We start from the raw sequence: 57,671 nt of genomic DNA on the forward strand, positions 1-57,671 counted from the left end.
ATGGATCAGATGACGACACGCAAGCAAACGAGCGAATCCTCCGCTGCGAAGATTACACGCCAATCGCAGATGTTGTCAGCGCAATTGCAGTCTCTCAGGACGCATATGTATCCGCCGGAGGCGATGAAGTCGTTGCGCACGTTCACATCGCGCGACGTTGCGAGCATGCTCGGGATTGCGGAATCGACACTTCGCCAGATGTCGTTGGACGGCGAAGGGGCGATGCCGGAGCGGCTGGAGAACGGCCGCAGGAGCTACACGCTCGCGCAGGTCAATGAGCTTCGCCGATACCTTGCCGTGAAGCGCCCTTTGGAAGCTTTGGATTTCTTGCCGCGCCGACGTCCTGGCGAGAAGTTGCAGGTTATCGCGGTTGCAAACTTCAAGGGCGGATCTGCCAAAACGACGACGACCGTTCATCTCGCCCACTATCTCGCGCTGGTCGGTTTGCGCGTGCTCGCAATCGATCTCGACCCCCAGGCATCCTTGTCGGCCATGTTTGGCTATCAGCCCGAGTTCGATGTCAGCGACAACGAGACGATATATGCGGCCATTCGCTATGACGATGACAACCGCAGGCCGATGCGCGACATCATTCGCAATACCTATTTTGACGGCATTGATCTCATACCGGGCAACCTTGAGCTCATGGAATACGAGCATGAGACGCCGCAGGCGATTGCAAGCGGTGGCGGCCGCGGCGACGGGATCTTCTTCCGGCGGCTCGGCGCCGTCATAAACAGCGTCGCCGAAGACTATGATGTCGTGGTGATCGATGCGCCGCCGCAACTGGGCTATCTTACCCTGGGCGCGCTTTGTGCAGCGACCTCTCTGCTGATTACCGTTCATCCGGCGATGATCGACGTTGCCAGCATGAACCAGTTCCTGGCGATGATGAGCGACGTCATGCACGTTATCGAGGAGCGTGGCGGTATTCTGGAACACGATTTCATCCGATATGTCATCACTAGGCATAATCCAAACGACGTCCCTCAGGTGAATGTCGTCGCGCTTCTGCGCTCGCTGTTTGGCGAGGACGTGCTGGCGCCCGCGGTGGTGGACACGACTGCAATCGCCAGCGCCGGGCTGGAGAAGAAGAGCCTTTACGAAATGGCGCGTGGCTCTGTCGGTCGCGACACGCTCACGCGCGCCTTGGATTCCGTCGACGCTGTCAATCTCGAGATCTTCAACCACATCAAATCGGTATGGGGGCGGTCATGACCAACGCCAAAGAACGCTCCAATCGGATGAAAAGTCTTTTTGGAAATGTCGATTCCGCTGAGCTGGCCAAGCAGATCTCCGCCGGGCCTAGTGTGAAAGTGGGATCTGGAGCCGTCAAGTCAATGGACCGGGCCTTTGTCGCCGTGGAAGAGGAGAACGAACGCCTTCGTGAGCAACTGAGCGGTTCTGAAACAATCGTCGAAATTGACTCTGCCCTCGTCGTTCCCTCCTTTGTCAGGGACCGCCTCGATATCGAGGGCGAGCCGCAATTCCAGGCTTTCGTTGAGGGCATCCGCGAAAATGGCCAGAGGCTCCCCATCCTCGTTCGCCCCTCCCCCGACAGGCAAGGTTTCTTTCAGGTCGCTTACGGCCATAGGCGCCTGCGAGCCTGCCAGATCCTTGAACGGCCGGTAAAAGCGATCGTCCGCGACCTCTCCGACGATGAATTGGTGGTCGCGCAAGGTATCGAGAATACCGAACGCGCCAATCTCTCCTTCATCGAACAGGCGCTCTTTGCTGCGACCCTGAAGTCACGCGGTTTCCGCCGGGAGACGATCGCTGCCGCACTCGGCAGGGCAGACGGCAAGCTAACCTACATTTCGATGCTGATCGGAATCGCAGAACAGTTCCCGGCCGAACTGATCGGCAGAATTGGTTCGGCCCCTTCAATCGGCCGCCCGAAGTGGGAAAAGCTCGCCGCCCATTTCAAGGACGGTAGGGCTCCGGCCGCAGCCCAGCTTATCATTGATCAAGTGACGTCGACGAGGGCATGGGTTGCGTCCCCAAGCGATCAGCGCTTCGCTGCGCTGATGAACGCCCTGGAACACAAGGCAGCCAGCGGAGATCGCGGCGAAGAGATCGAGGTCGGTGGCGGCGCGGTGATTACCGCAAAATCCTCGCGTTCCTCAACGCTCATTACAATTCCGGAAAGCAAGATGCCAGGCCTGTCAGCCTGGCTCATCGAAAAGCTTCCGGCACTGGTGGACGAGTACCGGCAACAAAACGGGGAGACGCCGATGCGGTAGGCTGGTTCAGAAATAGGAAAGGGCTCACCGACGGCAATCGGCGAACCCTTAAAATCCTAGCCGACAGTACGAAAACGTCCCGTCGACATCAGCTCTAACAAACTGATTCTATGACGGACCGCTGGCACAATCAACCCCTGCTTAACAGCTGGGAACGAAAAACTGTGCCCGTCTGCTGGCTTTCATCAACAAGAATCTCGATGGAGCCGCACGCCAAGGTGTTGCGGGCAGCTAGCCAATGACAGAAGCAACGGCAATCGCATCGTTCAGACGCGTCAGTCCGGCCATTCTCGCAAGCGCGCGTATGGCGATGGCCAACGACATACCGGATACCTCAAAGTCGGAGATCTCCCTCCTGCTGAAGAAGGCCGCGCCGATCCTTGGGATCGACGGCACCACCTATCATGTCCTGGACATTCTCCTTGGCCTCTCGCGCGGCGATGACTGGAAAGGAGCCGGCCGACCGATCGTTGCAATTTCGAACGCCAAGCTCGCCGAATACACGCTGCGCTCCGAGCGCACAGTTACGCGTTGCCTGCGCAGGATCGTTGAAGCTGGGATCGCCTCCTACCGTGACAGCCCGACTGGCCGGCGCTTCGTGTACCGCGACAATGACGGGATGGTTGCCAGCGGCTTCGGGCTCGATTTCACGCCCGCGCGCGTGCGGCTTACGGAGATCAAGGAGAGCGTTGACAACTATCAAAGGGAACTGAAGGCCACCCAGGATGCGCGTCGTGCGGTTACGCGGTTTTCCAGGGCAATAATCGATGCGTGCGAAGCGTTCCCCGAGAAGGCGGATAGCTGGAGGAGCGCTGCACAGGCGATCATCGAGACGGTGGCCGGCCGAGCCGAGCAGGCAAGCGAGCTCGAATCACTTCATGGTGAGGTTCTTGAATATGCCGAACACCGCTTCAATGAGCATAATATGTCATCCGCGGGTGACACTGGCGTCACCTCCATTATTAATACAACCCCTAAAAACCTTTCTGAAAGTAATGAACGGACTCACTCTGCCGAGCGAGACATCAAACTAACTGACGACGGCTCCACCGTCGCAATGGCTTATGAAAATAAGCCTGGGGCGGCGGTTGGAGACATGCAATCCCGATTGCGGCATGCGGAAAAGGCTGTCGGTGATATCCAGGGTGCCGTTCTAGCTGCGGTGCCGGTTGGCTTGCTGCAGGTTGGCTGCCGTGCGGCGCAGGAATGTGTCAGCGTGGAGTTTGACGGATGGTCCGATGTTGTCGGCGCGGCCGAAATGATGCGACGCATGATCGGTCTGTCGGAGGCTGCATGGGTTGACGGTGTAGGGAGGGTCGGCCGCTACGCTGCGTCGGCCATCTTGGCGACCGTGCTCGAAAAATCCTTGCGTGACCCGGAGCTGATTGCAAAGCCGGGGGGCTATTTCCGTGCAATGGTCGACCGGGCGGTCGATGGAAGTCTTCACCTTTCAAAAAGCCTTTACGGTCTTGCCGAAAGCGGGATGAACACACGGGATGGATAGGCGAAAAGGTAACAGCTGTTACTCAGCCCGTGGGCTTGCGGAATGGATTGATCGCGACGAGGTTTGCGTTGAAGCCGTGACAGGAACGGATTGATTTCACGCCCGAGGCCTCGCTATCTGGGGACGGATGTACGGCAATGGGCGGGCGCATCCAGATGGAGTCGGTTCGCCGAGTATTCGTTAGCGCCCGCCGTCGATGCAGCCATATTCCATCTGGCTTCCGCGACGAGACGGCGAGGGCGGACAACTGCCCTGAGGTCCCTGCCGACAGAGCTGTGGCCGAGTGGCCCCATTCCTCGTGTCCACTGAAGGGACCCTGCTTGGCTGCCGATCTTGGACACCCTCCGATGTGAATGTGTCGCCGTTGATTGTTCAGCATCGATGACGAAGTCAGCGCCGACGGTTCTGGCGTTTGCGATCTCGCTCCCTGTCTCCGTGCTACATACCTTTTAAGCAGTGAAGCTTTCCGAGTCCTTGGAGCCACTCGGCTCGAAGAAAAACATGGGTGTTGGAGGGCATGGATGAATTCGAAAAGGCGGGAGGTGTCGATGGCATTGGGTAGGACCCGAGCGCATAGGCATCGATGCTGCTGCGCGGCTCCCGTGTTCGGGCATTTCGGCCCACTGATTGGAATCGCTTCACGCGGGATTCGACCAACTTTGCCGGGAGTTGAGGGCACGCCAGGGATGGACGTTGTGATGACAGAGAGTGAGATGGAGAGTGGTAAAGAAGGAGGTCTCCGAATCTTCATTCGCGAACCCATGCCTCCTGTTTCGACCCGCTTGTGGCCCGTCCGAGGATCATTGTGCTTTGCTGCCTAAAGCGACCGAGCGGGACGGGGCAGGGTCCGGTCGACACCCCATTTCGCGGGGCTATCAACGCCAAGATATTTGTCGCTCGCGTTGGACGAACTGGGCGATCTTAATACGAGGGACTCGAAAGGTAACAGCTGTTACCTTTCGGGTGGAGCGTGCCGATAAGGATGTGACCCCTCTCCTCATTCAAAAGGCTCAATCACCAAAAGCGACACAGCTTCCGGGGACGTCGGACGCTGCGGGTAGGTGCCGACCGGTCTGACGTTCAGGGCGTGAGGGACGTGGAAGTATCCGGCGCAGGGCGGCAAAATCGGCGTCACTGGTGACGTCGACGCGATGGCGTACCGCGCACTTGATGCCTGGAGTGGTGACAGCGAGAATGACTTGTGGCGTTCTTTTCGTTATCTAAGCTGTTCGCCAGCCCGAGCGACAGAGGGGTAGGACTGTCGAATTAGGGGGAGATCGATGCGAAGATGCAGATGGGCGCGGGAAGTGGTCGCACTGACAGGACGCACATCGCGCCTGGAATCTCCTGGCGCAGGTAAGTCACCTGCCCCGCCCCACGCTATGAGTTAAACGAAGATGACTGGGAGCAATCAATGTGCAGAAACATAAAACCGCTGTTCAATTTCGATCCGCCGGCGACCGATCAGGAAATACGTGATGCGGCATTACAGTTCGTGCGAAAGCTGAGTGGAACGACGAAGCCGTCGAAACGCAATGAGGCAGCGTTCGAACACGCAATCGATTCAATCACGGCATGCGCGCGCGAACTGCTCGATTCGCTCGAGACTTCACATCCGCCGCACAACCGCGAGGAAGAAGCTGCAAAAGCGCGCGCAAGGAACCTGACCCGGTTTGCATGACTTTGCAGGCCATCGTGGCGCGGTCAGCTGGTTCGGCCTTTTCGGTCCTTTGTCCAAAAGGGACGCGGCTGTTGGCGGCAATCTCGTTTGCTTAATCAGGGCAGATTTAGCGCATGACGAGCCTGCCGGCGCAGGTACGCGTGAGCGCATCTTTTACCACCAAATCATGAAGATTGCGCGTCGCTGTCGCGCGCGAGGTCCGCGGCATCGAAATGTAATTCTCAGCGCTTAGCCCCGCCTTTAACCCCCCAGGGCCCTCTCGAACATACGAGCGATGGCCTTCTCCTGGCGATCGTTGAATTGCCCGCGAAACCGGTCATAGAATTGCGCCTTGCTGATATAGAAGGCCCCCCGCATCACGGTGGTCTGTTGCGCCTTAGGGATGGTTCCCGCAAAATACACCAGCCACTCGGTGATATCGAGCGTGCGTTGATGCCGTTCGAGCTGATCGTAATAGGCTTTCCGGCCATGCTCGATTGTGTAGGCAAACGCAATCAGCCTCGGTTGTCCAATATTTTGGGCAAGCGATTTTTTCCGCAAGTGCTCGGCCAAGCCTGCCATTCCCACCTTCAAACGGATGGACGCTTTCGAAATACAAATGGCCTATGCCAGCACGAGTAGGAGCGGGCAGGGGGAGTTCACCGTGTGGCGCCGATTTGTTGAACCACTCGGTGTAGGTCGCCATTTCCGCCGGGACCTGCCTTGATGGTAGGGCTTCATAGCGGACGGTCGGATTGTCCAGACGGCGGACACAATCTGCATGGGATCTTCATGCGTCCGGTATGCGCCGATCGCTCCAATATGGCGATTGGCTGTCATCAGCATGCCGTTTCATCGAAACAGGGTTTCGCCATTGAGCGGGGCCGACCAAGTGTCGTGCACATCGCGACCATCATTTCCGCGATGCCGCGCTCTTACGGCTTTGACGGCCGATTGTCGGCATCGAGGCCAAACTGGCGGCGCACGAGGATTGCCCATTCAATTGAGCAAGCGTTTGCCCTCGATCTCGGAGGTTTTCACTGCCCTGTCGCTTAAAAGCTCAATACGAAGCAGATTGCGTCCTCATAACGCACATGACGAACTGCTGCAGTCACTTCCCTCGATGACAGGAGGAATCGGCTTTCGAGTGGATCGAGCGGCGCATCATCATACATGAAATCCGGCCAGCCTTGCTTCGTCCGCTTCCATTCCATGAGTAATAGGCGCCCTTTTTATAACTCCCGATAATCCATTGCGATGAGTGATAGAAATGAATTCTATCGCTCATGTGATGGATCGAAGGCTGTCGCGGAGGCCCGGAGAGCACCTTGAAAAGCTAGAATCGACTATATCCAAAGGGCAAAACCCCAATATGTCGCCAATCAAACTTAGGACCTTGTCACGACTGGGCTCTCATAAGCGTATGAGCCCGAAGCGGCGCGCTTCGTCCAACAGTGCTCTCACTGAAGACGGCTGCCATTTCCGGCCGCCACGCGGCGGTCGCTCATGCATCTGGTCCAACTGCGCAGCAATTTCTCGAAGCGATAGGTCGGGATCGGCGATCGCGATCGCGGCGACCAGCTTCATCAGATTGTCCTCCGGCGGCCGGCGAGGAGAGCGGGCGAGCAGTTCTGGCTCGGCAAGCTTTTCGCGTACTATCCGGTGAACTGCCCGGCGCAAGCGTTCGACCGTCCAGCTGTGGCCTTTGCGATTAAGGATGAGCACGACATTCTCCCAACTATGTTGCGGTCGCAGCTTGCGAACGGTCGGTAACCATGTCTGCGCCGATGAGATCAGTTCGTCCAGATAAGCCCGATTGCGGGCGGCAGAGACAGCACGGATAGCTTCCGGTCGCCGCTCGCGAAGTCCTGGATTGCCGGCGAGCCGCCCCCGATCCTTAGCCGCCAGCATGCCGGCTTTGGTTCGCTCCGCGATGAGTGCACGCTCGAGCTGGGCTACGGCACCCAGTACCTGCAGAGAAAACATGCCTTGCGGCGTCGAGGTATCAATTGGATCACGAAGGGACCGGAAGTGAACGCCCCTTTCCTCGAGGTCTTCGATGACAGCAAGCAAATGGCTAACGGAACGCGCTAGCCGATCCAGTCGGACGACAACGAGCACGTCGCCCGCGACAAGTTCGCGGAGAAGCTTCCTCAGGACGGGCCTCACCCTTGATGCCCCGGATCCTTGCTCCTGATGGATGCGATAGCAACCAGCCGCTCGCAACTCGTCCACCTGGGCGTCGTTGACCTGGTCTTCTGTCGACACGCGCGCGTATCCAATCAACCTCTGGGGCGCAGGACGGGGATTGGGGATTGCGGGTCTCGCCATGGAACTCCAATGTCGTCTCTAGCAGCGGTTTGTACAGATAATGCATGCGTCAGTAAACGTTCCTTTGCAAGCGTGTTTTATGATCACAATGGAAGGTCGTACGGCGCAGAAACGAGGCCGGGACGCGCATCGGGTCGTCTTAGATCGAGAACGCGCGCTAGCGGCCTCCTGTCGGCGAAATGGCTCAAATCCGGGCATCTGGAGCAGGTTGGCCGCCACCTTCCCGTGACAGAGGGCTCTTTGACGCTAAAAGGCCGCCGCAATACCGCTCAACCCAAGAACGGGCCGATGGAGTTGATCAGACAACGATCCTCTCGCCATCGAAAAGGAAGACTTATCGGAAGTGGAGGAACGAAATTATAATTGCAGCCGTGGCGGAAACTAAGGTCGATATCGCTTCTGGTTAATAGCGTATTCACCATGTTTTCAATGCATTATGACCTGCTGAAATTGCCATCTCCAACCTGCTACGAGGTAAGCGGGGCAGATAGGGTGGCCGTGTTGAGAAAATCAGCGTGCCTTTGCAGCTTATGGATTCAACACTCAGAATCTGCGGGCCGAGAGCTCAATTCTGCCGATTGCCTATTATCTCTACGCTCGGAAATTGGATGGCACCTATCTGCTCCAAGCCCAGTTCGCTTCGGATCGGGAGGCCATTCGCCTTTGGCTGATCCGCAGCGTCCTGAAGCCCCCAGGAATCTGGGGTAGCGGCCTCGATACGTTGCTGACTGCCCTTCGCGAGCGCATCTCCACCAATGCGCATCACTGCGGCGGCCCGATAGCCTCTCAAGCGCTTCTTGCGCAAAAGGGTGAGCGGGAGATCGACTGCATGTGACTCGCTGTCAAAGATAAACGCCTCGACCCCGGCGCTAATCTCATCAACCATATAGTCACCCCCGGTCTGCTCGCCTCGATAATGGCGATGAACGAAGGGCAGAAAGTCGAGCCATCAAAGACTTTATGCTCCCGATTCATTGAGTTCGTCCAGAATAGCCGCGATGTCTGTTTCCGGAACGCTGTCGCCCACAAACCAGCTCAGCGTATCGTAGAAGCCCAGGAAAGATCCGCGCAACTGATCGAGAATTGCCTGCGCTTGTGCGTTCGAAAGCGATAGGTTCGCTTCGAAGAAATCTCTGAGCACCGTTTCGGCCCGCGGGTGGGAAAAGACGACCGATGGCGGGGATTGGGGTGAAAGCTTTTCGGGAGCGAAGGTCTGACGTCGGCAGGGCAGGGTATTGCTCAGCCGAATATCGCGCGATGACGCGGCCGCCTCTACCACGAAGGCCTCTGCATCGAGAACCCAGCTGGAGCGTGATACATCAAAATACTGGAAATCCCGTGGTTGCAGCGCGACCGCAACCGTTTTTGCTTCTCCGGCCTCCAAATACACTTTGGCAAATGCCTTCAATTCCCTGATCGGACGCTTCAGGCCGGGCTTGACCGGTCGCACATAGAGCTGAACGATTTCCTTGCCGGCGACCAGGCCGGTATTGCGTATCGTGACGGTTGCGGTGCAGCAGGTGCCAGGTTCGACCTTCTGACAATCCAGCGACATGTTCTCATATGCGAATGTCGTATAGCTGAGGCCGTGGCCAAAGGGGAAAGCCGGAGTGACGGCTTTCAGATCATAGTAGCGGTATCCGACGAAGATGCCTTCGCTGTAGACGTGGCGGCCATGGTCGCCGGGATAGCTGTGCCACCCGGGGATGTCCTCGATGCGAACGGGCATGCTGGCAGACAGCTTGCCGCAAGGGTTCTGGTCGCCGAAAAGTACGCGGGCGATCGCTTCGCCACCGCCTTGGCCTGGGAAAAAGCAGGCGAGAACCGCATCCACCTCGTAAAGCCAGGGCATCTCCACCGTATCCGGCATCGAAAGCACGACGACCACACGCCGGCCGGCAGCCGCCAGCGCACTGATGAGGTCGTCGTGACCTCTCAATAACTTCAGCGTATCGCGATCATTGCCTTCGCCATTACGGCTCTTTTCGTTTTCGGTGAACACCACGACGACATCACTGTCTGCCGCCGCGTGCAAAACCGTATTGATGGCGGATACCGCGGCTTTCGCGGTCTCAACGTCGAAAGGCATGTGACGAACGGTGCAGTTTTCACCGGCTCTATTGCAAATCTGCTTGAACGGAACATCGACCCGGTAAGGATTGGTGGTCGCCGAGCCAGAGCCCTGAATGGCCGGCGAGATCGCCCCATTGCCGACGACAAGGATTCGGGGTGAAGCGTTCGCGTTAAGCGGCAAAGCCGCGTTTTCGTTGCGCAGCAGGACGATCGACTCTGCAGCAATCTGGCGGGAAAGCATGTGGTGATCTTCGAGATCAGCCGGAGTACCCGGTCTCTCGTTCGCTTTGCAGCGCTGGACCAGATCGAGCACCCTCATGCATGACGCATCGGTGGTTCCCCGGCCGATCCTGCCGGCCTCGATCGCATCAAGAAGCTGCGACTTGCGCGGTTTGCTTTCCGGCATGTCGAGATCGGTTCCGGCTGCAAGCGAAGCAGGCCTGTCCTTGATCGCATGCCAATCGGAAACAATGAGCCCGTCATAGCCCCATTCCTGGCGCAGGACTGTCGTCAATAACCAAGAGTTTTGCGTCGCATGAATGCCGTTTACCGGATTGTAGGCACTCATCACCGTCCAGGGCTTGCCTTTTTCGATCGCCCGTTCGAACCCCGCCAGATAGATCTCGCGCAAGGCGCGCTCATCGACATCGGAGCTTGTCGTGGTGCGTTCGATCTCGGAATTGTTGCAGGCGAAGTGTTTCAGCGAAGCGCCAACGCCGTTGTCCTGCATGCCGCAGATCAAGGCTGCGGCAAGGTCGCCGTTGATGACCGGGTCCTCGGAATAATACTCATAGGCACGGCCGGCAAGCGGCGTGCGCCTCGTGTTGATACCTGGCCCGAGGAGCAGGTGGACTCCGAAGTGCTGGCACTCCGCCGCAAGGGCAGCCCCCATGCGGTAAGCAAGGTCCACGTCCCAGGAGCAGCCGAGTAGATTGCCATTGGGAAAGCAGGTTGCGGGCCGCGTTGTGCCGAACATGCTGCCCGCTTCATCGGCTTGCTGGTTGACCAGCGCCAGAAACCCCTGGAGGCTATTGTCGTCGCTATCGCCAGCATCAATCTGCGTGGTCGAGTATCGAACACCGTAGGCACCGTCGGTCATCAGGATAGAGGGAATGCCAAGCCTTTCGATATCAGCGGTTTTCCAAAGGCCCCGGCCGCTCAATAGATCGGCCTTTTCCGCAGCCGTCATTTGATCGACAAGCAACGCCATTTCGTCATCAGTGTGCTGAAACATTGAAGTCTCTTCAAATTCTGGCGGTGAAGGTGATCAACAGATCTTCTGAAGCAGTTCCATCAGCATCATCCGCTCTGCGGCCGTCAGCGTGCTCAGCGTTTCCTGCGAAATTTTCAAGGCAATCGAGAGATTGCGGTCTACCGTAGCATCGCCTTCAGCAGTGAGCGTCAAAACCAGCCGGCGCGCGTCGGCCGGATCCGGTTCCGTATGGACGAGACCGCGCTTGACGAGGCGGTCGACGACGCCCTTGATGGTCGCCATGTCCATCGCCGTCTCGCGTCCAAGGTTGCCCTGCGAACACGGTTGCAAATCCTTGAGCTTCACGAGCGCCGCCCATTGGGTTGTCGTCAGCTTTTCCGAAATCAGACTTGCAAAGATTGCGACATGGCGCTGGTTGGCCTGGCGGAGATAAAAGCCGATCTGTTCACCGAGGGTGTATTGCGTCTGGCGGCCATCGGTCGTCACGCTTGATGGCGGCGCGTCGTCGGGCAAACCAGCTTTGTCTTTCATCGGAACATCCATTCGGATCCCTCAAATCATGCTGCGCCACGAAGTCCATGGCCCATTTTTGAACGTCATGCTTGCCATAACTTCACAATGGCATCCGTCGATAAAATCTCAATCTGTTCCGAAAGCCTGGGAGCGAGAGTCCTTAAAACAACGTCATGAGCTTGCGCGTTGCTGCTTCCCAGGGCGTCGGCGGCGAGAATGACGCGGTAGCCCTCGTCGACAGCATCCAGCACGCTGGCATAGACGCAGACATCGGTCTCTACGCCGGAAAAAATCAGCGTATCGATGCCGGCGGCCTGCAGTCTCCCGGAAAAACCCTCCGTGCCGAAAATCGAGTAGGTTTGCTTATCGATGACGGAGCGTTCATCCGCTATCGCGGCAAGCGGGCCGACGAGATCGAGCATGGCCGGATCGATCGCATCCAGGGTAACGGACGACCATCGCCGATAGTAGTTTCTCCATGCGCCTTTTGCGGCGTCTGCATTTTGTGGAACGACGAAGCGCGCGAATACCGTATCCGACGGCCTTGCCCTGGTGATTTTCAGGACGTTTGGAAGGATGGCAGCAATCGCCGGCGTGTGCCATTCCGTTTCTTCGGCAAAGAGGCGTTGCATATCGATGACGACATGCAACGTATTTTTTGAGAACGATACCGTTTCCATGATCAGTCTGCGACTGCGACGGTATGGTCGGCAGCCCAGTGCAAGGTAATGTTGTCGCCTTCGCTAAGCACGGTGCCATCGCGGTTCTGAGCGAACAGCTTGAGCGGCAGGCCATCGGCTGTTTCCAGATGATATGAGAGCACCGGTCCCGCATAGATAACGGTGGTGATACGCGCCTTCATCGTGTTTTCACCAGCATTGCCGGACAAGATCGACATTTTCTCCGGGCGTACGGCGAGGGTGACGGTGGCACCGGTTGTCGGCAAGGCGCTCGTGCTTTTGACCAGAGAGCCGTCGGCCAGACGAACGGCGCCGTTTTCAACTGTTCCGCTCAGGAAGTTGGAATCGCCAAGGAATTCGGCTGCAAAGCGGGTCAGCGGTTTTTCGTAAACCGCATCCGGCTTGCCGATCTGGACGATGCGGCCTTTATCGAGAATTGCCACCTTGTCCGATAGCGTTAGTGCTTCCTCCTGATCGTGCGTCACGAAAATGGTCGTCAGGCCGCTTTCGCGCTGGATACGCAGCAGTTCCACCTGCATTTCCTGGCGCAGCCTGCGATCCAGTGCCGATAGCGGCTCGTCGAGCAGAAGCACGCTCGGCTTGATGACGATGGCGCGCGCCAGCGCGACGCGCTGCTGCTGGCCACCGGACAACTGCTTGGGCGTGCGGTCGCCGTAGCCGGGAAGGCGCACCATTTCAAGGGCGCGATCGACTTCCTTGCGGGCCGCTGCTCCCTTGATGCCGCGCCGCTCCAGACCGAAGGCAACATTCTGGGCGATCGTCATGTGCGGAAAGAGGGCGTAGGACTGGAACATCATGCCGATGTTGCGGCCCCAGACCGGTACATCGGTGACATCCTTGTTGCCGATCATCACCACACCGTGGTCCGGCTTGATGAAGCCTGCAATGATGCGCAGCAGCGTGGTTTTGCCCGAGCCCGATGGTCCCAGAAGGCTGGTGAAGGACCCTTCGGTGAACTCGGTGGTGATATCGGCGAGAACCGGTGTTGTGCCATAGGTCTTGGCGACGGAATCGACTTTAACGTTTGTCACTTGTGTCTCCGGGCTTGGCGAAGCGCGCAAAAATCAGGATGACGGTCATTGAACCGAGCAGGAGCACGGTCGAGATCGCATTGATTTCAGGGGTGAAGCCCTTGCGGATCGAGGAATAGATCTGCACCGGCAGCGTCGTGTAGCCGGGCGTTGCGAGAAAGTAGGAAATCACGAACTGATCGAGCGAAACCGCGAAGGCAAAGAGCGCCGCGCCCAGAATACTGGGATAAAGCAGCGGCAGCGTCACAGAGAAGAAGGCGTGAACCGGCGTCGAACCAAGGCTCATGGCGGCTTCTTCAAGATCGGCACGGATCGTCTTGAAGCCCGTTCCGACGACGAGGACGACATAGGGGATGGCAAGCGCGACATGGCCGATCAACAGCGCATGCATGCCGCGGCCGATCCCGCTCCAATAGAAGAAGATCAGCATTGCGGTGCCGGTGATCAGCCAGGGAATGGCGATCGGTGGCAGTAGCATCAGTTGCAGTAGGCTCTTGCCACGAAAGGTGCGCCGCGACAGCGCCACCGATGCCATTGTCCCCAGCGTCGTTGCCAGAACAGCGGTGATGGTGGCGATGATGAGGCTGTTCATGCCCGCTTTCAGAAGCACGGTATTGCTCCAGAGCGCTTCATACCATTGGGTCGAAAACGTAAAGGGCAACTCATAGAGTGGTGAAGCGTTGAAGCCCATCGCCATCATGACGAGGATGGGCGTGTAGAGGAAAATCAGGATGGCGATGAGATAGAAACGGCCAAGCGATGTCATCAGCGTTTCCTCACACTGCCGTGCCACGGCGCAGGACGCCGGAGAAGGTTGCGAAAATGGCAAGCACGATGGCGAGCAGCGTAAACGACAGGGATGCACCGAGCGGCCAGTTAAACGCCTGCGTGAACTGGTCCTCGATCACCGTTCCCATCGTCACCCCAACGCGGCCACCGAGAATGCGCGGCTCCATGAACGAGCCGATCACCGGAATGAAAGTCAGCACGGCGCCGGAAATTAGGCCGGGAGCCGCCAAAGGCAGGAGAATCTTGAAAAGGATGGTCCACCAGCGCGCGCCAAGGCTAGCGGCCGCCTCGATGATCGCGTCATCAATCGTCGAAAGCGCGATATAGCAGGTCAGGATCATGTAGGGCAGGTAGCCGTGAACGAGGCCGACGACGATGGCATAGCGCGTGTAAAGGAAACCGATCGATCCGGCATCGGGCGCCATCATGTGCAGCAGGCTGTCAAGAAAGCCGTTTTCCCGAAGCACCATCGTCCATGAAAAGACGCGGACCAGACCGTTTGTCCAGAAGGGCAGGAGAATAAGGATCAGCAGCATTTCGCGCGTCTTGCCGAAGGTCGAGCGCACGAGCGCAACGGCTGCCAAAAAGCCGAGAATGGCGCAAAAGAGCGTTGTCCAGAAACCGATCAGCAGTGATGTAATGCCGATACCGACCAGATAGGGTTGATCGATGAAGGCCCGGTACTGCTTGAGCGTGAAGACGATCGGCGCCTTGCCCATCGGCGTTGCCGAAAGGAAGCTGAAGGCGAACATCGTTAAAAGAGGCAGAAAAACCGCAATCGTTAACCAGCCGTATGTTGGCATGAGCAGGGCCGTCGTCGAGACCCATGATGGGAGCGTGCGCCGACTGCGCGGACCCGAAGGTCCGCGCGCTGACGCCAATGTCAGCTGATCATTCGGCATAGAAAGCCTTCACTTCCTGCCAGACATTGTTGAAGGCTTCGCGGCGATCATCCGGCAGAGCCGACATGATGGTCATCGCCTTCAGATATTCGGGCTTGTGCACCTGGCGGCTGAGATCGTCAGCGGGGAGTGCTTCAAGAGCGGCCGAGTTGGAGGAAGCCGGGGCGCCGATCTTGGTTGCCCATTCGACGTAGAATGCCGGATCGATCATCCAGTTGGCGAAGGCAAGCGCGCCCTCGGCGTTCGGCGCCGATGCCGGAATGGCGAGGCCGTCGACCCAGACGATGCCGCCTTCCTTCGGGACGACGAAGGTAACGGGCAGTTTTGAATTGCGCTTGGAACGCACGGAGGCACCAGACCAGAACAGCGAGAGGTCGAACTCCTTGGCTGCAAACGACTTGTTCCACTGATCTTCCGTGGACCACAAAAGCTTTACATTCGGCTTGATCGACTTCAACGCGGCGGTCACGGCTGCAAGATCTTTCGGATCGTTGATGTCCTGTCCGCTCATCAGAGCGCCAACGCCAATGTTGATGACCGCATCGTCGTCCATGGCGACACGGCCCTTATAAGCCGGATCGGCCAGAACGGCGTAGCTATCGGGAACCGGCTTGCCCTCGCGAATTGCGAGCGACGTCATGCCCCAGACCCATGGAACTGCGTAGCCTTTGCCGTCCTTGTTGAAGTTCGGGTTGGAGCGGAGATTGTCATCGACGGTCGCAGCGTTCGGGACCTTCGTGAAATCGATTGGTTGAAGAAGATCTTCCGCAACGGCCTGAGCGCAGCGGGCGGCATTCAGAATGACCAAGTCGTAAGCGCCTGGGTTGGTGCGCAGCTTCGTCAGCATTTCCGATTCGGAGCTGTAATAATCGTGCACCACTGCAATGCCGGTCTTTTCGGTAAAAGCCTTAATGGACCAAGCTTCGTCCGTGCCGTAGCCCTGCCAGTTCAGGACCGTGATGGTGCCGCCCGCAAAGGCCTTGCCGGGCAAGCCGGAAAGGCCGACGCCCGCTACAAACACCGCTGTCGACATCAGTTTCAAAGTATTGCGTCTTGTGATCTCTGTCATTTTTGGCACCCCTCTTGAAAATACAGTTGCAAGTGATCGTGACCGCGGTCATCGACCTCAACGGGATCGGCAGAACCGAAACGGAAGCGCACAAAGCACGCCATAATAGTTTGTATACAAAGCAAAATCAGGAGGAATTACAATGATCGCGACTTCTATTTCAGCTCAAGCGAAAGCGTGTCCCGAACAATAGCCGAACACGGCGTTTAACCCAGAAACGCATTCCAAATCGCGATGCAGGACTTATCCGGAAAACATGGTTTTCCAATTCAGTCCTCAGTTCAAACCCTCTGATCGTATCGTCAGTCTTTTGATTTTTTATTTGTATACAAACTATTATTGATGAATCTTTTTCTGTCAAGGTTTTCTTGGTGTCACCTGAGCGTTGAGCGATGAAAAATAGATCTCAAGCCGCTGCTTTTGCGCGCTTTCGGCAATCTTCACCCGAATGCCCTCAGCGTTTGTGTGATGACGGATGTCGTTCCCATCCAGCCGGGCGACGGTGATGTTGCCTGCGGTCATGCCGGAAAGGTCGATGAAGCCGCCGCCGGCAACGGGCGCGATGGTGCATGCAAACCTTCCGACGCCGATATCGATCTGCGAGAAGGTTGCCTGCAGGTCCGTCTGCAGCACGGTCCTGTCATTAATCCTCATGGAAAGAACGGCAGCTTTTACGGAGACATGCAGTGTTCCCGCCGGCGACAGCATGGGGCCGATAGACAGGTCCTGACCAGCATTGTGCACAGTCCATCCAGACCAGGGATCGAAATCAACGATTTCACCCGTCGCCATCAGCGGCAACAGGGCAGCCCAGATATAGAATGGATCGGTATCACCCTGGTCCATCGCCTCCCCGGTCACTGCATTGTAGTTCTCGGATGCGATGCGGTCCCTGCTCCAGGACGTCATGAAGAGGTCATAGCTTTGGCTGGCGAGCTTGCTTGCTTCTGCCATGAAGCCGTAACGGCGCAGGCCGAGCCAGACCATGTAGTTGACGTTCGGCCAGATGCGCCCACGCCAGTAGACGTTCTCGGCAAAGGCCGGGTCGTTGCGTGTGGCGTTGGGCAGGACGAAATCCCCGCCGAAGGTCGTCTCGTCGCTCAGGTGCTCAAGCAATCTGGCGGCCTGATCCGACGTGGCCGCCCCGCAAAGGAGCGGGTAGAAACTGGTGGGCGACAGCGAGCGGACGAACCCGCCATTGCGCTGGCGGTTGGCGAAGAGACCGCGGCTCTCATCCCACAGTGTTTCGGAAATCAGCGTGCGGCAGCGGTCTGCAACAGCGGCAAAACTTTGCGCTTCCGCATGCTTTCCCAGGACCGTCGCAATGTTTGCCAGCATTTCGGCATCCAGCGCGGCTGCGCTGTTCAATCCGAGATCGAAGGTGGACAATGTTCGGGTGACGGGGTCGTAGATCGCTTCGTCATGGGTCGCGGAATTGTCCATGCCGGTTTCGTTGCGTGCGCCGAAGGCAGTCCCTTTGTAGAGGCCTTCGCCGACATCGGAGGTGCCGCAAGATAGCAGGCCGAAGGCGCCGGGATCGCGGTTTTCCCACCACCAGCGTTGATTGCGGGCAAGGGCATCGTAGTTTGCGGCCAGCATCGAGCGCTCGCCGGTTCGTTGGTAAAGCTGCCAGGCGACGAGCGCACCGTTCGGGTGCTGGCTGCGATCGACCCAGGCATCATTGGAGGTGACGATGCAGGCTATATTGCCTTGCGGTGTGGCGCTGGCCATGGCTGTCGCCATGTTTTCGCGCGCTAGGTCAGCATCGAAAACACCAGCCAGAAGGGCTGCGAAAAGCTGGTCGTTGTACCAGACCGCAAATTTCCCGAGGTTCCAGATACGGGTCACCGCCGTATAGGGCCGCGCATTGGTGTCGTCCCAAATGGTGTTCCAGGCGACCACATCCCGAACTGCATCGAGCGACCCATCGAACAGGCCCGTCTGCCCATCCAGTATCTGCGCCGGCGCACTTTCAGCAAGGCAAGCCCGCGCTTTTGCGATGGCGAGTTCCGCACTGTCGGCGACAGCGGCGGCATAGGTGCCCTTGCGCATCATTTCGAGATTGAAGCGCAGCGCGATAACAGGCGCCTCGTTGCTGCGGGTCGCCGTGTAGAAATATCCATTTTCCTCGAAATCGGCGCGCAACGCTTCGATCGTGTCATGACCGGTCACGTGGACCGGAGCTTCCGCCGTCACGACAGCCACGAACCGGGTGCCGATCTTCAGGAGGGTGGTGTTGCGACCGCTGTCATAGACTCCGATCTCGCCGCCGTCAGACGAAACCGCCAGCGTCAGCCAGAACCGCAAGCCCCACTCGGCGGATACCGTTCCCTCCCAGTTTCCGCGAACTGCGAAAGGGTCGGTTTTGGTCGTGGAGAAGGCGACCGTCGTGCCGGTGTGATCCGTTTCAAGTTCGATCAGCGAGCCGTCGATGGCGTGGCGTCCCAGGCGGACAGGATTGCGCCGCGGCTCGATGGCCGAAGTCGTCTTGCTGCGCGTGGAATACAGCACCGGCGTGATCCGCACCCCGAGCGGCAGGAAAACCATTTCGGCCGGCCGGTCCGACCAGCTGTTCCAGGCGCGCATCAGGGGGATCGTCGAGTGTTTTGGCATGGCTCTGATATCCGGTCAGTTTGAAAGCGGGACGAGTTTCGGTACGGCGGTCAATCCGCTTTTATCCGCAGTGTCGCCGAGATAGGGCGTGTCGCTGTAGTAGCGGTTCGCCGCCGTGTTGGCGACGTGAAGCTCCAGCGTATGCGTGCCGGGGCTCAAGCGGCCGAGAGTAAAGTGATAAGGACGCCAGGCTCGGCGGCCGATCTCGCTGCCGTCGAGGAACGCGGTAACGGCCGTTTCGACCTTCGGCAATTCCAGAACCCAATCGGCTTGCGTCGTAATCGTCAGTTGGCAACGGTAAATGCCGAAGCCGGAAAAGTCTTCGAAGCCCTGCGTTTCCCAGCCGGCACTGACTGAAATCGACTGGAAATCCGCATCGGGCCCAGGGGAAAAGCTCCAGCCGTCGGCAAGAGATATCGTTTCCACAGGATCCGGGATGGGCACGGCCTGTAAGGCTCCGTTACCCGCCATGAACTCCGATGCCTTCCGCACCCGGATGCACCGAACCTCCTGCGGCTTGAGCAAGACCAGAGACCGCTTAAGCGTGGCTGGCGCATGGATGGCTCCATCGGCTGGCGACCATTCCTCGCATTCGAACCCATCGCCGTATGAGATTTCTATGGCAAGATCGTCCGATCCGTCGTTGAACAGGACAATTCTCCACCAGCCGTCCGCTTCATATCCGATCCACCGCCACGGCATGCGGCCCCAACGGTTCTCGATCTGCGGGCCGCAGGATGGAAGGGACGACACGAGAGTGGCAATATCCCGGCTTTCTGGATGCCCTTCGATATGCGCAGAAACCTCTGGGGGAGTAATCGGCGCATCGCCGTCGCAAGTGACGGACAAGCGTTCGCCGGAGGACCAGATCGCGCCGCCGGCCGTCTTGAAAGCCTCAAGTGCCCGCAAGGCGTTTACCGTTTCGAGCACGGTCACGGACGGTAGCACGACGGCATCGAAAACTAGCCCCGATGCCAAGAGCTTTCCATCCGCGATGGTTGCCCTTGCAAGATCGGCCTCGCTCACGAACATGAAATCACATCCTTGCGCGAGAAGTTGCTCGCACCATGCGCCGATATGCGTGGCATGATCGTGGCGCGGTCCTTGCGCAAATGCGGTGTAGAGCGGGTAGAGAATGGCAACCGGCGTGTGGGGTTTGGCCGGTTCGATGAAGGCAGAAATCCGGGCAGTCTCGTCGGCGAAAAGGTCGTGATAACTCCACCAGGGCTCGAAATTGATGCCGGGAGCGAAATCAAACCTCGGATTGACGAATGGTGTCGGGTCATCGTCGCGACCATCGGTCTGATAGACGCCGTGCCAGACGAACTGCCGCATGCCGAGGCAATGAAGCCGGATCGCCTGGGCGCGCGCCGTCTCCAGCGTCAGTTCCCATTGACCGGCGGCACGCCGGGGCGTTCGTTCCGCGCTGGCATAGGTTTCGACCATGCACCGGCTACGCCCGTTCGAGCGAGCAACGGAATCGCCGAGTTTCGGGGCCAACTGCGCGCCGAAATTGTTGGAATCCACGGCGGTTTCATGCCGGTAGGCGTCGATCCCAAAAAAATCGACGGCCGGAGCAACGCGTGGATCGATGCTGGTAAAGCCGCCATTGAGCGACCATGAAGCGATATGCGGCAGGATTTCGTGCCCGGTCAGGGCGATGCCGTTCGTGTCGGACCATCTGCGCAGCGTGCCGAAAAAAGCTTCGTTCATCAAAGCCGAATACCCGGCGTAAAATTGTGCCCGCAGCCGCAGCGTATCACTGCCGATATCATGCAGCAGCGCCAGAAGAATTTTCGCAAAGGACGCGTCGCTACGGCGCGCCATTGTCTCGCGCAGCGTTGATGCAAAAAGCAGGCTGTTGCCGAGATCGCCAGAAAGCTGGTCCCAGCGATAAAATCCTGCCGCCGGCTGATCATAGAAAACGAAACCGACAGGGTCCGGCAACAAGCCCTCCAATGTCTGCAGCAGCGGATCCAGCCCGACCTCTATAAAACGCTCAGCCGCCTGCGGCAGCAGATAGTTTATCAGGCGGGATGTCGAGGACCGGGCGCTGATGAAGACGGTCAAGGCCTGACCGTCCTTGATCCGGCCGTCGAATGCATAGGTGCAGGACACGGCATCGCTTGCGGCAATGACGGTGTGCGCCGTCACATCGGAAATCGCGTCCAGGCTTTCAATGCCCGAAAGGGGGTGCAGGACGGCCGCCTCCACCGTCCAGTCGCACCATTCGACCCTGCCTGCCTCATATTGCCACCCAAGAATATCGGGACCCATTTTCTCCACGAAAGGCGGATGGATGCCGCTGATCGAGCCTTGAGATGAGGCTGCTGACGACCAGAACAAGTGCCGCTCGCGCAAGGCGTCGCAATCTGCAACGGTGCGCCCCCCGGCATGACCGCTGATCCAGTTATAATCGTCATAGATTCCGAGTTTCAGGCCAAGGTCACCGGCGATGCGGGCGGCGACGCGATATGCGGCGAGATAGGGGGGCGAAAGATAGTCTTCGCGCGGCAGCGAGAGACGAGCCTGAATGAGGATCGTTCCGATGCCTTTTGCCCGGAAGTCGGTCAGTTGTGCACGGCAGACGGCTTCATCGGGAATGGAATGCCAGAACCAATAGGCTGAAGGACGAAAGGGAGCCGTCGGATTTTCGAACAGCGCTCGGTTTTTGTTCTGCGGATCGGTCAAGGCCGCCACGTCGCTTGATGCGTGAGTGTGCACGTTGCCAAAGCCTTTGGCATTGACATGATCACACATCGCCGTCGAACTTCATGATCGAGCGCGCAGCAGCGACATCGGCAAGAATGGACAGGGCCAGTGTGTTTCCATCGCGTGCAGGCCCGAACATGCCAATCGGGGCCTTGATACGATCAATGTCGTGATTGGTGCATCCAAACTTTCGCAACGCTTCACGGCGCCTTTCATGCGTGCGCTTGCTGCCGAGGGCTCCGATGTAGAAAGGATGGCGTTGAAGTGCGATTTTCAGGAATGGAAGTTCCTGGTCGAGGTCGTGAAACAGCAGGGCAACTGCCGTGTCGGCATCAACAAGCGTCTCGTCGAATCCTGGCCCCGATTGACCATCGAACGCAAACGTCTCGAAACCAGAATGACTTGCCACCCTCGTCGCGCAATCCAGTTCGATGCCTCGACCAAACATCACCAGGCGCGGGCACGGTCTGTAACGGCGAATATAGGAGGCGCCATTTTCCGCGTCTTCGGCATCCGTGATAGTCTGTTTCACGGCATCATAGCAGAGGGCGCCGACCCGCCGGGATCGAAGTCTGGCGAGGACACGGTGAAGGGGGCTGGCGTCTTTCAACACATGGATGGCAAGCGTGATGCCACCACCGCAGGGAAGTTGGATGTCGAAGAAGGTCGACCCCTCGCCGAGAAGGAGAAATCGATCTTGCCCCTTGGCAATCGCGTCGATCGCCTCGGCGGCAACAGCTGCCTCGGTGCAGCCGCCCGAGACATAGCCGCAATAGCCGCCATCTATACCAACGGCCATCTGGGCGCCAAGCGCGCGTGCAGACCCGCCGCGGATATCGACCAGCGTAACCAGCGCGCTTTTGCCATCCTTCTCGAAGCGCTCGGCGACGTAGCTCAGGATCATTTCCGGATCATCTGTCATGATGGCGCAGAAAGGGACGGCGGGGATGATGTCATGAATGGATCGAGCGGTTGACATGATGGAGCGTGGCGAACTGCCGCTGACGGAAATACTCGGGCTCTCAAAGAGCCTGCGTGCGGTGATGCCGGTCTCAAACTGCTCCACGTTGTTCGCTCCTTCAGTGGCTCGCCGCCGTCACGCGCTGCATGGCGCTCGTCGTGTCTGTCCATGCCGGTTTGTCCGGCGCAAAACGCGCCCTGAGATAGGCTGCGAGGTCATTGATCTGGCCCTCATTCAATGTATCGCTGAAAGCGGGCATGGACATGACTTCCGGCGCCTCGCGTCCACTGGTTTTGGCGAGGATCGCCGGCGCTTCGACACCGTTCAAGATGACCTGCAGAATGTTGTCCGGCGTATCGGCATGCAGGTTGCTATTGAGCGCGAGCAACGGCAGGATCGTGTTGCCGGTATGACAGGTCGCGCACGCACCGTTGAAGATCCGCTCGCCCTTCGGCGATAGACGCGCGGCGGTGGCCTTGGCCGTCTCGCTCGCGGCAATGGCTGCCTGGCTCTGGATGACCGCGACATCGGGTTCCGTTCCACCACTCAAGCTTGCGAGGTAGGTCGCCATGGCGCGGATGTCAGTGTCTGGAAGGGGCTGCATGACTTCGACCACCTGCGCCATGGGGCCGGCCGCGCTGCCGTGGTCACGCGAATGTCCGGTGCGCAGATAATCGTAGAAGGCGTCTGCCGTCCAACCGACGGGTCCTTTGGCAAAGGCGTTGAGTGCGGGAGCTTCCCAGCCATCGGCAAACCCTCCGGACAAACGAGCATCGCCGGTCTTTTCCGCGCCCAGCACATTGCGCTGGGTATGGCAGGCCGAACAGTGGCCAAGAGTTTCGACGAGATAGGCGCCGCGGTTCCACTGCGCGTCGCGCGCCTCAACATAGCGGAACGGCTCGGCCTTCAGGAACAGGGCGTTCCAGCCAGCCATCATCGAACGAATATTATAGGGAAACTTGAGCTTGGTTTCCGGCGGCTTTGCGGCGACCGGGGCCTGCGTCATCATATAGGCATAGAGCGCCTGGAGGTCCGCATCCTCCGCACCCGCAAACGACGTATAGGGGTGGGCGGGATAGAGGTGATGGCCGTCGCGGCTTACACCCTCGCGCATGGCGCGCTCGAAGGCAGGATAGGACCAGGCACCGATACCGTTCTTCGCATCGGGGGTGATGTTGGTGGCATAGACCACGCCGAAGGGCGTGTCGAAACCCCGTCCGCCAGCGAACGGGGTACCGTCGGGGCCGGCATGGCAGACGTTGCAGGCGCCGGCTGCAGCGGCCATGCGTCCGCGTTCGATCGTCACAGCGCTATAGACGTTGCTATCGGGTGTCGGGATCGTGCCGATCGCGGGGCGCCATGGCGAGGCCATCGTCACGATCCCCGAAAGGGCGGCGACAGCGCCTGCGGCAGACAGGCCGATCGTCCACCATTTGCGTTTTTTCACAGGTTCCGCCGGTGACGCCTTGTTCTTCTTGCCATTCAGGGTGGCCAGCACCAGTTCCGGCGTCAACGGCAATTCGCGGAAACGTATGCCGGTCGCGTCATAGACGGCATTGGCGATGGCCGATGCGCTTGGTACGGATGCGGACTCGCCGACGCCAAGCGGCGGCTCGTCCTGCCGGGGGATCATCAGTACATCAATATCGGGGACTTCGGGGAAGGTGATGAGCGAATAGCCGCCCCATTCCTTCGAGGTGACTGCTGTTGAGGAGAATTCCACCCTTTCCTTCAGCACCCGGCTCGTGGACTGGATGATATTGCCATGGATCTGGTGACGGACGCCGTCAGGATTGATCATCATGCCGGAATCCTGGGCGCAGGTCACCTTCGTGACCGCAACTTCGCCGGTCTTCGTGTTAACCGCGACATCGGCGACCCATGCAGCCCATGCAGCCGCCTTGCCGGGGAAGGGGCCGTGGATATAGACGGCATAGGCAAAGCCGCGCCCGTATAAGAGATCGCCTTCGCCGCCAAGCGTGCCCCATGTGGTGTGCGGCACCCAGTTCGCCCGCTCGGCGAGCGCCTTGACCAGATCGACCGCGCGCGGATCGTGGAGATAGCGCAGCCGGTATTCGATTGGATCGACGCCCGCAGCGGCGGCCAGTTCGTCCACATAGCACTCATGAGCAAAGGTGTTCGGCATGGCCGAAACACCGCGGAGCCATGAGGCGCGGGCGATCGGCGGCATGTCGTGCACCGTGACGCGAAGGTTGCCATAGGCATAGGGCGGGATCGCGGTGCGGTCGCCCATCTGCATCACGTCTGAGACTGGCGGTACCTTGCCGGTCAGGATCAAGGGCAGGGTTGGGGCGAGGTTGGAGGGATAGCGCGTTTCGAAATCATAGGCGGAAGGGCCGCCCTCCAGATCGAGGCCGCCGCGCACGTCCATAATCTGTGCCGCCCCCTTGGGCTCCCAGGCGTGTTCCTGCTCGCGGCTCAATTGTACCCTGACTGGCGCCTTCACCGCACGCGACAGGAGGGCAGCATCGGCGGTCACGTCATCAGCGCAGTTTCGGCCGTAGCATCCGGCAGCTTCAAGCCGTTCGACGAGGATCATGTCCTCCGGCATATCAAGCAGCAAGGCGAGATCGCGGCGCAGTGGAAAGGGATTTTGCGTACCGGACCAGACTGTCAGACCATCGTCGCGATAGTCTGCCACGGCGCAGGAAGGCCCGATCGATCCGTGCATCTGGTAGGGCCAGATATAGGTGCGGTTCATCGGCTGAGCGCTGCCGGCCAGGGCCATATCGACATTGCCGCGATCGGCAAGTTTGCGCGGGGTCGCGGGGTTGGCGCGCAAGGCAGCTTCCGGTGCGTTGAGGTCAGGGCGTTCCTGCGCTGCGCGCCAGACGACCTTGAGGGTCTTTGCCGCTTCGATGGCGATTTCCTCGCGCGTCGCGACGACACCGACGAAATCGCCGATGGCGACCACGCCAACCAGACCCTCGATACCGGCAACCGATGCCTCATCGATGGAAATCAGGCTATTGCCGACATGCTCGCCATGATCGAAGCCGGCATAGGGCGGGCGGACGACACGGCCGTGCAGCATGCCGGGCACGCGCACGTCGTGCACATAGGTCCAGCGCCCCGTCGCCTTTGCCGGAATATCGACCCGCGGACGCGACGAGCCGACAATCGTATAGGCCGACGCTGGTTTGAGTTCGGCGTCGATGTCGATCGACAGGCGAACATGCTCGCCGGCGACGAGATCGGCAAAGCTCAAGCACCAGTTTTCACCGGAATCGGCGCGAATGATGCCGCCTTCCAGGATGAGCTTTTCGAGCGGCGTACCGGTCCTCTCAGACGCTTTGACAAGCAAATGACGGCGTGCGGTCGCCGCCGCATACCGAAGGGGAACGGCGGTGATCTGGATTGTTTCGCTGGCAATGGTCGCACCCTGGTTGGGGGCGGCCGAGGTTGCCCCAAGCACCATGTCGACCTGCTCGAACGGGACATTGAGCTCTTCTGCGACAATCTGCGCCAGCGACGTCCGGATGCCCGTTCCCAGATCGACATGGCCATTGAAAGCGACAACGCGCCCATCCGGGCCGATGGCGATAAAAAGCTCGGCAGTGTCTCCCAGTTCGATATCGGAAACAATGAGGAGCGTATCGGCGGCGGCCATGTAGGTCGATTTGGGTGTTTCGCGGTGCAGGGTCATGGCGAAACCTCCGTCGTGCCGTCCGTCATTGAAGTGGATGCCTGCTCCGCCTTGGCATAGGCAACGGCGCGCCGCGCGGCGGCCAGTATTTCAAGATGAGTGCCGCACCGGCACAGATGGTGCCGCAGAGCCTCGCGAATGTCGCTCTCGTCAGGATCGGCATTACGCTTGAGCAGTCCGACCGTGGCGATGATCATGCCATTGAGGCAATAGCCGCATTGCGCCGCCGCTTCTTCGATGAAGGCCCGCTGCACCGGGTGCAGATGTCCGGCCACCGCCAGCCCCTCGAGCGTGGTCACGCGGCGTGTGCCGATTGCGCCAAGCGGCACGGTACAAGAGCGCACCGAACGGCCGTCAACCAGAACGGCGCATGCGCCGCATTCACCCAGGCCACAGCCGTATTTCGGGCCGTTCAGCGAAAGGTCGTTGCGCAGAATGTAGAGGAGCGGTGTTTCCGGCTTTGCGTCAACGTGCCAGAGGGCGTCGTTTACATTCAACGAAACGGAAACGGGCCGCGTCAAGGCAGCTGCTCCAGCGCCGCATAAGCGGCCAAACCCAAGCCTTTTGCTACCGGACGGATCGCTATGCGGCGGGGCCCCTTGCGGCGCCTGTTCATCATAACGATGCGACTGTCACCGACATCACGCATCTGCTGCCCCTTATTATTATATAAAAAGCGTATACGCTTCATATGGTAAGCCTGCAAGCCAAATTTTGCCGTTGCAAACGGCGAGAAACCCGGTAGGCTTTGATTTAATAATTGCAAACTCGACAAAAACCGGATGCCGAGCGCTTGCTATTTAAAGCGTATACGCTATTAATTGTGCCGATCATCCAATTCTGAGAACAACACGTCGAAAGACGGATAGAGGGGTCGCAATGTCCAAGGAAAATGAAAAGATCGCGATTATCGGCGCGGGCCTCGGCGGCGCCGTTGCCGGTGCCCTGCTTCAGCATGCCGGCTTCGACGTCAATGTCTATGAGCAGGCGCCCAGCTTCTCTCGCCTCGGTGCCGGAATTCATATGGGTCCGAATGTCCTGAAGATATTCGAGCGCATCGGCGTCGACAGGCAAGTCATCGATATCAGCAGCACGCCGACCCACTGGTTCAGTCGGGACGGCATCACCGGCGACTATCGCTCGCGAATTCCGCTTGAGGGGTATGGCGCAACCTATTGCACGGTTCATCGTGGCGATCTGCAGGCGATCCAGTGTGACGCGCTTCAGCCCGGCACCTTGCATTTCGGCAAGAAGCTGGCGCGCGTCGAGGACACGGGCACGGATGTGCTGATCGAATTCGAAGATGGAACGTCGGTTCGCGCCGATATCGTCATTGGCGCCGACGGCATCAATTCCCGGGTGCGCGAGACGCTTCTGGGCGAGGAGAAACCGAATTACAGCGGCTGGGTGGGTCACCGCGCGCTGATTTCCTCCGACAAGCTCAAGAAATTCGATCTCACCTTCGAAGATTGCGTCAAATGGTGGGGCCCGGACCGTCATATGATGGTCTACTACACAACGGCCCGGCGCGACGAATATTACTATGTCACAGGCGTCCCGCATCCCGCCTGGGAGTTCGATTCGGCTTTTGTCGACAGCAGCCGCGAGGAGATGGCGTCAGCCTTCGAAGGATATCACCCGATCATTCAGGCGCTGATTGAAAGCACCGATACGGTGACAAAGTGGCCGCTGTTTAACCGCAATCCGCTGCCTCTGTGGAGCAGGGGCCGTTTGGTACTGCTCGGCGATGCCTGCCACCCGATGAAGCCGCATATGGCTCAAGGTGCCGCCATGGCCATCGAAGACGCGGCCATGCTGACCCGCTGCCTGCAGGAAACGGGCGTCGGCGATTTCAGTACGGCCTTCAAGCTTTATGAGGCAAGCCGCCGCGATCGAGCAACGCGTGTGCAGACTGTTTCCAATGCCAATACCTTCCTGCTCGACCAGGAAGATCCCTCATGGGTTTATGGCTACGACGTCTATGCCGAGCCGCTGAAGAGCGAGAACGCGGCATGAGCGGGCAGGCGCTGTACGGCGCGAATGTTTTTGCGGGCGGTATCCGCCAGCATTATCTGCGCTATGGCGGCAAAGGCCCTACCGTTATCCTGATCCCGGGCATCACGAGCCCGGCAATCACCTGGGGTTTCGTCGCCGAGCGGCTGGCCGATCGATATGATGTCTATGTGCTCGACGTGCGCGGACGCGGCCTGTCTTCGACCGGCCCGGATTTCGATTACGGCCTTGATGCCATGGCAGCCGACGTCGTCGGCTTTGCATCGGCACTCGGGCTTTCCAGGCCGGCACTGCTCGGTCATTCGATGGGCGCGCGCATTGCCATCCGCGCGGCGGTTTCTGCTCCGTCGGCGTTTTCGCGCCTGGCCCTGATCGATCCGCCGGTCTCCGGACCCGGGCGCAGGGCCTATCCGAGCAAGTTGCCGTGGTATGTCGACAGCATCCGGCTGGCGCTGAAGGGTATCGATGCGCAGGGCATGAAAGCATTCTGCCCGACCTGGACCGACGAACAACTCACGCTGCGGGCCGAATGGCTGCACACCTGCTACGAGCCCGCGATCGTCACCGCGTTCGAGGATTTCCACAACGACGATATCTTTCCGGATCTGCCGAAGCTTAAGCAACCCGCCCTATTGATGGTGGCAGGCCGCGGCGGTGTGATCGAGCAGGCGGACGAAGACGAAGCGCTCTCGCTGTATCCGGCACTGGAGATCGTCCGGGTGCCGAACGCCGGACACATGATCCCCTGGGATGATTTTGACGGGTTCTTTGCAGCCCTTGGAGACTTTCTCTCCCGCTGACCGGCAGCGGCGGATCAGGCGATCCGCCGCTGTTTCTTTTCCCGTTGTTCGTGAAGCAGAGGATGTCATCCGTGCAGAAATATTACCGTATCGGTCAGATCGTACCGAGTTCCAACACCACCATGGAAACCGAAATCCCGGCCATGCTGACGGCGCGGCAGTCCATCCGTCCGGAACGCTTCACCTTCCATTCCAGCCGCATGCGCATGAAGAAGGTCGTCAAGGAAGAACTGGCGGCGATGGATGCGGAATCCGACCGTTGCGCAATCGAACTGTCCGATGCCCGGGTCGATGTCCTGGGTTACGCCTGCCTCGTTGCGATCATGGCTATGGGGCTTGGTTATCATCGCCAGTCCGAAAAACGCCTGACGGGCCGCACGCTGGAAAACGGAACGAATATCCCGGTCGTCACCAGCGCCGGTGCCCTAATCGAGGGGCTGAAGGTCATGGAGGCGAAGAAGATCGCTGTCGTGGCGCCCTATATGAAGCCGCTCACCGAACTCGTCGTTGATTATATCCGCGAAGAAGGCTTCGAAGTTGTGGATTGGCGAGCGCTGGAAATTCCCGACAATCTCGATGTCGCGCGCCACGATCCCGATAACCTGCCGGCCATCGTACAGACGCTCGATCTGACCGATGTCGATGTCATCGTGCTGTCGGCCTGCGTTCAGATGCCGTCTTTGCCGGTGATTGCCAAGGTGGAGGCGATGACTGGAAAGCCGGTTCTGACAGCCGCGGTCGCTACGACTTACTGCATGCTGAAATCGCTCGGTCTGGAAGCGGTCGTGCCGGGTGCCGGCGCGCTTCTGTCCGGCGCCTACTAAGGAGACGAGCATGCAAAGCGCCGAAGCGAACTATCAGGGTGTGTGGGGCAACCGGATCGGGTTTGGTAAAAGTCCGGCTCTTGTCGTTATCGATTTCCTGAAAGCCTATACGATCGAGGGCGCACCTCTTTATGCACCCGGCGTGGTCGATGCGGTCGCGCAGGCGCCCGAACTGATGAAGGCCGCCCGCGACGCCGGCATTCCTGTCATCCACACGCGCATTCTCTACCTGGCGGAAAACTGCGCAGATGGCGGCATGTGGGTGAAGAAATCGCCTGTCATGAAAGCAATGGTCGAGGGCAATGTGCTTGCCGAGTTCTGCGATGAAGTGCAGCCCGCAAAGAGCGAGCTTGTCATTGTCAAACAATATGCCAGCGCCTTCTTCGGCACCAGTCTGGCGTCGCATCTGCACGCCCAGGGCATCGATACGGTGATCATGGCGGGCTGCTCGACCAGTGGCTGCATCAGGGCAAGTGCCGTCGATGCGGTTCAATACGGTTTCAGGGCCATCGTCGTGCGCGATTGCGTCGGCGACCGGCATGCCGACCCGCACAATGCCAACCTCTTCGACATCGACAGCAAATATGGCGACGTCGTCTCGAGGGAGGAGGCGATCGCCGAAATCGCCAAGATCAAGTTCGGTCCGTAACTGGACGAAACGCCCACGCCTTGAATCAATATAAGGGAACAAGCATGGATCATTTCAGCTTCACGGAAATCTGCCTGCATCAGTTGAAGATGTCGGGCGTCCACGAGGGCGAAAAACTCATCGTCCTTACCCAGGGCAACGAGCGCCTTGATTACGCCGACGCCTTCATGGCGGCGGGTATGCGTCTTGGCGCCAAGATGTATCACATGCGTTTGCCGCCGGTGCCGCCGGCAGGTGCATGGGCGGTCGGCCAAACTGGACTGGCAGCCATGCCGGAAGCGGTCGAGGCCCTGAAGGCTGCCGACATGTTGATCGATTGCATCTTTCTGCTCTTCAGCCCGGAACAGATGGCGATCCAGGCGTCCGGCACGCGTATTCTCACCGCTGTGGAACCGCCGGAGCTTCTCGCCCGCATGTTGCCGACAAAGGAACTGCGCGAGCGCGTCGAATTTGCCGGTGACCTGCTCTCCAAGGCGAAGATGATGCGGATCACCTCTACGCATGGCACAGATGTAATCTACAAGCTCAACACCTATCCTGCCATCACGGAATATGCGTGCACCGACGAACCAGGCCGCTGGGATCACTGGCCGTCTGGCTTCGTGTTCACCGGTGGTGACGACGACGGCGTTGACGGTACGATCGTCGTTGCTCCGGGCGATATCTTGCTGCCGCAGAATATCTACGTGCGAGACCCGATTATCTATACGATCGAAAATGGTTGGATCACCGACATTCGCGGCGGTCTCGACGCCGAGCTGGTCAAATCCTACATGGCAGGTTTCAACGATCCGCGTGGCATGGGTATGAGCCATGTCGGATGGGGCCTCAATCAGAACGCCAAGTGGCATCGCATGGTGCCCGGCGAATTCCCGGGCGGCATGGGCATGGAGGCCCGATCCTTCTACGGCAACGTCATGTTTTCGACCGGCCCGAACAACGAACTGGGCGGTCCAAACGACACAGCCTGCCATCTGGACATCCCGATGCGCAATTGTTCGCTGTTCCTGGATGACGAGCCGATGGTTCTGGACGGAGACATCGCCGTCAAGGAAATGCAGCACAAGTTCGGCTGATTCTTCGGCTTCCGACCGGATTGTATTCGAAGAGACGGAGAAATTTCAGTAGCCCCGGTCGCCGTGAATGGCGGTCGGGGCGCGTCAAACCCGTGCGCTCGCTGTCGAGAGATACAAGGTGGCACAGACCACCGCTTTCGAGCCACAGCGACCAGTATGATGTTAAAAAAGAGGGGTACTATGCAGTCACCAATTACAGTTGAAGACGGCCTTAGAATGGCCGGCGTCGGCGCTTTTCAGAAGCGTCTGTTTGTCATTTTCGGCCTCGTCTGGGCCGCTGACGCTATGCAGGTTCTGGCGATCGGTTTCAGCGCGCCGTCGATTGCCGCAAGTTTCGGCATCACCGTTCCGCAGGCACTGCAGACCGGTACTTTGTTTTTCCTCGGAATGCTCATCGGCGCATTCGTTTTCGGACGGCTGGCAGACAGTATCGGCCGCAGGCCTGTGCTGTTCATCGCCATCATCCTCGATGCGATCTGCGGGGTTGCCTCAGCTTTCGCCCCGGATCTTCAATGGCTGCTTGTGGCGCGGTTCCTGACGGGCCTTGGTGTCGGCGGCACACTTCCGGTCGATTATGCCATGATGGCGGAGTTCCTTCCGTCGGATCGGCGCGGCCGTTGGCTGGTTCTGCTCGAAGGCTTCTGGGCGATCGGCACCGTCGCACTTGCCCTTCTGGCGCTCGTTGCCGGAACACAAGGTGGTGAAGCCTGGAGGACGATCTTCCTCGTGACCGGTCTTCCTGCCCTGATCGGCGTCGTGTTGCGCTTCTACGTTCCCGAATCGCCCCTCTATCTCAATCAGCAAGGGCGCTCGGAACAGGCGCGGCAGGTCCTGCAGACGGTCGCCAAGGCGAATGGTACGAATGTCCAAATTCCGCCGCTCGTGCAGCAGACGCCGCAACGCAAGTCCATAGCCGCCCTTTTTTCCGGCGATCTGCGCCGCCGGACGATTTTCCTGATGCTCGCCTGGATACTGATCTCGGTCTCCTATTACGGCGTGTTTGTCTATCTGCCGGTGAAGCTCGCGGCCGATGGTTTCGGTTTCGTCCGCGGCCAAGTCTTCCTCGTCATTTTGGCGATCGCTCAGCTGCCGGGCTATGCACTTGCTGCCTATGGCGTCGAGAGATGGGGGAGGAAGCCCACATTGATCGGCTTCCTGCTACTCAGTGCCATCGGAACCCTCGCTTACGGGCTGGGGCAGACTGCAGAGATCGTGGTGGCCGCGACTTTGCTGCTCAGCTTTGCGTTGCTGGGCACATGGGGTGCGATCTACGCTTTCACGCCCGAGATTTACCCGACGACGCTTCGGGCCAGCGGGATGGGAATGGCCGGATCGGTCGCACGTTTCGGCGGCCTCCTGGCGCCTTCGATCGTGGCGCCTCTCATGACGTCGAACTTCGGCCTTGCTCTAGGGGTTATTTCCGGCCTGCTGGTTGTCGCCGCCTTCAGCGTCTGGCTAATCAACGCGGAATCGAAAGATCGTATCCTCGAGTAAATCGCCTGCAGTCTCGCGGCACACCACTGTGCGGCGAGACCCTGCCGTCGTCGAAACCGCTCGTGAACACGATGGTGCCGATCGATCTGCTTGCGATTTGCAGAGTTTTGGAAGAATACAGATTTGAAATGGGAGCGAGCGTCACAACAATGATTGGCGGCGATGACAGTAAAGACTCAGGCCGGCGGGATCCTTATCTGGTCACCGAGCAGGTGGGACATCTGCTGCGCAAAGCCTATCAGCGCCATCTCGCCATCTTCCAGAGCAATGCCAGCGATCCCGACCTCACCTCGGTGCAATTCGTGACGCTCTGCGCCCTGCATGATCTTGGCCCCAGTTCGCAGGTCGAACTCGTGAAGGCCACCTCGGTCGACCAGGCAACTATCCGCGGCATCGTCGAAAGACTGAAAGCGCGTGGCCTGATCGATCTTTCCCGTGATGAAGCTGACGGCCGCAAGGTCGTGATTTCGCTTCTGCCCAAGGGCGAAGCCGTGCTTGAGCAGATGTATCCTCAAGGCCATCTCATCAGCGAAAAGACCATGCGGCGTCTCAACCCGGCCGAACGGGTAGCGCTGCTATTCCTTCTGCGCAAGATCGCGGAAGAGGACGAGCAGGTCACTTGAAAGCCGAGGAGTCATGCCAGAACCCACCGAAGTATTTTCGATAGAGATCGACCCGCAATCACAGCCGGTTGGTTCAAGTGGCTTACTCGATCGCAAGGCATCAGTTGCGATCATCCTTCTGGCTGCAGGCAAAGCGAGCCGCATGGGCAAAGGGGGAGCACATAAACTACTTGCCGAATTCGACGGTGTTCCGCTTGTCCGGCGTGCAGCGCTCGCTGCACTTGGTGCCGATGCCGCCACGGTTGCTGTCGTCACCGGCCATCGCCGCAATGAGATCGAAACCGCGCTTTACGGCCTCGATATGCAAGTTGTCGAAAATCCTGATTACGCAACGGGCATCGCAAGCTCGCTGGTTGCCGGCTTCGCCGCGCCGGGCGTGCGCAAAGCCGAGGGCGTGCTTGTCATGCTCGCTGACATGCCGGGCGTGACAAGTGTTGACCTTGACGCGCTGATCGCAGCGTTTCGGATGTCATCAGGTCAGGTGATCGTGCGTGCGGTTTCCAACGGCAAGCGCGGTAACCCGGTCATCCTGCCACGCACTTTGGCGCGGGCGGTGACGGGGCTTGTCGGCGACATCGGCGCGCGGCAACTCATTGAAGCGTCCGGGCTGCCTGTGATCGACGTCGATATCGGGGACGCGGCGCATTTGGACGTTGATACTCCCCAAGAGGTTGTCGCTGCCGGTGGTGTGCTGCGGGGATAGACATGGACGCTGTTGCTGGACTTAGGAGCTCTAGGCTTGGCGCCAGAACTAGAACCGCGAAAGTCAGAAGGGTTTCCTGAGGCTATCGACGGTTCGATTCCTATCAAGACCTCCGGTTCGGCGAATCTTCCAAGAAGGATTGTCTGGATCAGGCGTTACGCCGCCAATTGCCAGGCGTGGTGCCGACGATAGCTGCAAAGACGCGCGTGAAATGGCTTTGATCCGCGAAGCCGCAGGCGATGGCCACTTCGGCGAGCGGAGTATTTGAGGTCCGCAAGAGGTCGCGGGCACGGTCTATTCGCTCACGAAGGACCCATTGATAGGGCGTCATACCGGTCGTCTGACGAAAAGCGCGAATGAAGTAGCCACGTGACAGGTTGCAGACCTGGGCGACGTCGGAAATCGACACGTTGCCATCAAGGTTTTCGAGAAGCAGACTTTTCGCCAGATCCTCATGCGCCCGCGAAAGGCTACCCGACCTATCGGAGCCTACCATCGGCCGGCCGCCGTAGCGCTGGACCAGGTAGGTGCCGATGGCCGTCGTCATTTGTTCGACGAAAAGCGCGTTGGCTTCGTCTGGCTTTTCGAGCGCCGGGATCAGCGCCCGAGCGAGATTGGCAAGCACAATATCTTTTGATGCTGTTTCAACTGACAGCGACGTTATGCCGGGCATTTCAGCATCATCGGCAATTTTGCCGAGGGACGCTGGCGAAATTTCAAACAACACGAAATCGAAAGGACCGCGGAGATCCGCCTTGTAGGCGTCCGACAGATCGCGAATATAGATCGAGTTCTCGGTAAAGTCGTGGGTTGTCGCACGATGTTCGTGGAAGATGCGCCGCGTGTGGCCACCGAGCGAGGAAACCCCCACGACGAACCCTCGATCGCTTGCCGGTGTCATGACCTGATCGAGTTCAGTGTTGACTGTCGCCTTCCGAAAGATATCGATGTCTGAACCAAATAGGCTTTGGTTGATCGACAACTGCTTCAACGAGCACCCGAATCCGTCGGTCGAGTTTCCAGTGGAAGATTGGTGGCGGAGGGGGAGAACTTGGACCACGACGCAGTTCTTTCATTTTTAGACACTCGAACACGGGACCTGCCGGCTGTGGTAGCTTTCCCACGCTAAGCTTGCCTCGCGACAATTTATTAAATCGGCACCGCGAGGATCCTTTTGTTCAAGATTGCCGTTTGAAACCTGTGTAGGAAACTTTGAAGCGCGGCATCTCGTCGGTACGGCTATACAGTCCCCAGCCAGGATGATCGAGACACATATGAGTGAAGCGTTGACGGTCAGTGAGAGAATTGCGGCGTGTTTTGGGATTAGTGCCGCAAGGGCGCTGGCAATCAGGCCTCTTTACGAGGCAAAGCTCGCTGTCGTCCATCTCGAGCACTCCTATGACAATGGCGAACACACAATCGTCCTGCCGGCTGATGACGCCTTTCTGGTCACGCTTTATCTCGTCGACGTTGATCATTGCGACGTCCGGCCGGACGGAGCACGGACACCTCTGAAGACCTATTCCAGAGGTTCTATGTGTCTCATCAGTCTGAGGAATGGCGCCGCAATTTTGGTTCGTGGCCGCTTCGAAGCACTCGCATTTCATATCCCAAGCGCGCTTTTTATCGAGCTCGCTGAGGAAGCAGGCGAGCCGCGTATTGATGACCTCACAACCTGCCGCGGGATTGACGATCAGGTGGTCCGTAATATCGGCGGTGCGCTGATTCCGATGTTCGACATGCCGGACGAGGTCAGGGACACACTGCTTCCTCATATCGGATTAGCGCTAAGCGCCCATCTCGCGCATCGTTACGGGCGGTCCCCCATCCAGCACCTGTCGGGCACCGGTCGGCTGTCTCCGTTGCAGGAAAAGCGCATCAAGGCGTACATAGCTGCAAACCTATCGGGCGGCACACCGGTCGATAAGATCGCCGAAGCGTGCGGGTTTTCAGTCGATGAGCTCTGTTCCGGATTTTTGAGCACGACCGGGCAGTCTGTTTCGGAATGGATTGCGTCATATCGAATAAGCAGAGCCCAGTCGCAACTGAGCAGAACCGGTGAAACCATTGCCCGGATCGCTGAAGAGTGCGGGTTTCCGGACGAAAATGAACTCGTCGCAACCTTCACGAGGGTCGTGGGGGTGAATCCTGCGGCCTGGCGCTCGAGCAACCGACACTAACAGAAAACCATCGAGCAGCACTGCTGGGCTTTGAGCTCAGCTTCGCTCAGGACTGTCCTGGTGACAGCCAGCTCGGTCGGGTTTGTTCGGCCGGATCCGGGTGCAGCGAAGGCAGCCACACCCGGAGGGTCCAATTAAGCTTGGATAAATGCCAAGAGGTCGGCGTTCAGGACCTCAGCATGCGTTGTCAGCATGCCGTGCGGATAACCCTGATAGACCTTCAGGGTGCCATTCTGCACCAGTTTGACGGAAAGCTTGCCAGCGTTGTCGATCGGCACGACCTGATCGTCGTCGCCGTGCATAACGAGCGTCGGAACGGTGATCGCCTTCAGATCTTCTGTCTGGTCGGTCTCGGAGAAGGCCTTGATCCCATCGTAATGGGCCTTGGCGCTGCCCATCATTCCCTGTCGCCACCAATTCTGGATGACGCCCGGATAGACCTTAGCGTCGGGACGGTTGAAGCCGTAGAACGGACCGGTGGGGAAATCGACGAATAGCTGTGCGCGGTTCTCGGCCACCCCCTTGCGAATGCCGTCGAAGACCTCCCTTGGAAGACCACCCGGATTTGTCTCCGTCTTCAGCATCAGCGGCGGGACGGCGGAAACCAAAACGGCCTTGGCAACGCGGCCAGCGGGCTGGCCAAATTTTGCAACGTAGCGGGCAACTTCTCCGCCGCCGGTTGAATGGCCGATATGAACGGCATTCTTCAGATCGAGCGCTTCGACGACGGCGAAGGCATCGGCGGCATAGTGGTCCATGTCGTGACCGTCAGAAACTTGAGCAGAGCGGCCGTGACCACGGCGGTCATGGGCGACGACGCGGAAGCCCTTTGCCAGGAAGAACAGCATCTGCGCATCCCAATCGTCCGAGGAGAGCGGCCAGCCATGGTGGAAGACGATCGGCTGGGCATCCTTCGGACCCCAATCCTTGTAGAAGATTTCGACGCCGTCCTTGGTGGTGATATAGCCCATTGTATTATCTCCTTTGGCTGGGGTGGTGGTCGAAGCACCGTTGGCCGCCAGGCCAAACGCTGTGGGAACTACCATGGCGACTGCGGCAGCGGCTCCGGAAAGCAATGCGCTGCGGCGGGTGATGGAGGGGAAGTTCTCGGTCATTGTCGCGTACCGTGATCCTTTGATGGCTATGATTCGAGGGTAGTGGTGGATGCCGCTCTCCCGCGTTGCTAGGCGGCCCCCGGCCGGTTGATTGTGAGGAAATGCCGGACGACCGGCTTATCCGTTCCTGAGTGATAGGCGAGGACCTGGCCTTGCAGGTCAGCATCGGCATTTGAAACCCGCTTGTGCTGGCGCAGATGCTCTGCCCAGGATTCGACCATGAACCATTCGACGATCTTTTGCGGATCGGCGGAGTCTTCCGTCACCCCCCATCCGTAGGCGCCGTCCCGCCGCCGCTCGTGGGACATCTCATCCAGCGCATGCAGGAAGGCTGTGCGATGATGTTTTTCGACATGGTATTCGATGAGGATCAGAACAGGTCCGCGGTCGTGGGCGATAGGCTCTGCGACCAATGGTTCTGGCCAGTGATTGGACGGCACCATATCCGCGTCGCCGGCCGGCAGCTTTAAGCGATGCATGATGAAGCCCGCAATGAGCAGTCCAACCGCGCCGATCATCAGCGCTCCCGGCACCCCGGCAGCTTCACCAACGGCACCCCAGCCAAGGCTACCTGCCGTCATCGCACCATTGAAGACGGTAAGATAGACCGCCAGGCCGCGACCGCGGACCCAGTTCGGAAGCACGGCCTGCGCTGCGCCATTCAGCGTGGTCAGGGCGGTGATCCATGCGCCTCCGAGAAAGAGCAGGACGATGATGGCAACCCATTTTGGCGGCGCGAGCGACAAAGCGCCCATGACGAGTGCTGTGATAACAGCGGCCCCTAGAAGCAGGCCATCGGCATTCAAGCGTTCGCGCAGTTTAGGCATGAGCAATGCGCCGCCGATCGCGCCGGCGCCAACGGCGCCAAGCAGGATACCGTAGAATCCTGCGTCACCGCCGAGCAATTCTCGGGCGACGAGCGGCAGGAGTGCCCAGACGGCACTGGCGAAGGCAAAGAAGATCGCCGCGCGCAAAAGTACGACATGCAAGGGCTTGCTGGCGCGGGTGTAGCGCAGGCCTGCACGGAACGCGCCGAAGAAGCTTTCAGCCAGCGCATCATTTGCGTTCTTTGCCCGCGGCCACCAGACGAGCGCCGCGATGACGACGAGATAGCTCGCAACATCCGCGCCATAGGTGACGCCCGCGCCGAAGGCAGCAAGGAGAAGCCCCCCGGCGGCCGGCCCGATCGACCGGGCGATATTGATGCCGAGCGAGTTGAGGGCGACGGCGCTCTTGACGTCTTCTCTCTTCACCAGTTCCGGCACGATCGCTTGCCAGGTCGGCCCCATCAACGCGGCGCCGATGCCGCCAAGGAAGGTCAGGCCGATCAGCGCACTGACCGAAAGCATGCCGGTATTTGCCAGGACCATGAGACTTACGCTGACTGACGCGAGCAAGATCTGCACGGCGATCAGGAACTTGCGGCGATCGAGAATATCGGTGAGCACGCCCGCAGGTATTGCCAGGAGGAAGATCGGCAGGGTTCCGGCCGCCTGCACCAGAGCGACGGCGGCCGGCGAGGCCGATAGATCAGTCATGAGCCAGGAACTGGCGACATCGCGCATAAAGCTGCCGGTATTGCCGAGGACGGTTGCAGCCCAAAGAACTGCGAAGACTGGCTGGGCAAGGGGAGCAAAGCTGCCCCCGGAGGATTTGGTAGTGCTCATTTGCCTGCTCCCCTGGTCAAATCAATTGCCGCGACAATGATGAAAGCGCCAGCAAGTCCGAGATGTTCGAAGAAGGCGTTGGTTGCCATCATGCGGTCCATGCCTGCGGGCAACTCCCAGAAACGAAGGGCGACAAGGGTGGCAAGGAGCGTGAACGCGGCGAGCGCCAGCGCACCTGCCCAGCGAAGGATCCCCGACACCACCATGGCCGAGGCCGCCAATTCGAAGGCGATAACGGCGACTGCGAAGAATGCCGCCGGATGCAGGCCGAAATGGTTCATTTCAGCGACCGCGCTGTTGAAATCAAAGATCTTGGTAATTGGCCCCTGGATATAAGCCGCGCAGAGAGCCAGAAGGGCAGTGGACCACGTTGCCGGTGCAGCGATGATCCGCGCAAGAAGCGAGCCCCTGCGGTGGGTGGACGAAAATTGGTCAATCATGTCTGCTCCTGTCGTGTCGTCGATCGAAACAAGCGGCTTTTGTTTGCCGCTGGTGGAGCGATATTGGCCAGAAAGATTGCCGCCAACAATTGCATCAATTATTTCGATTTAATTGCGATTATCGCAATAAATGATTTGATAGAGCGAAGTGGGCAGCGGAGAGCGCTGCCCACTCAATGCGGGCGCGATACTGCGTGGTGTCACACGGCCCAGCAGGCACAACCAAGCGCGCCGAAGAAGCCCTTGAGATCGGCAATCGGCAGCTTCGATGTCCAGGCGCCGGCATGGTCGTGACCATGGACGTTGCAGGAACTGGCGCAGCCGCAGGTCGAGATCGCGGTGCGGCGCAAGGAGTTCATGCCTGCGCCCTGCGGTTCGCCCCATGCCGCGTAGCCGCCGAACGTGCGCACGGGAGACCAGTCCGGCATGGCGGGCGGCACGACGTTCTCATCGAGTGACTTGAAGTCGCCAGCACCATAGACGATCTTGCCGCCAACCATAGTCAGATCGGAGGTCAGGAAGGAGATCTCGTCTTCGGCGCAGGCGAAGAAGTCCTTGTCCGGCACGACGAGGTCGGCGAACTGGCCCTTTTCGATCCGGCCCTTCTTGCCTTCCTCGTTAGAGAACCAGGTGACCTTCTCCGTCCACATCCGCAGTGCCGTTTCACGGTCGAGGCAATTGACGCGGGGATAGAGCTGCATGCCGCCGACGGTCTTGCCAGTGACCATCCAGGAGAGCGAGACCCAGGGATTATAGGAGGCGACGCGGGTCGCATCCGTGCCGGCAGAGACGTTGATGCCCTTATCGAGCATGCGCCTGATCGGCGGTGTCGCTTCTGCAACGCCGTGGCCGTATCGCTCGACAAAATATTCACCCTGATAGGCCATGCGGTGCTGCGTGGCGATGCCGCCACCGAGCGCTGCGATCCGGTCGATCGAGCGATCGGAAATCGTCTCGGCATGGTCGAAGAACCAGTTCAGGCCTTCGAGCGGGATATCCCTATTGACCTTCTCGAACACATCGAGCGAGCGGCTGATCGTTTCGTCATAGGTGGCGTGAAGCCGCCAAGGCCAGCGGTTTTCGGCGAGGACTCGAACGACGTCCTCCAGTTCGCCTTCCATTTCCGGCGGCATGTCCGGGCGGGGCTGGCGAAAATCTTCGAAGTCCGCGGCGGAAAACACCAGCATCTCGCCGGCGCCGTTGTGACGGAAATAATCGTTGCCCTGCTTGTATTTGACCGACTGCGTCCAGTTGAGGAAATCCTGCTTCTCTTCCTTCGGCTTCTGCGTAAAGAGATTGTAGGCCAGACGTACCGTAAGCTGGTCCTCGTCCGAGAGCTTCTGGATCACCGCATAGTCGTCCGGGTAATTCTGAAATCCGCCGCCGGCATCGATGACGCCGGTGATTCCCAACCGGTTCAGTTCCCTCATGAAGTGGCGCGTGGAATTGACTTGATATTCGAACGGAAGCTTGGGGCCTTTCGACAAAGTCGAATAGAGAATGCCGGCATTCGGCTTGGCGAGCAAAAGGCCCGTCGGATTGCCGTTGGCGTCGCGGGTGATCTCGCCGCCCGGAGGGTTCGGCGTGTCCTTGGTATAGCCGACGGCACGAAGGGCAGCACCGTTGAGCAGTGCGCGGTCATAGAGATGCAGCAGAAAGACAGGCGTATCGGGTGCAATAGCATTGATCTCGTCGATCGTTGGGAGGCGTTTTTCGGCGAACTGATGTTCGGTGAAGCCGCCGACGACACGCACCCATTGTGGGGCAGGCGTGATGACGACCTGTCGTTTCAGCATGTCCATCGCATCGGCGAGCGAGCGGACGCCGTCCCAGCGGAGCTCCATGTTGAAGTTGAGACCGCCCCGCACAACGTGGGTGTGGTTGTCGATCAGACCAGGCAGTACACGCTTGCCCTTGAGATCGACGATCTTCGTATCGGGCCCGGCAAGCGCGATGACGTCGCGGTCGGTACCCACGTCGATGAATAGGCCGTCCTTGACGGCGATTGCGGTGGCGTTCGGATTTGCGCGATCAAGCGTCGTGATTAATCCATTGTGAAGAACGATGTCTGCGTACATGGAGGCGGCTCCGGTCTTGTTGGGATCGGCGGCATTGGCCGGTGAAAACAAGTTTGAAAAGGCGAGGCTCGATGCTGCGCCCAAGAATGTGCGGCGCGTCGTCATCAGCTTTTTCCCGATGTTGAATCTTCATGGAGTGGGTTCACCGCCACCACGTTTTTCCCACCCTTCGGTAGGTGACCGAACATGTGCGGCTTGACCTGATGAAGCCAGGAGACGGCGGCAGGCTCGCGAGCCCAAATGCTCTTAGCCAGTGGCACGAGCTGCTCGCCGACAAGGATGCCGAGCAGCCCGATGAGCGCGACGACAGGCGGAGCAGGCGAGCGGACATTGAGCAGGCTGTAGATCACGCCCACCAGCAGGCCGGCACCGAGTGACAGAAGATAGAGTTTCATGGGGGAACCTCGCGTGGTGAAAGAAAATCACTCCGGCAGGACGCAGCCTGCCGGAGTGATTGACAGTTTACTTGGCAGGGTTCGGACCGATCCGCTTGCCATGCTTGACGCGTTCGGCACCACCGTGGACATGCGTAACAGCATAATCGATGCCCATGCCGTAAGCGCCGGAATGCTCCTTCACCAGCGACGTGACCGCGTCGTAGGTTTCCTTGCGGGCCCAGTCGCGCTGCCATTCGAGCAGGACCTGCTGCCAGGTAACCGGAACGACGCCGGCCTGCACCATGCGGTCCATCGCGTATTTGTGCGCGTCGACGGACGTGCCGCCGGAAGCATCCGCAACCATATAGATTTCGTAGTCGGTATCGCTCATGCAGGAGAGCGCGAAGGTCGTGTTGCAAACCTCCGTCCAGAGGCCAGCGACGACAATCTTCTTGCGGCCATCGGCAGCGTGCTTGGCAAGCGCGTCGCGGACGTTCTGGTCGTCCCAGGAATTCATCGACGTGCGCTCAAGGATATCATTGTCCGGGACGACAGCGAGCAGTTCCGGGAAAGTGTTGCCCGAGAAGCTGTCGGTCTCGACGGTGGTGATGGTGGTCGGGATGTTGAAGATCCTCGCTGCCTTGGCAAGACCGACGACGTTGTTCTTCAAGACCTGGCGGTCGATCGACTGAACGCCGAAGGCCATCTGCGGCTGCTGGTCGATGAAGATGATCTGACTGTTCTGCGGGGTGAGGACCTGAAGCTTGCTGGACATCTCGTGTCTTCCTTTGACTGGGTTGAAGGTAGGTAATGGGGCAGGGAAGGCGGCACGTCTTGAAAGTTATGCCGCCTTATTGTTGGAAAGCGACGTCAGGCGGCGAGCGGTGTCAGCCCGGCCTCGATCTGGTCACGATAAGGCTCGTACCGTGCCGGCAACTTCAAAACCTCGCCGAGGTGTGCCGTATCTTCATCGCGGTCGAAACCGGGTTCGTTCGTGGCGATTTCGAACAGGACGCCGCCGGGTGTCCGGAAGTAGATAGCCCAGAAGTAATCGCGGTCGATGACAGGTGTCACCTGGTATCCTGTATCCATCAGGGCCTTGCGGACTTCGAGCTGCTTTGCGCGGTTCTCGACAGCGAAAGCGATGTGGTGCACCGAACCTGCGCCCTGCCTTGCGAAGGGCGTTTTCGGAAGGATCTCGAGGTCGATCGTGTCCGCACCATTGCCGCCGGGGATGATGAAGCGGGTGACGTCACCATCCGTTTCGGCGCGCTGGTAGCCCATGAAACCGAGCAGTTCGGACGTGGCAGCGGCGTCATGCAGGCGGAACTTGGCACCGGTGAAGCCGCGGATGCCGACGCTTTCGTCGATGCCGGCGCCATTCCAGGCCTTGCGGCCATCGTTTTCCGTTTCGACAAGGGCAAACCCTTCGCCGTCCGGCCCTTTGAACAGGAGGCGGGCAGCGCCGAAGGCAGTGTCGGTATGCAGGTTGACGGCTCCCTTTGCCGGCAGGCGATCCTGCCAGAACGAGAGTGAGCCCTTAGGCACTGCGAACTGCGTTTCGCTGACTTCGCCAACGCCTGGGCGGCCGCGCATCACGTCGGGAAAAGGGAAGTAGGTCATGACGGAGCCGGGGGCGCCGGCCTCATCACCGTAATAGAGGTGGTAGACGTTGGGGTCGTCGAAATTCACGGTCTTTTTGACGCGGCGCAGGCCGAGCGTGTCCGTGAAGAACGCGTTGTTCTGGCGGGCATCCGATGCCATCGACGTGATGTGATGCAGTCCCTTGATATCCTTGATCATAATGCTCGCCCTTCCGCGGCTGCGTTGGTTTGTCTGGTGTGATTGAAAACCTACGCCCGTTGATCATCGGTCGGAATTGCAATAATAATTGTCAGTGAATTGCCTTGGGTGAAATAATCAATGAACGACTACAAGCTGCTTCGGACCTTTCTGCTGGCCGCTGAGAAGCGGAATTTTGCGCAGGTCGCGCGCGAGCTCGATATGACCCCCGCAGCCGTTACGCGGGCGATCGCGGCCCTGGAAGAAGACCTTGGCGTACAACTCTTCGTGCGGACCACACGCCAGGTGTCGCTGACGACCGATGGCGCGATCTTCGCCGCCCAGATACAGCCGGCGGTGCAGGCGTTGGACAATGCGCGCAAGGACGTGATGAATACCCACAAGGCGGATCATGGCCGCCTGCGAATCAGCGCGCCGACCTGGTTAGGCCAGCAGGTCCTGCCGCCCATCCTCTCGGCATTCAAGGAACGCTACCCGAAGATCAGCTTCGAGATCTCGCTTGCGGATGGACTCGTTGACATCATCGATGACGACTATGACCTGGCAATCCGCATTTCCGCGGCCCCTTCGGACAAGTTCACGATCTGGCGCAAGATCAGCGTCGTGCGCCGTATCCTCGTCGCAGCGCCGGGCAGCCGGTTTTCCGACATGAAGCATCCGAACGAACTCATTCCCGACGATTGCCTGGCCTATAGCGGTGACAGCAAGCGGGAGACCTGGACGCTATCGGACGGCAGTGGCAGCGCCACGATTTCCGCGGGCCGGGCATTCAGCGCCAATAGCGGAGAGGTGCTGGCGAGGATGGCGGCCGACGGCGTCGGGGTCGCCATGCTGCCCAAGTTCCATGTGGCCGAGCATCTGCGGACCGGACGGCTCGTCCACGTCCTGCGGGACTGGGCGCCGCCAGACTTATGGTTGACCCTGTACTACCCCCCGTATCAGGTGCTGCCGCCCCGAATTGCCTCGTTCTCGAAGTTCTTTGAACAACAGGTCCCGGCGTTTATATCGGTAATCGAATGAACTGAGTTTGTTTTTAAAAGGTTTTCGAAAGGGCTATTGCTGCACCCGACGGACCTGGCTTTTCAACAGCTTCTATTGTCCACCAAGGGGCCGCTAGTTCGAACCTGTTCAAGGCGGACAGTCCGCCTTTTCATACCATTGGCTAATTCAACGATATGTTCAGCCGTGATGGGAGCTTGACGTCCCTGTTCTCGGCCTGTCGAGCGGCGCCTTCATCGGTGCGGTGATCGCCTTTCTGCTGGTCGGCTTCCTGGCGACGGTAGCAAGAGCTACAAGCTGTCCATTTCCCAACGAGTTCCCGGCAAGCTCTTCTGGTCGGTCATGAAGTCTAGGTCGGCAGCGCCTCGTTAGAGACCGTTTGAATCGCGCTACACTTCACATTTCCTGTGCCGCGTAACCGAGCAATAGCCAGAGATGTAACGCGTCGCAATTGGCTGGCATCCATAAATCAACGTTACGCAGCAAAGGCTGCCTTTTCGGCAGCTGTCGAAAGTGAGCGGTAGGTCGACGGTTCGAATCCTTTCAAGACCACCGTTCGTCTGCAAATTCGGCAAAAAGTCACCGCCAGGCCGGATTACAGGTGGGCTTTTCGCTCAACCAATCGCGGCCAGAGACCGGCAGCACAATCCGTCATCCGTTGACGCTCCGAACAGTTGCAACGCTACCGCCGCCGGCAGTCCGGCGCGTGGCAAGCGCCTTGACCGAAAAGAGCGCGTAGATGATCAGCGGAAGGCAGGCGAGATAGGATGTCCTGATGCCTGCATGTTCGGCAATTAAACCGAGCAGCGGCGGCGCCAGGAAGAAGACGACGAAGGTCATCTGGCCGAGAGCGGCGACGTTGAGATACGCCGCGCGATCAGTACGCTGGGCCGCCGCCGAGACGGCGAGGGGATAGACCGCGCTGCAGCCGGCGCCCATCAAGGCGAAGCCCGCCAGTGCGACATAGGCATGCGGTGCGCCCCAGACGGCGCAGATGCCAATCGCCGAAAGAACAAGCAGCATCGTGGCGACGGCCCGCGCGCCAAACCGATCGACCAGCGGATCAACGAACAGGCGCGCCAGCGCCATGCAAAAGGTAAAGAGTGTCAATCCCAGTCCGCCGATGAAGGGCTCGACTGAAAACACGTCGCGCATATAGATCGCCGACCAGTCGATCCCGGCACCTTCGACGAGAAAGGCGGCGATGCCGATTACGCAGAGCGGCATTAGCCCCCAGGTAGGAAGCGCTACCGGCGGCGCCTTGCCTTCGTCCAAAGTGATCCGCGCTGGCGCATTGCGCATGCCGGCGATCGCCCAGATGCCGATGACAAGGACCACAACAAAGGTCACGGCGAGATGTAGCTGCATCGAGATACCGGCTTGGCGGACTACCGAAGAGACAAGCGCCGTGACGAAGAAGCCGAGGCTCCAGAAGCCATGGGCTCTGTTCATCACGCCGCGTCCCAGCTGCGCTTCGATGCGGTCGATCTCGACATTGAGATTGATCTCTAGCGCCCCGGCGAGCAGCCCTTCGACGAAAAGCAAACAGAATACGGCCGGCGCAGCACCGATCCATGGCACCAGCGACAGCAGCGCGGATGTGCCGAGAACTGTAATGAACGCCGTCGTCCGCGCGCCGAGCCGGGCGATCAAGGGCGAAGACAAAGTCAACGAAATCAAGGCGCCGATCGCAGCCCCTATCAACGTCAACCCAAGCTCGGACTTATCGACGCCAAGCGCAACCTGCAAATCCGGCATCCTCGACAGCAGCGCCCCCAGCGACACGGCGAAGAGAAAGAAGCAGACATAGATCCGCTGCTGCGGCGCAATTTTCATGATGCAACTCCGGGGATTGACGCTTCGAAGCAGAACAGCGCTTTTGGATCTGTGATGAATACCTCACAGGGCTGGAGATCAAAACTTGTTTCTGAGGAGATGCGACGGAGCAGGTGGTTTTGCTTGACATTCTTCGTGATCCCTCGCTCGGTCGACTTTTGGAAAGGCGCGATCCTTGTAATCTTCACGAGCGCCCGCGAAGGGCGCCGGCGGCGATAACGCAGGCGATCGCATCGCTGCTAATGTCGTGACGCTCGACCAGCGATCGTCAACGCTACGCCAATCAGGACCTCGAGAGGCGCGACCAGCTTCCGGATTATGTGCTCCTTTCGGAACCTCTTCGGCAGCACGTCGCGGTCGAAGCCGGTCGGCGAGGGGAACATGTCTTCCACCACCAGCGCACTGCAGCGTCGATGTTGAAGAACTCATGCGCCTGCAGGTGACACCATTCTCCGCAGCACGAGCTTCTTTCAGCGGTCCGGATATGAGTCTGCCGGCGCCGGTTGTCCAGCGACTCGCGCTTGTACTCCATGAACTCGCTGTCAATGCGGCCCGTCACGGCACGCTTGTAGGTGCACGACTTTTGCCTCTCGATTTTCCTTTGTTGGGTCGCTCGGCACGAGCATCAGTGTAGAGAACCGACAGATTGCAGACGCTGAATTAGCCGATCTGCTCCACCGCCACTGTGCCAGCATCTACATGGGTTCCATAAATCAAAGTCGCCGGTTCAGATCCCTTCAAGAGCACTAAACGGGCGGGGCCTCGGTTGAGTCGTGCCGATTGACAACGATTGCTCCGAGTCTTTCTCGCAACACCTAAGCGGGAACTGTAATCTTCGACGGATTTGGCTGGATTAGAGCGTTTCAGTTACGGTATCCGTAGGACTGCAAAGCGATTTGCACGAGCGGGACAGCTAGAGAAAGCACGTCCGCATCTCCTAAAGCAGGACCTTGATGAACGCGGATATGATAGCCGCCTGGGCGGTGGAAAATGGATTCCATGCGATCGATTCCGGGAATTATCGTCGCCATGACAATGCAGGCGTGATCACGATCGAGATAAAGAGGATGTCATTCCTCCTCATCGATGAGAGGCAAGGATTGCGACCGCGCCTCATATCGCGGTTGTTCAAAGACATATCCCTCACAAGCGGGAGCGGCCGCTTGCAAGGTCTTCTTTTTGACCGCAATCCCACTCATTGAGTGCTGACGCTATCACCACAGCCCAGCCAATTCAGGTGGCGGATCGTGGCTGCCGCCGATGAGCAGCGTCGCAAACGTTCAACACTTTCAATATTTCTTCTTGCGAACGATCTTGTTGCCGCGGGGTCCGCTCACGACCGGTGTTCGGTCGCGGTTTTCTGCAAGCAGATTCCGCCAGCGTTCCAGGCGATCGGCGACCAGGGCACCGCTTGCGACAGCTGCCTGAACCGCGCACCCCGGTTCATGGGCATGGGTGCAATCGCGAAAGCGGCAAAGCGGCGCCAGTTCGGTTATTTCAGCAAAGAGGGTGTCTATACCGTCGGCGACATCACTCACGTAGAGCGTTCTTATTCCGGGTGTATCGATGACCCAGCCGCCGCCTGAAATTGCATGCAGAGATCGCGCCGTGGTTGTGTGTCGGCCCTGCGCGTCATATTCGCGGATAGTGCCTGTTTTTTGCTTTGTGTCAGATTCAGGACCAGTCATGGTGTTCACCAGCGTTGATTTTCCGACACCAGAGGATCCCACCAGCGCAACCGTCTGGCCAACGCCGCACCAGGGCCTCAACAGGGAAACGGCGTCCGCGGAGCGCCCATTCAAGGCAATGACAGGCAGGTCACGCTGCAAAGCCTCGGCTTGCGCCTGGAACATGCCGGCATCTTCCGCGGTGTCAGCCTTCGTCAGTACAATCACCGGATTGCTCCCGGCCTGGTTGGCCATGATCAGGTAACGTTCCAGCCGAGCAAGATTAAAATCGGCGTTGCACGAGGTCACGATCAACAGGGTGTCGACGTTGGCGGCAACAAGTTGCTGGCCACGTCCGCCTTCCGGGCGTCGTTGAAAGACGCTTTTTCGGTCGAGACGTCTGATAAGCATGTCACTCATTGGATCGGCAAGAACCCAGTCGCCCACCGCGTAGTCACCAGTATTGGTATTGGCTGGAAATTCCAGTCCGACCGGTCCGGTGACATCGATCGCCTCGATGCGTGCTCGGTGAACTGAAGCGACGCGTCTGGGGATCAAGTCCGCTTCGCTGGGCTGGACCTGGTCCGCGAAGAACTCAGACCACCCAAGCAGTTCCAGCGGTGAAGAAGGTTGGGAGCTGGTCAAATCTTGTTCCGCATTCGGTAAGGCTGCCATAAAGGGTTTTTCAATGATCTTCCGTGGCTTCTCGCCTAGCTGCGTGGATGATCCCGTTTTGGCAAAGAGGTTGCGTAAGCAGCAGCTTCGCCGGGATAGGGGAAATCGTCCCCCAGCTGACGGTCGTCGTCGTAGACTTTGAATGTAGGCCCTTCAACTTCAACGATCTTATAGCCATTCACGTATTCGATCTTCGGTATTTTCCAGCCCATCAAAAGCTCTCCAGTCCGGTCCGAGGGTTCTCTTTGAAGATGGTGCCAAGACCTCATACTCGGCGGTCTATGATCTATCAGGTGCTTTACGATTAGCCAACGCCGGTTCGATCCCGTTCAAGGCGCTCCTATCATTAGGTGCTGTCGCGGTGCTTGGCGATTCGGTCTCGAATTGAACGAGGCGAATTATATCACCGATCGGCGGCAAGGTAATATCCGGCGTTTTGATCCCGAAGTAGCGCGTAGCGGCAATATAGCCGAACTCGTGTAACACGACGCAGGCAAAGACGGAGAGAATGAAGGCAATGCCTTCCCAGGCCGCCGGCGCGCCGCCGATGCGATAATGCGCAAGCCATATCCAGACGAGCAGGAGCGCGAAGGTGATGTGAACGCGTACTGCCGTGCCGCCGATCGTCCCGATCTTGAAGGACCGACTCATTGGTCACTCCCTTCCATTCTGATGAAGATCTCAAACGCGCTTCTTAGCTGACACCTTGACCGCAGGACCATCGCTACATCGGCAAAAACAACGCATTCAAGGCGTCGTCATCGGTCCGGTTTGGGCGGCATCAAATTGCCGAACTCCATCGGAAAAGGAAATATGATCGTCGAGGTCTTTTCGCCGGCGATGACGTTCAATGTACTCAAATAACGAAGTTGCATGGCCTCGGGTTGCCTGGCGAGGATCTCGGCTGCTTCAAGCAGTTTGGCTGCAGCCTGCTGTTCGCCTTCTGCATTGATGATCTTGGCGCGCCGCTCGCGCTCGGCTTCTGCCTGACGGGCAATTGCGCGGATCATCGATTCGTTGATGTCGACATGTTTGATCTCCACATTGGCGACCTTGATGCCCCAGGCATCGGTCTGGGCGTCGAGGATTTCCTGAATGTCGATGTTGAGCCTGTCGCGTTCCGCCAGCATCTCGTCGAGGTCATGCTTGCCGAGCACCGAGCGCAGTGTCGTCTGGGCGAGCTGGCTCGTCGCCATCATGAAGTCCTCGACCTGGATCGTCGACCTCTCGGGATCGACGACCCTGAAATAGATCACCGCGCTGACGCGGACCGAAACATTGTCATGCGAAATGACATCCTGGCCGGGCACGTCGAGTACCCGCGTGCGCAGGTCGACCCGCATCATCTGCTGGACATAGGGGATGAGCAGGATCAAGCCGGGCCCCTTGACACCGGTGAAACGGCCAAGCGTGAAAACCACGCCGCGTTCGTATTCCCGCAGGATCTTGATCGCAGATGCGACGACGACGAGCAGAATAAAGATGATCACAAGATAGAAGGCGAGATCTGCAAACATGCCCATGACTTTTCCTCCTGCATTCTGAAGGCCGTCAGGCCTCCTGCGAACTGCGGACCACTTCGAGCGTCAACCCATCCCGGCCGGTCACTTTCACGCGGTCGCCAGCGGCAAGCGGCTCAGTTGAAACGGCCTTCCAGCGCTCGCCATGGGCGATGACGTAGCCCGAGATGCCCGTCCAGCTGTCGACCTTGCCTGAAATTCCGATCATCTGCTCGCCGCCGGTGACGACATCGTGCCAGCGCGAGATGAAGGCGAGACGGGCAATGACAAGGCTAAGAGCAAGGCAGGCGACGGCGATTGCGCCAAGCACCGACCAGGAAACCTTAAGCCCGGGTATGTCCGTGTCGAACAAGATGGTAGCGCCGAGCACCAGTGCGATGCCGCCGCCCACGCCGAGTGCGCCGAAGGACGGCGAATGCGCCTCGGCCACCGTCAGACCCACGCCGAGAATGATCAGCCCGAGGCCCGCAAAACTCACCGGCAGCAAGGCCAGAGCATAGAGACCAAGCAGCAGGCAGATGCCGCCGATCGTTCCCGGCACCAGCGTCCCGGGCGTCAGAAATTCAAAGATCAGGCCGTAGATACCGACCATCATCAAGATCAGCGCGATGTTCGGATCGGTGATCACCGAAAGCAGGCGGGTTCGCCAGTCCGGTTCAAGTTCCTGGACGATGAGGCCCGATGTTTCGAGCCGGACATCCGTTTGACCGACCCGCACGACCCGGCCCTGCGCCTGTGCCAGCAGATCGTTTATATCGGTCGCCACGAAATCTATGACCTTCTCACGCAGAGCTGCGGCGGAGGAAAGGCTCGCGGCCTCGCGCACGGCGCGCTCCGCCCAGTCGGCGTTGCGATTGCGCAGTTCCGCAAGCCCGCGGATATAGGCCGCCGCATCGTTGATCGCCTTCGCCTCGCCGGCATCGCGCGGCACTTGCCGCTGCTTGCCAGTCGTATCAGGGCTGTCGTTCCGGTCACCATCGGATGGTTGGCCGCCAAGTGCGATCGGCGTCGCCGCACCCAGATTGGTGCCCGGTGCCATTGCCGCGATATGGCTTGCGTAAAGAATATAGGTGCCGGCGCTGGCGGCTCGTGCTCCGCTGGGTGCAACGAAACTCGCGACCGGTATCGAGGAGGCAAGGATCGCACGAATGATGTCGCGCATCGACGTGTCGAGACCGCCGGGCGTGTCGATCTGCAGGACAACCAGGCTGGCGCCACGTTCACTGGCCCGTTGAAGGCCGCGTCTTACATAGTCGGCCGTCGCCGGGCCAATCGCCCCGTTCATCTTCAGGACTATAGCGACACGCTCAGTTTCAGATGCGGGCGTCGCCGGGCCCAAAGCCGAGAACAACGTCAGCAGCAAAGCAAGGATTGACGGCATCCACCGCCAAAGCTCCAAACGCCACACAATCGTCCGCCGGACTCTCATATTTTGAAATATATGGCAGAACTGCGAAACGGTAAGAGATAAGTCTTTTCTCAACTCTTCGTGCGGACCACGCGCCAGGTGTCGCTGACGACCGACGGCGCGATCTTCGCCGCCCAGATACAGCCGGCGGTGCAGGCGTTGGGCAATGCGCGCAAGGACGTGATGAATACCCACAAGGCGGATCATGGCCGCCTGCGAATCAGCGCGCCGACCTGGTTAGGCCAGCAGGTCCTGCCGCCCATCCTCTCGGCATTCAAGGAACGCTACCCGAAGATCAGCTTCGAGATCTCGCTTGCGGATGGACTCGTTGACATCATCGATGACGACTATGACCTGGCAATCCGCATTTCCGCGGCCCCTTCGGACAAGTTCACGATCTGGCGCAAGATCAGCGTCGTGCGCCGTATCCTCGTCGCAGCGCCGGGCAGCCGGTTTTCCGACATGAAGCATCCGAACGAACTCATTCCCGACGATTGCCTGGCCTATAGCGGTGACAGCAATCGGGAGACCTGGACGCTATCGGACGGCAGTCGCAGCGCCACGATTTCCGCGGGCCGGGCATTTAGCGCCAATAGCGGAGAGGTGCTGGCGAGGATGGCGGCCGACGGCGTCGGGGTCGCCATGCTGCCCAAATTCCATGTGGCCGAGCATCTGCGGACCGGACGGCTCGTCCACGTCTTGCGGGACTGGTCGCCGCCGGACTTGTGGCTGACCCTCTACTACCCCCCTTACCAGGCGCTACCGCCGCGCATCGCCTCAATCTCGAAGTTCTTTGAAGAGCAGGTCCCGGCGGGCCACTATCGAGTGAGTCACGTCGCGATGCCAGCAAGACAAGCCGGGGAAGCTTTCGATGAGGGACGGCCTCAGGCAGAAGGAAGAGCTGCGAGCTGATGGCATTTGGGACGCCGGTCCACTTGAGGCGGAATTGGCAGTGCAGGCCGACAAGATTGTCGGGGCTTCAGATGCCTTTCTGGTGATCGACGGCACCGGCCTGCCGAAGAAGGGTGACCATTCTGTTGGGGTATCCCGCTAATGGACCTCTTCCGGCTTGGCTATCGTGGTGCCGGTTTTGCAACTTTCGCATTGAGAGGATTGTGCGGAAACTCCTGCAGCGCAAGCCGACCGGTTCATACCCGGCAACGGTTGGCATTCGGTGGCAGGTAGACACGGACGCGACCGCCGGCCTGCGATGGTTGATCATATCGATGAGCCCCCGACCCAGATGGCTGATGCCATTATTTAGGCGTATCCGTACTTAATTAAGTTTTCCGTCCTGAGCGACAAGCCGACCGCCTTTATAGACGGAGCGCGATCTTGGAACCGAGACGACAGCCTCGGCTACATGCTCCGCTTCAAGCACAATGAAATCGGCCCTTGCGCCGATTTTCAGACCGTATCCCTCCAGTCGCAAGGCCCTGGCACCGGAGGCGGTGACCACATCAAATACCGTATTCAGTTCTTCATCGGTATAGAATCCCGAACGGTAGCCGATCATCATCGCCCGGCCGAGCATGTCGCCATCGCCATAGGGCCACCAGGAATCGCGAATGTTGTCGCTTCCCGAGAAAACCGTGACACCCGCCGCGCGCAGCAAGGCGACCGGGGGGAACGACTGTGCGCCGGGTGCATTGGTCATGATCGACACACCGCTGCGCGCCAGTTCATCGGCTGCGCGTTTCGCAATGTCGGGAGCGACGTCGCCGAGAGCGTAGGCATGGCTGACGGCCACGCGACCCTCCAGGCCGAGCGCACGGGTTCGGGCACAGATCTGCTCGATCGTGAAGACACCGAGCGAACCGGCGTCATGCAGATGGATATCGACATCGACGCCGCGCCGCGCCGCCACGCCGAACACTACGGCAAGGTGACCTTCGATATCACGGTCGAAGCTTCCTGGATCCAGACCTCCGACCAGATCGGCGCCAAACTCGATCGCCTTGTCGAGGAGATCGGATGTTCCGGGGCTTGTCAGGATGCCGCTCTGCGGAAAGGCAACAAGCTGGAGATCGATGAGGCTACGATATTCCTCGCGGACCGTCAGGATCGTTTCGAGCGAACTGAGACCCACGGAGGCATCGACCATGACGTGACTGCGCATCGCAGTCGTGCCGTTGGCGATGCAAAGCTCCAGCTGCTTGCGGGCGCGCACGTCCATCGGCTCGGCGATCGCCATGTTCTCATGCTGGAACGCGACACGTTCGCGCACGTCGAAACCGTTGGTGCAGGGCCTGTGGGGAATCCATTTGCCACCATAGAAGCTGGTATCGAGATGGATATGTCCCTCGACCAAGCCCGGCAGGACCAGCCGACCACCGAGATCGACCACCGTTTCGCCGGCCTGGACCGGCGCCGTGCCGGCCGCCGATATCGCTTCTATCCGACCATCGCGGACCTTGATATCGACCGGACCGGCCTCGGCAAGCCTTCCATTGGAGAAAAGTGTCGCCACGTGACATCCTCACTCTCTTGGCATCAGCGCGTCATGCGGCCACGATGATCCGGACACCGCGCTCGCCCAATGCGGCGACGAGATCGGCGGGGGGCGGCGCATCGGTGACAAGGATGTTCACCTTTTCAAGCGGGACGATCCGCGACAAGGCCCGGCGTCCGAATTTGGATGAATCGCACAGCACGATCACGCTGCCTGCATTCGCGATAAAGGCGCGTTTGACTTCGGTATCCTCGGGCGAATAGTCGTAGAAGCCGCTTGGATCCAGACCGGAAACGCCGATGAAGACTTTGTCGAGGAAATGGCTCTTGAGTGCTTCAACCGCCTGCGGCCCAATCACCGAATATTCTGGCCAGCGTACCTGCCCGCCCAGAATGTAGACGTTGCTTTTTCCGTCCGCCATCAGCATGCTGACGCGCAGATTGTTGGTAAAAACGCGCAGATCCCTCCGGGACGCCAAGGCCCCCGCGAGCGCCAGGATGGATGTGCCGACATCGAGGCCGACGGATTCGCCCGAGGCGACCAGCTTCGCCGCTGCTTCGGCGATCGAGGATTTCTGCACCGCTTGCCGGCGCATGCGCTGCTCGAACGGTGGCTCTTCCTCGTCGAAGGCGAGCGTCGCCAGCGGACCTGCGGCGACCGCACCGCCATGCGTGCGTTCGAGCAGTCCGCGCTTTCCCAAAAGATCGAGATCGCGGCGTACCGTCATACCGGAAACGCCAAGCTCGTCGGCAAGGCTCGTGATCGACACGAAACCGTTCTTTTCGAATGAAGCAATGATATGCGTCTGTCGCAGCACCGCCGGAACCCGGTCGGTTCGGCCTTCGCTTGGACCGGCATCCGGCTCAAGATCCACCTCGGTGTCTGCAGGTTGGCCTTTTTCCATGCTTGCTTCCGTAAACGGGTTGCCAAAGAGCGTCTGGCCGTTCTCGCGTCGTTCCTGATGGTTGCTGCCAGGGTCGCGATATGTCGGCTGTTTGTGCGTAACACAGGCATACGCGTGAATAAAGGTTGTTTTTTGTTATATAATGTTCAAAGATGCGAAAAATCGTTAAATGGCGCTCGTTTCCAAGCTTGCGAGATCAAGGGGCTTCATGTCGGAATTCGTAGGAAAATCAGTCGTAGTCACCGGCGGTGCATCAGGCATCGGCGCGGCAATTACCAGAACGTTTCACGCAGAAGGCGCGCGGGTCACGATCCTCGATCTCGATGGTCACCGCGCCGCTGCTCTCGCCGATGAACTGGGCGAAAGTGCTTTTTTCGGCAGCATCGACGTGCGCGATCGCGCCTCCGTGCAGGCGGCGATGGATGCCGTGATCGCCGAGCGGGGCGGCATCGACATCCTTTGCGCCAATGCCGGCGTTTCGACCATGCAGGCCTCCATCGATCTGACGGACGAGGACTGGGACTTCAACATGGACGTCAACGCCAAGGGTGTTTTCCTCTGCAACCAGATTGTCGTTCGCCATTTTCTGGCGGCAGGAAACAAGGGCGTCATCGTCAACACCGCTTCGCTCGCGGGCAAGGTCGGCGCGCCGCTGCTGGCACATTATTCCGCCAGTAAGTTTGCGGTTTTGGGCTGGACGCAGGCGCTTGCACGCGAGCTCGCTCCCTCCGGCATCCGCATCAATGCCGTCTGCCCCGGCTTCGTACGCACAAGCATGCAGGAGCGTGAAATCGTTTGGGAAGGCAGGCTTCGCAACATGACGCCAGACGAGGTGCGTCAGGAATATGTGACGCTGACGCCAATGGGACGAATCGAGGAGCCGGAAGACGTAGCGGTGGTCGTTCGTTTCCTGGCCTCCGACGGCGCCCGCTTCATGACCGGACAGGGCATCAACGTGACCGGCGGCGTTCGCATGGACTGATGAAATTGCGCCGCACGGACAACGCGATAGCGCGGGGGGATGGATGAAAACGATGGAACGAAACCCTCAGATCACTGTCGACACCCAGCCTGATTCACCAAGCGCCATCTACCGTCATCCGAGGGCCAGTGCGCGATTGCGGCCGCTGATCGCAGACGTCGGCAGGCGCAGCGGCGAATTTCCGGATTATCTTGCCAATCACCTGCCTATGGTGCTGGAGGCCATGGGCAGGCTCGGGGCAGCGCCGGAACGGCTGGAAGCCTACGCTCGTCACTATACAGTCGCACATGCAGTGCCCTTTCCGCCACCGGCTGTTTCATCGCTCACCGATGCGACCTGGCGCTCGGCGGTTGGCCAGCGCGAACGGGAAACCGATCTGCGCGACTATTTCGCCGGCGTCGTTTCAAGGATTGGTGGCAACGAAGCCATCCGTCTTCATCTGCCCGCGCTTTTCCCCGGCGTGGCGGCCTCCGCCACCCATGGCCTTATGCGTCTTGCCTATGCCGTCCTGCGCCGTGACGAAACGGAGATCGGCATCGCGCTCGGTTACTGGGCCGCGACCTATCTCGCCTTTCCGCCGCCACTCGCCGGCTCCCCAACCGTAGACGACCCGGCCGAACTGATCCTCTCGATGCAATCGGAACCAAGTTTCCGCAACATTGCCGTTTCCTCGACGCTTTTGTGGAAATGGATCGAAGCTGTGGGCCATATACCCGCTTTTCAGCAGCGCCTCGGGCGGCTTGCGCCAACGGACGATCTTCTGATCCGGATGCGCCAGGCCTCTCTGGCGCTTTACGCGGGTACGATGAGCTTCGAGGCGCTTCACGCTCTGACCGGCAGCCATTGGCTGCGCCTTGTCAGCCCCCATCTCGATAAACCGCAAATCCTCGCAGTTCATTTCTGGGAAGTCGTGCTGTCGCTTTACACCAAGATCGGCATGCCGGATCTGCCCAGTGCCGAGATGCTCGACGCCTGGCGCAAGCTGCAAGTCCCGCCTGACGAGGCGATCGCCGCAGCCGCCGTCGCCTCCGACGACGAGCACGATCACTCGCTCGTCTTTTCGGCACTCGAGGAATACCGCCACACCGGCGATCCGCTCTATCGTGTCGTCGCAGCACGCCGGGTCGGACTCATCGAATGATATCTGGGTTAGCCTGACTTGCCAGACGCCGGTGGCGGCTCGAAATGGATTTTGTCATAGGCGTCGAGCGACCGGTAAAACAGATCCGCATCCTGCAGGAACAGTCCGCGGCATAGACCGGCAACAAGCCGTGGGATCCCCGATTTCAGCCCGGTAATGCCGTTGCAGACCGGTCCGAGGCTTGGGACGGCCGCGCTGTTGAAGATGTGGATATCGCGCAGCAACGGCCATTGCCCGGCCGTCTTCTCCTGAAATTCGAAGGC

At 59.3% G+C, this 57,671-nt stretch carries 47 protein-coding genes and 5 pseudogenes (1 of these 52 running past the window's edge); 20 read left to right on the forward strand and 32 right to left on the reverse strand.

Going from position 1 to position 57,671, the window contains the following annotated elements:
* The 4 genes from repA (at position 1) to CUJ84_RS34965 (ending at position 5,428) form a co-directional block, all read left to right on the forward strand.
* Positions 1–1,218 (forward strand): plasmid partitioning protein RepA, encoded by a 1,218-nt coding sequence (gene repA / locus CUJ84_RS34950; RefSeq protein WP_027687340.1) that lies wholly within the window; start codon positions 1–3, stop codon positions 1,216–1,218.
* On the forward strand, positions 1,203–2,243 hold the full coding sequence (repB, locus tag CUJ84_RS34955; protein WP_105010037.1) for a plasmid partitioning protein RepB: 1,041 nt from the start codon (positions 1,203–1,205) through the stop codon (positions 2,241–2,243). Before repA ends, repB begins: the two co-directional genes overlap by 16 nt.
* Before the next feature lie 238 nt (positions 2,244–2,481).
* A complete protein-coding gene (gene repC / locus CUJ84_RS34960; protein ID WP_105010038.1) occupies positions 2,482–3,747 on the forward strand; it encodes a plasmid replication protein RepC in 1,266 nt (421 codons plus the stop codon).
* 1,414 nt (positions 3,748–5,161) lie between these two features.
* Positions 5,162–5,428, forward strand: a complete 267-nt coding sequence (locus CUJ84_RS34965) for a DUF2277 domain-containing protein (RefSeq protein WP_105010039.1) — start codon at positions 5,162–5,164, stop codon at positions 5,426–5,428.
* Positions 5,429–5,534: 106 nt separating this feature from the next.
* Here CUJ84_RS34965 and CUJ84_RS34970 read toward each other — a convergent pair.
* The 15 genes and pseudogenes from CUJ84_RS34970 to CUJ84_RS35040 all read right to left on the reverse strand — a co-directional run bounded on the left by CUJ84_RS34970 (position 5,535) and on the right by CUJ84_RS35040 (position 26,503).
* Positions 5,535–6,621, reverse strand: a pseudogene (locus CUJ84_RS34970) (Fic family protein).
* Between the two features lie 199 nt (positions 6,622–6,820).
* The gene (locus CUJ84_RS34975; protein ID WP_105010040.1) at positions 6,821–7,738 is read right to left on the reverse strand and encodes a recombinase family protein; all 918 of its coding nucleotides are present in this window, start codon (positions 7,736–7,738) and stop codon (positions 6,821–6,823) included.
* 565 nt (positions 7,739–8,303) lie between these two features.
* The gene (locus CUJ84_RS34980; protein WP_105010041.1) at positions 8,304–8,624 is read right to left on the reverse strand and encodes a hypothetical protein; all 321 of its coding nucleotides are present in this window, start codon (positions 8,622–8,624) and stop codon (positions 8,304–8,306) included.
* 72 nt (positions 8,625–8,696) lie between these two features.
* Positions 8,697–11,045: a beta-glucosidase family protein gene (locus tag CUJ84_RS34985; protein WP_105010042.1), complete on the reverse strand. Its 2,349-nt coding sequence runs from the start codon at positions 11,043–11,045 to the stop codon at positions 8,697–8,699.
* Between the two features lie 33 nt (positions 11,046–11,078).
* Positions 11,079–11,567: a MarR family winged helix-turn-helix transcriptional regulator gene (locus tag CUJ84_RS34990; RefSeq protein ID WP_105010043.1), complete on the reverse strand. Its 489-nt coding sequence runs from the start codon at positions 11,565–11,567 to the stop codon at positions 11,079–11,081.
* 53 nt (positions 11,568–11,620) lie between these two features.
* Positions 11,621–12,217 (reverse strand): cysteine hydrolase, encoded by a 597-nt coding sequence (locus tag CUJ84_RS34995; RefSeq protein ID WP_105010044.1) that lies wholly within the window; start codon positions 12,215–12,217, stop codon positions 11,621–11,623.
* 2 nt (positions 12,218–12,219) lie between these two features.
* A complete protein-coding gene (locus CUJ84_RS35000) occupies positions 12,220–13,269 on the reverse strand; it encodes an ABC transporter ATP-binding protein (protein WP_105010045.1) in 1,050 nt (349 codons plus the stop codon).
* Positions 13,256–14,035 carry an ABC transporter permease gene (locus tag CUJ84_RS35005; protein ID WP_027687351.1) on the reverse strand — a complete coding sequence of 260 codons (780 nt, stop codon included), beginning with the start codon at positions 14,033–14,035 and terminating at the stop codon, positions 13,256–13,258. Before CUJ84_RS35005 ends, CUJ84_RS35000 begins: the two co-directional genes overlap by 14 nt.
* 10 nt (positions 14,036–14,045) lie before the next feature.
* Positions 14,046–14,960 (reverse strand): ABC transporter permease, encoded by a 915-nt coding sequence (locus CUJ84_RS35010; RefSeq protein WP_105010046.1) that lies wholly within the window; start codon positions 14,958–14,960, stop codon positions 14,046–14,048.
* The gene (locus tag CUJ84_RS35015) at positions 14,950–16,029 is read right to left on the reverse strand and encodes an ABC transporter substrate-binding protein (RefSeq protein ID WP_105010047.1); all 1,080 of its coding nucleotides are present in this window, start codon (positions 16,027–16,029) and stop codon (positions 14,950–14,952) included. The genes CUJ84_RS35010 and CUJ84_RS35015 overlap by 11 nt, the downstream gene beginning before the upstream one ends.
* 357 nt (positions 16,030–16,386) lie before the next feature.
* Positions 16,387–18,642 (reverse strand): MGH1-like glycoside hydrolase domain-containing protein, encoded by a 2,256-nt coding sequence (locus CUJ84_RS35020; protein ID WP_105010048.1) that lies wholly within the window; start codon positions 18,640–18,642, stop codon positions 16,387–16,389.
* A gap of 15 nt (positions 18,643–18,657) precedes the next feature.
* A complete protein-coding gene (locus CUJ84_RS35025) occupies positions 18,658–21,402 on the reverse strand; it encodes a carbohydrate-binding protein (protein ID WP_245457665.1) in 2,745 nt (914 codons plus the stop codon).
* Entirely contained in the window at positions 21,395–22,333 is a 939-nt protein-coding gene (locus tag CUJ84_RS35030; RefSeq protein WP_105010281.1) for an XdhC family protein, read from the reverse strand. The genes CUJ84_RS35025 and CUJ84_RS35030 overlap by 8 nt, the downstream gene beginning before the upstream one ends.
* A 100-nt stretch (positions 22,334–22,433) precedes the next feature.
* Complete coding sequence (locus tag CUJ84_RS35035) at positions 22,434–25,982, reverse strand: molybdopterin cofactor-binding domain-containing protein (RefSeq protein ID WP_105010049.1); 3,549 nt, start codon at positions 25,980–25,982, stop codon at positions 22,434–22,436.
* Positions 25,979–26,503 (reverse strand): (2Fe-2S)-binding protein, encoded by a 525-nt coding sequence (locus tag CUJ84_RS35040; protein ID WP_105010050.1) that lies wholly within the window; start codon positions 26,501–26,503, stop codon positions 25,979–25,981. Before CUJ84_RS35040 ends, CUJ84_RS35035 begins: the two co-directional genes overlap by 4 nt.
* Positions 26,504–26,861: 358 nt before the next feature.
* Between CUJ84_RS35040 and CUJ84_RS35045 the strand changes: the two genes are divergently transcribed.
* The 8 genes from CUJ84_RS35045 to CUJ84_RS35080 all read left to right on the forward strand — a co-directional run bounded on the left by CUJ84_RS35045 (position 26,862) and on the right by CUJ84_RS35080 (position 34,164).
* Positions 26,862–27,998 (forward strand): FAD-dependent monooxygenase, encoded by a 1,137-nt coding sequence (locus tag CUJ84_RS35045; protein ID WP_105010051.1) that lies wholly within the window; start codon positions 26,862–26,864, stop codon positions 27,996–27,998.
* The gene (locus CUJ84_RS35050) at positions 27,995–28,795 is read left to right on the forward strand and encodes an alpha/beta fold hydrolase (RefSeq protein WP_105010052.1); all 801 of its coding nucleotides are present in this window, start codon (positions 27,995–27,997) and stop codon (positions 28,793–28,795) included. Before CUJ84_RS35045 ends, CUJ84_RS35050 begins: the two co-directional genes overlap by 4 nt.
* A 71-nt stretch (positions 28,796–28,866) precedes the next feature.
* Positions 28,867–29,619, forward strand: coding sequence for a maleate cis-trans isomerase family protein (locus tag CUJ84_RS35055; protein WP_105010282.1), 753 nt, complete (start codon positions 28,867–28,869; stop codon positions 29,617–29,619).
* A 10-nt stretch (positions 29,620–29,629) separates the two neighbouring features.
* Positions 29,630–30,268, forward strand: coding sequence for an N-carbamoylsarcosine amidohydrolase (locus CUJ84_RS35060; protein WP_105010053.1), 639 nt, complete (start codon positions 29,630–29,632; stop codon positions 30,266–30,268).
* A gap of 44 nt (positions 30,269–30,312) precedes the next feature.
* Positions 30,313–31,344, forward strand: a complete 1,032-nt coding sequence (locus tag CUJ84_RS35065) for a leucyl aminopeptidase (protein ID WP_105010054.1) — start codon at positions 30,313–30,315, stop codon at positions 31,342–31,344.
* A gap of 180 nt (positions 31,345–31,524) precedes the next feature.
* Complete coding sequence (locus tag CUJ84_RS35070; protein ID WP_105010055.1) at positions 31,525–32,838, forward strand: MFS transporter; 1,314 nt, start codon at positions 31,525–31,527, stop codon at positions 32,836–32,838.
* Between the two features lie 149 nt (positions 32,839–32,987).
* Positions 32,988–33,461: a MarR family winged helix-turn-helix transcriptional regulator gene (locus tag CUJ84_RS35075; RefSeq protein ID WP_105010283.1), complete on the forward strand. Its 474-nt coding sequence runs from the start codon at positions 32,988–32,990 to the stop codon at positions 33,459–33,461.
* 142 nt (positions 33,462–33,603) lie between these two features.
* Complete coding sequence (locus tag CUJ84_RS35080) at positions 33,604–34,164, forward strand: nucleotidyltransferase family protein (RefSeq protein WP_051447675.1); 561 nt, start codon at positions 33,604–33,606, stop codon at positions 34,162–34,164.
* 148 nt (positions 34,165–34,312) lie between these two features.
* Here the strand turns inward: CUJ84_RS35080 and CUJ84_RS35085 are convergent, their stop codons facing one another.
* Positions 34,313–35,146, reverse strand: coding sequence for an AraC family transcriptional regulator (locus CUJ84_RS35085; RefSeq protein WP_105010284.1), 834 nt, complete (start codon positions 35,144–35,146; stop codon positions 34,313–34,315).
* 304 nt (positions 35,147–35,450) lie between these two features.
* On the opposite strand from CUJ84_RS35085, the gene CUJ84_RS35090 reads away from it, so the two are divergent.
* On the forward strand, positions 35,451–36,344 hold the full coding sequence (locus CUJ84_RS35090) for a helix-turn-helix domain-containing protein (protein ID WP_105010285.1): 894 nt from the start codon (positions 35,451–35,453) through the stop codon (positions 36,342–36,344).
* A 134-nt stretch (positions 36,345–36,478) separates the two neighbouring features.
* Here CUJ84_RS35090 and CUJ84_RS35095 read toward each other — a convergent pair whose 3' ends face one another.
* The 7 genes from CUJ84_RS35095 to CUJ84_RS35125 all read right to left on the reverse strand — a co-directional run bounded on the left by CUJ84_RS35095 (position 36,479) and on the right by CUJ84_RS35125 (position 43,824).
* On the reverse strand, positions 36,479–37,315 hold the full coding sequence (locus CUJ84_RS35095; RefSeq protein WP_432444942.1) for an alpha/beta fold hydrolase: 837 nt from the start codon (positions 37,313–37,315) through the stop codon (positions 36,479–36,481).
* Positions 37,316–37,527: 212 nt separating this feature from the next.
* Positions 37,528–39,126 carry an MFS transporter gene (locus tag CUJ84_RS35100; RefSeq protein ID WP_105010057.1) on the reverse strand — a complete coding sequence of 533 codons (1,599 nt, stop codon included), beginning with the start codon at positions 39,124–39,126 and terminating at the stop codon, positions 37,528–37,530.
* A complete protein-coding gene (locus CUJ84_RS35105) occupies positions 39,123–39,566 on the reverse strand; it encodes a DoxX family protein (protein WP_105010058.1) in 444 nt (147 codons plus the stop codon). The genes CUJ84_RS35100 and CUJ84_RS35105 overlap by 4 nt, the downstream gene beginning before the upstream one ends.
* 200 nt (positions 39,567–39,766) lie before the next feature.
* The gene (locus tag CUJ84_RS35110) at positions 39,767–41,749 is read right to left on the reverse strand and encodes an amidohydrolase (RefSeq protein ID WP_105010059.1); all 1,983 of its coding nucleotides are present in this window, start codon (positions 41,747–41,749) and stop codon (positions 39,767–39,769) included.
* Complete coding sequence (locus tag CUJ84_RS35115; RefSeq protein ID WP_105010060.1) at positions 41,749–42,039, reverse strand: XapX domain-containing protein; 291 nt, start codon at positions 42,037–42,039, stop codon at positions 41,749–41,751. The genes CUJ84_RS35110 and CUJ84_RS35115 overlap by 1 nt, the downstream gene beginning before the upstream one ends.
* 67 nt (positions 42,040–42,106) lie before the next feature.
* Positions 42,107–42,796, reverse strand: a complete 690-nt coding sequence (locus CUJ84_RS35120; RefSeq protein WP_105010061.1) for a hydrolase — start codon at positions 42,794–42,796, stop codon at positions 42,107–42,109.
* Positions 42,797–42,891: 95 nt separating this feature from the next.
* Entirely contained in the window at positions 42,892–43,824 is a 933-nt protein-coding gene (locus CUJ84_RS35125) for a VOC family protein (protein ID WP_105010062.1), read from the reverse strand.
* A gap of 120 nt (positions 43,825–43,944) precedes the next feature.
* On the opposite strand from CUJ84_RS35125, the gene CUJ84_RS35130 reads away from it, so the two are divergent.
* On the forward strand, positions 43,945–44,844 hold the full coding sequence (locus CUJ84_RS35130; protein ID WP_105010063.1) for a LysR family transcriptional regulator: 900 nt from the start codon (positions 43,945–43,947) through the stop codon (positions 44,842–44,844).
* Positions 44,845–45,474: 630 nt separating this feature from the next.
* On the opposite strand, the gene CUJ84_RS35135 is transcribed toward CUJ84_RS35130, so the two are convergent.
* Positions 45,475–46,659, reverse strand: a complete 1,185-nt coding sequence (locus CUJ84_RS35135) for an MFS transporter (RefSeq protein ID WP_105008831.1) — start codon at positions 46,657–46,659, stop codon at positions 45,475–45,477.
* A gap of 406 nt (positions 46,660–47,065) precedes the next feature.
* On the opposite strand from CUJ84_RS35135, the pseudogene CUJ84_RS39105 reads away from it, so the two are divergent.
* Positions 47,066–47,239 (forward strand): annotated as a pseudogene (locus tag CUJ84_RS39105) (PAS domain S-box protein); the annotation flags it as partial.
* 373 nt (positions 47,240–47,612) lie between these two features.
* Entirely contained in the window at positions 47,613–47,861 is a 249-nt protein-coding gene (locus tag CUJ84_RS35145) for a hypothetical protein (RefSeq protein WP_105010064.1), read from the forward strand.
* 87 nt (positions 47,862–47,948) lie between these two features.
* On the opposite strand, the gene rsgA is transcribed toward CUJ84_RS35145, so the two are convergent.
* From rsgA to CUJ84_RS35165, 5 genes and pseudogenes are all read right to left on the reverse strand, one after another.
* On the reverse strand, positions 47,949–49,001 hold the full coding sequence (gene rsgA / locus CUJ84_RS35150) for a ribosome small subunit-dependent GTPase A (RefSeq protein WP_105010065.1): 1,053 nt from the start codon (positions 48,999–49,001) through the stop codon (positions 47,949–47,951).
* A 35-nt stretch (positions 49,002–49,036) separates the two neighbouring features.
* Positions 49,037–49,213: a hypothetical protein gene (locus CUJ84_RS38555; RefSeq protein ID WP_199788895.1), complete on the reverse strand. Its 177-nt coding sequence runs from the start codon at positions 49,211–49,213 to the stop codon at positions 49,037–49,039.
* Between the two features lie 160 nt (positions 49,214–49,373).
* Positions 49,374–49,652 (reverse strand): annotated as a pseudogene (locus tag CUJ84_RS35155) (site-2 protease family protein); the annotation flags it as partial.
* Between the two features lie 107 nt (positions 49,653–49,759).
* On the reverse strand, positions 49,760–50,524 hold the full coding sequence (locus tag CUJ84_RS35160) for a slipin family protein (RefSeq protein ID WP_027686801.1): 765 nt from the start codon (positions 50,522–50,524) through the stop codon (positions 49,760–49,762).
* Positions 50,525–50,552: 28 nt separating this feature from the next.
* Positions 50,553–51,902 (reverse strand): NfeD family protein, encoded by a 1,350-nt coding sequence (locus CUJ84_RS35165; protein ID WP_105010066.1) that lies wholly within the window; start codon positions 51,900–51,902, stop codon positions 50,553–50,555.
* A 99-nt stretch (positions 51,903–52,001) separates the two neighbouring features.
* Here CUJ84_RS35165 and CUJ84_RS35170 point away from each other — a divergent pair.
* A pseudogene (locus tag CUJ84_RS35170) lies at positions 52,002–52,742 on the forward strand (LysR substrate-binding domain-containing protein); the annotation flags it as partial.
* A gap of 94 nt (positions 52,743–52,836) precedes the next feature.
* Positions 52,837–52,977: pseudogene (locus CUJ84_RS35175) on the forward strand (transposase); the annotation flags it as partial.
* 228 nt (positions 52,978–53,205) lie between these two features.
* Here the strand turns inward: CUJ84_RS35175 and CUJ84_RS35180 are convergent.
* Positions 53,206–54,399, reverse strand: coding sequence for an amidohydrolase family protein (locus CUJ84_RS35180; protein WP_105010067.1), 1,194 nt, complete (start codon positions 54,397–54,399; stop codon positions 53,206–53,208).
* A gap of 31 nt (positions 54,400–54,430) precedes the next feature.
* Positions 54,431–55,285: a DeoR/GlpR family DNA-binding transcription regulator gene (locus tag CUJ84_RS35185; protein ID WP_105010068.1), complete on the reverse strand. Its 855-nt coding sequence runs from the start codon at positions 55,283–55,285 to the stop codon at positions 54,431–54,433.
* Positions 55,286–55,454: 169 nt separating this feature from the next.
* On the opposite strand from CUJ84_RS35185, the gene CUJ84_RS35190 reads away from it, so the two are divergent.
* Both CUJ84_RS35190 and CUJ84_RS35195 read left to right on the forward strand, forming a co-directional pair.
* A complete protein-coding gene (locus CUJ84_RS35190) occupies positions 55,455–56,267 on the forward strand; it encodes an SDR family NAD(P)-dependent oxidoreductase (protein ID WP_432444940.1) in 813 nt (270 codons plus the stop codon).
* Positions 56,268–56,319: 52 nt separating this feature from the next.
* A complete protein-coding gene (locus tag CUJ84_RS35195; RefSeq protein ID WP_105010069.1) occupies positions 56,320–57,408 on the forward strand; it encodes a questin oxidase family protein in 1,089 nt (362 codons plus the stop codon).
* Between the two features lie 8 nt (positions 57,409–57,416).
* Here CUJ84_RS35195 and CUJ84_RS35200 read toward each other — a convergent pair whose 3' ends face one another.
* Positions 57,417–57,671, reverse strand: partial view of a flavin-containing monooxygenase gene (locus CUJ84_RS35200; RefSeq protein ID WP_105010070.1) — the end only. It continues 1,254 nt past the right edge of the window; only the last 255 of its 1,509 coding nucleotides appear in the window; its start codon lies beyond the right edge, outside the window; the stop codon is at positions 57,417–57,419.

The sequence above is a fragment of the Rhizobium leguminosarum genome, assembly GCF_002953715.1.
GTDB lineage: Bacteria > Pseudomonadota > Alphaproteobacteria > Rhizobiales > Rhizobiaceae > Rhizobium > Rhizobium leguminosarum_V.

Excerpts from the sequence above, each read along its gene's own strand:
- CUJ84_RS35010 (WP_105010046.1), bottom strand. The coding sequence starts at position 14,960 with ATGCCGAATGATCAGCTGACATTGGCGTCAGCGCGCGGACCTTCGGGT.
- CUJ84_RS34980 (WP_105010041.1), bottom strand. The coding sequence starts at position 8,624 with ATGGTTGATGAGATTAGCGCCGGGGTCGAGGCGTTTATCTTTGACAGC.
- rsgA (WP_105010065.1), bottom strand. The coding sequence starts at position 49,001 with ATGGCAGCCTTACCGAATGCGGAACAAGATTTGACCAGCTCCCAACCT.
- CUJ84_RS35080 (WP_051447675.1), top strand. The coding sequence starts at position 33,604 with ATGGGCAAAGGGGGAGCACATAAACTACTTGCCGAATTCGACGGTGTT.
- repC (WP_105010038.1), top strand. The coding sequence starts at position 2,482 with ATGACAGAAGCAACGGCAATCGCATCGTTCAGACGCGTCAGTCCGGCC.
- CUJ84_RS35035 (WP_105010049.1), bottom strand. The coding sequence starts at position 25,982 with ATGACCCTGCACCGCGAAACACCCAAATCGACCTACATGGCCGCCGCC.
- CUJ84_RS35095 (WP_432444942.1), bottom strand. The coding sequence starts at position 37,315 with ATGGGCTATATCACCACCAAGGACGGCGTCGAAATCTTCTACAAGGAT.
- repB (WP_105010037.1), top strand. The coding sequence starts at position 1,203 with ATGGGGGCGGTCATGACCAACGCCAAAGAACGCTCCAATCGGATGAAA.
- CUJ84_RS34985 (WP_105010042.1), bottom strand. The coding sequence starts at position 11,045 with ATGTTTCAGCACACTGATGACGAAATGGCGTTGCTTGTCGATCAAATG.
- CUJ84_RS34965 (WP_105010039.1), top strand. The coding sequence starts at position 5,162 with ATGTGCAGAAACATAAAACCGCTGTTCAATTTCGATCCGCCGGCGACC.
- CUJ84_RS35030 (WP_105010281.1), bottom strand. The coding sequence starts at position 22,333 with ATGTCAACCGCTCGATCCATTCATGACATCATCCCCGCCGTCCCTTTC.
- repA (WP_027687340.1), top strand. The coding sequence starts at position 1 with ATGGATCAGATGACGACACGCAAGCAAACGAGCGAATCCTCCGCTGCG.
- CUJ84_RS35190 (WP_432444940.1), top strand. The coding sequence starts at position 55,455 with ATGGCGCTCGTTTCCAAGCTTGCGAGATCAAGGGGCTTCATGTCGGAA.
- CUJ84_RS35005 (WP_027687351.1), bottom strand. The coding sequence starts at position 14,035 with ATGACATCGCTTGGCCGTTTCTATCTCATCGCCATCCTGATTTTCCTC.
- CUJ84_RS35060 (WP_105010053.1), top strand. The coding sequence starts at position 29,630 with ATGCAAAGCGCCGAAGCGAACTATCAGGGTGTGTGGGGCAACCGGATC.
- CUJ84_RS35050 (WP_105010052.1), top strand. The coding sequence starts at position 27,995 with ATGAGCGGGCAGGCGCTGTACGGCGCGAATGTTTTTGCGGGCGGTATC.
- CUJ84_RS35165 (WP_105010066.1), bottom strand. The coding sequence starts at position 51,902 with ATGCCGTCAATCCTTGCTTTGCTGCTGACGTTGTTCTCGGCTTTGGGC.
- CUJ84_RS35020 (WP_105010048.1), bottom strand. The coding sequence starts at position 18,642 with ATGCCAAAACACTCGACGATCCCCCTGATGCGCGCCTGGAACAGCTGG.
- CUJ84_RS35160 (WP_027686801.1), bottom strand. The coding sequence starts at position 50,524 with ATGGGCATGTTTGCAGATCTCGCCTTCTATCTTGTGATCATCTTTATT.
- CUJ84_RS35065 (WP_105010054.1), top strand. The coding sequence starts at position 30,313 with ATGGATCATTTCAGCTTCACGGAAATCTGCCTGCATCAGTTGAAGATG.
- CUJ84_RS34995 (WP_105010044.1), bottom strand. The coding sequence starts at position 12,217 with ATGGAAACGGTATCGTTCTCAAAAAATACGTTGCATGTCGTCATCGAT.
- CUJ84_RS35070 (WP_105010055.1), top strand. The coding sequence starts at position 31,525 with ATGCAGTCACCAATTACAGTTGAAGACGGCCTTAGAATGGCCGGCGTC.
- CUJ84_RS35045 (WP_105010051.1), top strand. The coding sequence starts at position 26,862 with ATGTCCAAGGAAAATGAAAAGATCGCGATTATCGGCGCGGGCCTCGGC.
- CUJ84_RS35105 (WP_105010058.1), bottom strand. The coding sequence starts at position 39,566 with ATGATTGACCAATTTTCGTCCACCCACCGCAGGGGCTCGCTTCTTGCG.
- CUJ84_RS35145 (WP_105010064.1), top strand. The coding sequence starts at position 47,613 with ATGAACGCGGATATGATAGCCGCCTGGGCGGTGGAAAATGGATTCCAT.
- CUJ84_RS35025 (WP_245457665.1), bottom strand. The coding sequence starts at position 21,402 with ATGTGTGATCATGTCAATGCCAAAGGCTTTGGCAACGTGCACACTCAC.
- CUJ84_RS35120 (WP_105010061.1), bottom strand. The coding sequence starts at position 42,796 with ATGTCCAGCAAGCTTCAGGTCCTCACCCCGCAGAACAGTCAGATCATC.
- CUJ84_RS38555 (WP_199788895.1), bottom strand. The coding sequence starts at position 49,213 with ATGGGCTGGAAAATACCGAAGATCGAATACGTGAATGGCTATAAGATC.
- CUJ84_RS35185 (WP_105010068.1), bottom strand. The coding sequence starts at position 55,285 with ATGGAAAAAGGCCAACCTGCAGACACCGAGGTGGATCTTGAGCCGGAT.
- CUJ84_RS35075 (WP_105010283.1), top strand. The coding sequence starts at position 32,988 with ATGATTGGCGGCGATGACAGTAAAGACTCAGGCCGGCGGGATCCTTAT.
- CUJ84_RS35195 (WP_105010069.1), top strand. The coding sequence starts at position 56,320 with ATGGAACGAAACCCTCAGATCACTGTCGACACCCAGCCTGATTCACCA.
- CUJ84_RS34975 (WP_105010040.1), bottom strand. The coding sequence starts at position 7,738 with ATGGCGAGACCCGCAATCCCCAATCCCCGTCCTGCGCCCCAGAGGTTG.
- CUJ84_RS35130 (WP_105010063.1), top strand. The coding sequence starts at position 43,945 with ATGAACGACTACAAGCTGCTTCGGACCTTTCTGCTGGCCGCTGAGAAG.
- CUJ84_RS35110 (WP_105010059.1), bottom strand. The coding sequence starts at position 41,749 with ATGACGACGCGCCGCACATTCTTGGGCGCAGCATCGAGCCTCGCCTTT.
- CUJ84_RS34990 (WP_105010043.1), bottom strand. The coding sequence starts at position 11,567 with ATGGATGTTCCGATGAAAGACAAAGCTGGTTTGCCCGACGACGCGCCG.
- CUJ84_RS35115 (WP_105010060.1), bottom strand. The coding sequence starts at position 42,039 with ATGAAACTCTATCTTCTGTCACTCGGTGCCGGCCTGCTGGTGGGCGTG.
- CUJ84_RS35015 (WP_105010047.1), bottom strand. The coding sequence starts at position 16,029 with ATGACAGAGATCACAAGACGCAATACTTTGAAACTGATGTCGACAGCG.
- CUJ84_RS35135 (WP_105008831.1), bottom strand. The coding sequence starts at position 46,659 with ATGAAAATTGCGCCGCAGCAGCGGATCTATGTCTGCTTCTTTCTCTTC.
- CUJ84_RS35125 (WP_105010062.1), bottom strand. The coding sequence starts at position 43,824 with ATGATCAAGGATATCAAGGGACTGCATCACATCACGTCGATGGCATCG.
- CUJ84_RS35100 (WP_105010057.1), bottom strand. The coding sequence starts at position 39,126 with ATGAGCACTACCAAATCCTCCGGGGGCAGCTTTGCTCCCCTTGCCCAG.